This window comes from Actinomadura sp. B10D3, from assembly GCF_039871695.1.
In the GTDB taxonomy this organism is placed as follows: domain Bacteria; phylum Actinomycetota; class Actinomycetes; order Streptosporangiales; family Streptosporangiaceae; genus Spirillospora; species Spirillospora madurae.
The window spans coordinates 110671-165767 of record NZ_JBDPLY010000019.1; the positions used below are offsets into that span (position 1 = coordinate 110671).

55 protein-coding genes and 2 pseudogenes (1 of these 57 running past the window's edge) are annotated in these 55097 nt (G+C 72.5%); 46 read left to right on the forward strand and 11 right to left on the reverse strand.

Annotation, left to right across the window (positions count from 1 at the left end; all coding sequences use genetic code 11):
* On the forward strand, positions 1-79 hold the end of the coding sequence (locus tag ABGB11_RS26395; RefSeq protein ID WP_347636791.1) for a nuclear transport factor 2 family protein. The gene continues 476 nt to the left of window position 1, outside the view; the window shows 79 of its 555 coding nt (coding positions 477-555); its start codon lies beyond the left edge, outside the window; it ends in the stop codon at positions 77-79.
* 113 nt (positions 80-192) lie between these two features.
* Here ABGB11_RS26395 and ABGB11_RS26400 read toward each other — a convergent pair whose 3' ends face one another.
* Together ABGB11_RS26400 and ABGB11_RS26405 are read right to left on the reverse strand one after the other, a co-directional pair.
* On the reverse strand, positions 193-690 hold the full coding sequence (locus ABGB11_RS26400) for a DUF3515 domain-containing protein (protein WP_347636793.1): 498 nt from the start codon (positions 688-690) through the stop codon (positions 193-195).
* Positions 691-736: 46 nt separating this feature from the next.
* Positions 737-970, reverse strand: coding sequence for an Lrp/AsnC ligand binding domain-containing protein (locus ABGB11_RS26405; protein ID WP_347636795.1), 234 nt, complete (start codon positions 968-970; stop codon positions 737-739).
* A 133-nt stretch (positions 971-1103) separates the two neighbouring features.
* Here ABGB11_RS26405 and ABGB11_RS26410 point away from each other — a divergent pair, with 133 nt between their 5' ends.
* The 3 genes from ABGB11_RS26410 (at position 1104) to thiD (ending at position 3837) form a co-directional block, all read left to right on the forward strand.
* Complete coding sequence (locus ABGB11_RS26410) at positions 1104-2021, forward strand: thiamine-phosphate kinase (RefSeq protein WP_347636797.1); 918 nt, start codon at positions 1104-1106, stop codon at positions 2019-2021.
* Positions 2022-2122: 101 nt separating this feature from the next.
* Positions 2123-2995 (forward strand): cellulose binding domain-containing protein, encoded by an 873-nt coding sequence (locus tag ABGB11_RS26415; protein ID WP_347636799.1) that lies wholly within the window; start codon positions 2123-2125, stop codon positions 2993-2995.
* A gap of 38 nt (positions 2996-3033) precedes the next feature.
* Positions 3034-3837, forward strand: a complete 804-nt coding sequence (gene thiD / locus ABGB11_RS26420) for a bifunctional hydroxymethylpyrimidine kinase/phosphomethylpyrimidine kinase (RefSeq protein ID WP_347636801.1) — start codon at positions 3034-3036, stop codon at positions 3835-3837.
* 100 nt (positions 3838-3937) lie between these two features.
* Here the strand turns inward: thiD and rpmB are convergent, their stop codons facing one another.
* Complete coding sequence (gene rpmB, locus ABGB11_RS26425) at positions 3938-4132, reverse strand: 50S ribosomal protein L28 (RefSeq protein WP_067632165.1); 195 nt, start codon at positions 4130-4132, stop codon at positions 3938-3940.
* A 206-nt stretch (positions 4133-4338) separates the two neighbouring features.
* On the opposite strand from rpmB, the gene ABGB11_RS26430 reads away from it, so the two are divergent.
* The 3 genes from ABGB11_RS26430 (at position 4339) to ABGB11_RS26440 (ending at position 10282) form a co-directional block, all read left to right on the forward strand.
* The gene (locus tag ABGB11_RS26430; RefSeq protein ID WP_347636804.1) at positions 4339-5943 is read left to right on the forward strand and encodes a DAK2 domain-containing protein; all 1605 of its coding nucleotides are present in this window, start codon (positions 4339-4341) and stop codon (positions 5941-5943) included.
* A 33-nt stretch (positions 5944-5976) separates the two neighbouring features.
* Positions 5977-8166 (forward strand): ATP-dependent DNA helicase RecG, encoded by a 2190-nt coding sequence (gene recG, locus ABGB11_RS26435; protein WP_347636806.1) that lies wholly within the window; start codon positions 5977-5979, stop codon positions 8164-8166.
* 361 nt (positions 8167-8527) lie between these two features.
* The gene (locus ABGB11_RS26440; RefSeq protein WP_347636808.1) at positions 8528-10282 is read left to right on the forward strand and encodes a serine/threonine-protein kinase; all 1755 of its coding nucleotides are present in this window, start codon (positions 8528-8530) and stop codon (positions 10280-10282) included.
* Positions 10283-10334: 52 nt separating this feature from the next.
* Here the strand turns inward: ABGB11_RS26440 and ABGB11_RS26445 are convergent, their stop codons facing one another.
* Positions 10335-11264, reverse strand: coding sequence for a hypothetical protein (locus ABGB11_RS26445; RefSeq protein WP_347636810.1), 930 nt, complete (start codon positions 11262-11264; stop codon positions 10335-10337).
* Between the two features lie 213 nt (positions 11265-11477).
* On the opposite strand from ABGB11_RS26445, the gene rsmD reads away from it, so the two are divergent.
* The 27 genes and pseudogenes from rsmD to ABGB11_RS26580 all read left to right on the forward strand — a co-directional run bounded on the left by rsmD (position 11478) and on the right by ABGB11_RS26580 (position 36901).
* The gene (gene rsmD / locus ABGB11_RS26450) at positions 11478-12044 is read left to right on the forward strand and encodes a 16S rRNA (guanine(966)-N(2))-methyltransferase RsmD (RefSeq protein ID WP_347636812.1); all 567 of its coding nucleotides are present in this window, start codon (positions 11478-11480) and stop codon (positions 12042-12044) included.
* A 24-nt stretch (positions 12045-12068) separates the two neighbouring features.
* Positions 12069-13526, forward strand: a complete 1458-nt coding sequence (locus ABGB11_RS26455; RefSeq protein WP_347636814.1) for a penicillin-binding transpeptidase domain-containing protein — start codon at positions 12069-12071, stop codon at positions 13524-13526.
* 116 nt (positions 13527-13642) lie between these two features.
* Positions 13643-14125 (forward strand): pantetheine-phosphate adenylyltransferase, encoded by a 483-nt coding sequence (gene coaD / locus ABGB11_RS26460; RefSeq protein ID WP_347636816.1) that lies wholly within the window; start codon positions 13643-13645, stop codon positions 14123-14125.
* Between the two features lie 105 nt (positions 14126-14230).
* Positions 14231-14878 (forward strand): YceD family protein, encoded by a 648-nt coding sequence (locus tag ABGB11_RS26465; RefSeq protein ID WP_250361180.1) that lies wholly within the window; start codon positions 14231-14233, stop codon positions 14876-14878.
* 1 nt (position 14879) lies between these two features.
* The gene (gene rpmF / locus ABGB11_RS26470) at positions 14880-15059 is read left to right on the forward strand and encodes a 50S ribosomal protein L32 (protein ID WP_021598752.1); all 180 of its coding nucleotides are present in this window, start codon (positions 14880-14882) and stop codon (positions 15057-15059) included.
* A 281-nt stretch (positions 15060-15340) separates the two neighbouring features.
* Positions 15341-16120 carry a ribonuclease III gene (gene rnc / locus ABGB11_RS26475; protein WP_021598750.1) on the forward strand — a complete coding sequence of 260 codons (780 nt, stop codon included), beginning with the start codon at positions 15341-15343 and terminating at the stop codon, positions 16118-16120.
* Positions 16113-16991: a bifunctional DNA-formamidopyrimidine glycosylase/DNA-(apurinic or apyrimidinic site) lyase gene (mutM, locus tag ABGB11_RS26480; protein ID WP_347636819.1), complete on the forward strand. Its 879-nt coding sequence runs from the start codon at positions 16113-16115 to the stop codon at positions 16989-16991. The genes rnc and mutM overlap by 8 nt, the downstream gene beginning before the upstream one ends.
* 35 nt (positions 16992-17026) lie before the next feature.
* Entirely contained in the window at positions 17027-17329 is a 303-nt protein-coding gene (locus tag ABGB11_RS26485) for an acylphosphatase (protein ID WP_347636821.1), read from the forward strand.
* Positions 17330-17507: 178 nt separating this feature from the next.
* Complete coding sequence (locus ABGB11_RS26490; protein WP_021598747.1) at positions 17508-17705, forward strand: hypothetical protein; 198 nt, start codon at positions 17508-17510, stop codon at positions 17703-17705.
* A 632-nt stretch (positions 17706-18337) separates the two neighbouring features.
* Entirely contained in the window at positions 18338-21994 is a 3657-nt protein-coding gene (gene smc, locus ABGB11_RS26495) for a chromosome segregation protein SMC (protein WP_347636824.1), read from the forward strand.
* Positions 21995-22310: 316 nt separating this feature from the next.
* Positions 22311-22718 (forward strand): globin domain-containing protein, encoded by a 408-nt coding sequence (locus ABGB11_RS26500; protein ID WP_347636826.1) that lies wholly within the window; start codon positions 22311-22313, stop codon positions 22716-22718.
* A 5-nt stretch (positions 22719-22723) separates the two neighbouring features.
* Complete coding sequence (locus ABGB11_RS26505) at positions 22724-23878, forward strand: globin domain-containing protein (RefSeq protein WP_347636828.1); 1155 nt, start codon at positions 22724-22726, stop codon at positions 23876-23878.
* Positions 23879-23883: 5 nt separating this feature from the next.
* The gene (locus ABGB11_RS26510) at positions 23884-24552 is read left to right on the forward strand and encodes a DivIVA domain-containing protein (protein ID WP_347636830.1); all 669 of its coding nucleotides are present in this window, start codon (positions 23884-23886) and stop codon (positions 24550-24552) included.
* 76 nt (positions 24553-24628) lie between these two features.
* The gene (gene ftsY, locus ABGB11_RS26515) at positions 24629-25783 is read left to right on the forward strand and encodes a signal recognition particle-docking protein FtsY (RefSeq protein ID WP_347636832.1); all 1155 of its coding nucleotides are present in this window, start codon (positions 24629-24631) and stop codon (positions 25781-25783) included.
* Between the two features lie 169 nt (positions 25784-25952).
* Positions 25953-27296 (forward strand): ammonium transporter, encoded by a 1344-nt coding sequence (locus ABGB11_RS26520; protein ID WP_347636834.1) that lies wholly within the window; start codon positions 25953-25955, stop codon positions 27294-27296.
* Between the two features lie 3 nt (positions 27297-27299).
* Complete coding sequence (locus ABGB11_RS26525; RefSeq protein ID WP_347636836.1) at positions 27300-27638, forward strand: P-II family nitrogen regulator; 339 nt, start codon at positions 27300-27302, stop codon at positions 27636-27638.
* A gap of 8 nt (positions 27639-27646) precedes the next feature.
* Entirely contained in the window at positions 27647-30076 is a 2430-nt protein-coding gene (locus ABGB11_RS26530; protein ID WP_347636838.1) for a [protein-PII] uridylyltransferase, read from the forward strand.
* Positions 30077-30183: 107 nt separating this feature from the next.
* On the forward strand, positions 30184-31764 hold the full coding sequence (gene ffh, locus ABGB11_RS26535; RefSeq protein ID WP_347636840.1) for a signal recognition particle protein: 1581 nt from the start codon (positions 30184-30186) through the stop codon (positions 31762-31764).
* Between the two features lie 204 nt (positions 31765-31968).
* Complete coding sequence (gene rpsP / locus ABGB11_RS26540; protein WP_347636842.1) at positions 31969-32418, forward strand: 30S ribosomal protein S16; 450 nt, start codon at positions 31969-31971, stop codon at positions 32416-32418.
* A 1-nt stretch (position 32419) separates the two neighbouring features.
* Complete coding sequence (locus ABGB11_RS26545; RefSeq protein WP_021598307.1) at positions 32420-32662, forward strand: RNA-binding protein; 243 nt, start codon at positions 32420-32422, stop codon at positions 32660-32662.
* Positions 32663-32673: 11 nt separating this feature from the next.
* The gene (rimM, locus tag ABGB11_RS26550; protein WP_347636845.1) at positions 32674-33186 is read left to right on the forward strand and encodes a ribosome maturation factor RimM; all 513 of its coding nucleotides are present in this window, start codon (positions 32674-32676) and stop codon (positions 33184-33186) included.
* Positions 33183-33395, forward strand: a pseudogene (locus ABGB11_RS26555) (tRNA (guanosine(37)-N1)-methyltransferase TrmD); the annotation flags it as partial. The gene rimM and the pseudogene ABGB11_RS26555, both read left to right, overlap by 4 nt.
* Positions 33396-33668: 273 nt before the next feature.
* A pseudogene (locus ABGB11_RS26560) lies at positions 33669-34262 on the forward strand (tRNA (guanosine(37)-N1)-methyltransferase TrmD); the annotation flags it as partial.
* Positions 34263-34380: 118 nt separating this feature from the next.
* Positions 34381-34731 (forward strand): 50S ribosomal protein L19, encoded by a 351-nt coding sequence (gene rplS / locus ABGB11_RS26565; RefSeq protein ID WP_021598310.1) that lies wholly within the window; start codon positions 34381-34383, stop codon positions 34729-34731.
* Positions 34732-34897: 166 nt separating this feature from the next.
* Positions 34898-35797 carry a signal peptidase I gene (gene lepB / locus ABGB11_RS26570; RefSeq protein WP_347636847.1) on the forward strand — a complete coding sequence of 300 codons (900 nt, stop codon included), beginning with the start codon at positions 34898-34900 and terminating at the stop codon, positions 35795-35797.
* A gap of 58 nt (positions 35798-35855) precedes the next feature.
* Complete coding sequence (locus ABGB11_RS26575; protein WP_347636849.1) at positions 35856-36581, forward strand: ribonuclease HII; 726 nt, start codon at positions 35856-35858, stop codon at positions 36579-36581.
* Entirely contained in the window at positions 36578-36901 is a 324-nt protein-coding gene (locus tag ABGB11_RS26580; protein WP_250369676.1) for a DUF2469 domain-containing protein, read from the forward strand. Before ABGB11_RS26575 ends, ABGB11_RS26580 begins: the two co-directional genes overlap by 4 nt.
* Before the next feature lie 362 nt (positions 36902-37263).
* On the opposite strand, the gene dprA is transcribed toward ABGB11_RS26580, so the two are convergent.
* Genes dprA through ABGB11_RS26595 form a run of 3 tightly spaced genes read right to left on the reverse strand, consistent with a single transcriptional unit; the run spans position 37264 to position 40334 of the window.
* On the reverse strand, positions 37264-38427 hold the full coding sequence (gene dprA / locus ABGB11_RS26585) for a DNA-processing protein DprA (RefSeq protein ID WP_347636852.1): 1164 nt from the start codon (positions 38425-38427) through the stop codon (positions 37264-37266).
* Positions 38424-39980 (reverse strand): YifB family Mg chelatase-like AAA ATPase, encoded by a 1557-nt coding sequence (locus ABGB11_RS26590; RefSeq protein ID WP_347636854.1) that lies wholly within the window; start codon positions 39978-39980, stop codon positions 38424-38426. Before ABGB11_RS26590 ends, dprA begins: the two co-directional genes overlap by 4 nt.
* A complete protein-coding gene (locus ABGB11_RS26595; RefSeq protein ID WP_347636856.1) occupies positions 39981-40334 on the reverse strand; it encodes a YraN family protein in 354 nt (117 codons plus the stop codon).
* A gap of 155 nt (positions 40335-40489) precedes the next feature.
* Here ABGB11_RS26595 and ABGB11_RS26600 point away from each other — a divergent pair, with 155 nt between their 5' ends.
* Positions 40490-41401: a tyrosine recombinase XerC gene (locus tag ABGB11_RS26600; RefSeq protein WP_347636858.1), complete on the forward strand. Its 912-nt coding sequence runs from the start codon at positions 40490-40492 to the stop codon at positions 41399-41401.
* 217 nt (positions 41402-41618) lie between these two features.
* Here ABGB11_RS26600 and ABGB11_RS26605 read toward each other — a convergent pair whose 3' ends face one another.
* Positions 41619-42311, reverse strand: coding sequence for a M23 family metallopeptidase (locus ABGB11_RS26605; RefSeq protein WP_347636860.1), 693 nt, complete (start codon positions 42309-42311; stop codon positions 41619-41621).
* A 387-nt stretch (positions 42312-42698) separates the two neighbouring features.
* Here ABGB11_RS26605 and rpsB point away from each other — a divergent pair, with 387 nt between their 5' ends.
* The 5 genes from rpsB to ABGB11_RS26630 all read left to right on the forward strand — a co-directional run bounded on the left by rpsB (position 42699) and on the right by ABGB11_RS26630 (position 47071).
* Entirely contained in the window at positions 42699-43694 is a 996-nt protein-coding gene (gene rpsB, locus ABGB11_RS26610) for a 30S ribosomal protein S2 (RefSeq protein ID WP_347636862.1), read from the forward strand.
* 83 nt (positions 43695-43777) lie between these two features.
* Positions 43778-44614 carry a translation elongation factor Ts gene (tsf, locus tag ABGB11_RS26615; RefSeq protein ID WP_347636864.1) on the forward strand — a complete coding sequence of 279 codons (837 nt, stop codon included), beginning with the start codon at positions 43778-43780 and terminating at the stop codon, positions 44612-44614.
* 134 nt (positions 44615-44748) lie between these two features.
* The gene (pyrH, locus tag ABGB11_RS26620) at positions 44749-45450 is read left to right on the forward strand and encodes a UMP kinase (RefSeq protein ID WP_052357961.1); all 702 of its coding nucleotides are present in this window, start codon (positions 44749-44751) and stop codon (positions 45448-45450) included.
* A 74-nt stretch (positions 45451-45524) separates the two neighbouring features.
* On the forward strand, positions 45525-46082 hold the full coding sequence (frr, locus tag ABGB11_RS26625) for a ribosome recycling factor (RefSeq protein WP_347636866.1): 558 nt from the start codon (positions 45525-45527) through the stop codon (positions 46080-46082).
* The gene (locus ABGB11_RS26630) at positions 46082-47071 is read left to right on the forward strand and encodes a phosphatidate cytidylyltransferase (RefSeq protein WP_347636868.1); all 990 of its coding nucleotides are present in this window, start codon (positions 46082-46084) and stop codon (positions 47069-47071) included. Before frr ends, ABGB11_RS26630 begins: the two co-directional genes overlap by 1 nt.
* A 19-nt stretch (positions 47072-47090) precedes the next feature.
* On the opposite strand, the gene ABGB11_RS26635 is transcribed toward ABGB11_RS26630, so the two are convergent.
* Entirely contained in the window at positions 47091-48236 is a 1146-nt protein-coding gene (locus tag ABGB11_RS26635; RefSeq protein WP_347636870.1) for a suppressor of fused domain protein, read from the reverse strand.
* A gap of 114 nt (positions 48237-48350) precedes the next feature.
* Between ABGB11_RS26635 and rlmN the strand changes: the two genes are divergently transcribed.
* From rlmN to ABGB11_RS26660, 5 genes are all read left to right on the forward strand, one after another.
* On the forward strand, positions 48351-49496 hold the full coding sequence (gene rlmN, locus ABGB11_RS26640) for a 23S rRNA (adenine(2503)-C(2))-methyltransferase RlmN (protein WP_347636872.1): 1146 nt from the start codon (positions 48351-48353) through the stop codon (positions 49494-49496).
* A gap of 63 nt (positions 49497-49559) precedes the next feature.
* Positions 49560-50063 carry a DivIVA domain-containing protein gene (locus tag ABGB11_RS26645; RefSeq protein WP_347636874.1) on the forward strand — a complete coding sequence of 168 codons (504 nt, stop codon included), beginning with the start codon at positions 49560-49562 and terminating at the stop codon, positions 50061-50063.
* A gap of 116 nt (positions 50064-50179) precedes the next feature.
* Positions 50180-51124, forward strand: coding sequence for an NAD(P)-dependent oxidoreductase (locus tag ABGB11_RS26650; RefSeq protein ID WP_347636876.1), 945 nt, complete (start codon positions 50180-50182; stop codon positions 51122-51124).
* A gap of 7 nt (positions 51125-51131) precedes the next feature.
* On the forward strand, positions 51132-52034 hold the full coding sequence (locus tag ABGB11_RS26655; protein WP_347636878.1) for an RNA polymerase sigma-70 factor: 903 nt from the start codon (positions 51132-51134) through the stop codon (positions 52032-52034).
* A 124-nt stretch (positions 52035-52158) separates the two neighbouring features.
* Complete coding sequence (locus ABGB11_RS26660) at positions 52159-52983, forward strand: YwqG family protein (protein WP_347636880.1); 825 nt, start codon at positions 52159-52161, stop codon at positions 52981-52983.
* A 141-nt stretch (positions 52984-53124) separates the two neighbouring features.
* Here the strand turns inward: ABGB11_RS26660 and ABGB11_RS26665 are convergent, their stop codons facing one another.
* Together ABGB11_RS26665 and ABGB11_RS26670 are read right to left on the reverse strand one after the other, a co-directional pair.
* Positions 53125-53814: a hypothetical protein gene (locus tag ABGB11_RS26665; protein ID WP_347636882.1), complete on the reverse strand. Its 690-nt coding sequence runs from the start codon at positions 53812-53814 to the stop codon at positions 53125-53127.
* Positions 53811-54527 (reverse strand): ATP-binding cassette domain-containing protein, encoded by a 717-nt coding sequence (locus ABGB11_RS26670; RefSeq protein WP_347636884.1) that lies wholly within the window; start codon positions 54525-54527, stop codon positions 53811-53813. Before ABGB11_RS26670 ends, ABGB11_RS26665 begins: the two co-directional genes overlap by 4 nt.
* Before the next feature lie 200 nt (positions 54528-54727).
* On the opposite strand from ABGB11_RS26670, the gene ABGB11_RS26675 reads away from it, so the two are divergent.
* Entirely contained in the window at positions 54728-54997 is a 270-nt protein-coding gene (locus ABGB11_RS26675) for an HIT domain-containing protein (RefSeq protein ID WP_347636886.1), read from the forward strand.
* Positions 54998-55097: the final 100 nt, after the last annotated feature.

The window sequence follows — 55097 nt, forward strand, 5'->3', positions numbered from 1 at the left end:
GCGGCTGGAGCGGGCCGCCGCCGGCGAGCCGGCCCCCGGCTACTACCCGCGCGGAGAGAGCCCCGTCCCGATCTGGTGACCGGCGGCCGCGGGAATCACCTCCGCGGTGTACCGCCCGACCGCCAGTGCCGGGGCGGGGCGTGCGGGGATGGCGCGAGACCTGGCGCCGGAAGGGCGCGTGCGGGGCCGTGGTCAGATCTGGCCTTCGGGCTTGGCCGGGATCGTCGACCTGATCGCCGGGCCCAGCTCGATGAGGACGTCCCCGGCCGGGTTGTACTTGGGCGGCACCGTCACCTCGACGTAGGCCTGCCGGCCGACCGCGGTGAAGGTGACCGGCCGGTCGGCGGGCGTGCCGAACCAGTCGATCCCGTTGATCGTCACCAGCTCCGACGTGGGCTTCAGCGTGGCGGGCCGCGGCACGCCGCAGCGCAGCGCGATCGCGGGGGAGCCCCAGGCCGCGGTCAGCGGCGAACCGGGGGAGGTGTCGCGGCGCTTCTCGCCGTGCACCTTCTCGGGCAGCCGCAGCCCCGCGCACAGGCGGCTCGTGGCGGCGTCCGGGGAGGGGACGGGGACCTGCACCGCGCCGTCGCCACACGCCGCGGCCAGCAGTACGGCGACGATCAGGGCCGGGGCGAGCCGTGCCGCGCGGCCGGTGCCGGGACGCCGGCCCGGACCTTTCGGCGAGGGCATCTGTACGGCGCTCTCCACTCCGCCCGTGCTCCGCTCCGGGCGCCTCTCAGATGTGGACGATCGGGCACGTGAGCGTGCGCGTGATGCCCTCGACCGCCTGGATCTGCGCCACGACGAGCTTGCCCAGCTCGTCGACGTTGCGCGCCTCCGCCCGGACGATCACGTCGTAGGGCCCTGTGACGTCCTCCGCCAGCGTGACGCCCGATATGCCGGAGATGTGGTTGGCCACCTCGGCGGCCTTCCCGACTTCGGTCTGGATGAGGATGTAGGCCTGCACCATCACGTCCTCCCCGGGCGGAGAATCAACCGTCGGACGGTTCACCGTATCGTGTTACGCGCCGCCGCGGGCGGCCAGGGTACGGCGTGCCCGGTGAGACCGGTGGGAAACGCGTGAAACGGGGAGAAGGCGGCGGATGGGCACCATCGGTGAACTGGGCGAGTTCGGGCTGATCGGCCAGCTGACCCGGCGGCTGCCCCAGGGCCCGCAGGTCCGGCTCGGGCCCGGCGACGACGCCGCGGTGATCGCGGCGCCGGACGGGCGTGTCGTCGCCACCACCGACCTGCTCGTGGAGGGCCGGCACTTCCGCCTCGACTGGTCCGGCCCCTACGACATCGGGCGCAAGGCCGCCGCGCAGAACCTCGCCGACGTCGTCGCGATGGGCGCCCGCCCGACCGCGCTGCTCGTGGGGTTCGCGGCACCGCCCGGCACCGGCGCCGCCTGGGCCGGGCGGCTCTACGACGGCCTCGCCGACGAGTGCCGCGCGGCGGGCGCGTCCGTCGCGGGCGGCGACGTCGCCGGAGCGCCGCACATCATCGTCGCCGTCACGGCGCTCGGCGACCTCGGCGGCGCGGCGCCGCTGACCCGGTCCGGAGCGCGTCCGGGCGACGTCGTGGCGGTGCGGGGGAGGCTCGGGTTCGCCTCCGCCGGGCTGGCGCTGCTCGGCGCCGGCGAGGACGGCCCGGAGGAGCTGCTGGCGGCCCACCGCCGTCCGGAGCCTCCCTACGCGGCCGGGGACGAGGCGCGGGCCCACGGCGCCACCGCGATGATCGACGTGAGCGACGGGCTCGTCCAGGACCTCGGCCACATCGCGGACGCGAGCGGCGTCCGCGTCGACATCGACTCGGCGGCCGTGCCCGTCCCCGAGATCCTCGGGCCGGACGGGCTGCGGCACGTCCTCACCGGCGGCGAGGACCACGCGTTCGCCGCGACGTTCCCGCCGTCGGCCCCGCCGGCGTCGTGGACGCGGATCGGGGTCGTCGCGAAAGGGGCCGGCGTGCGGGTGGACGGCCGCGAGCCGCCCGCCGGCGCGTGGGACCACTTCCCCGCCTGAACGTGTCGCTTACCCAGCGCGTACAGCTGTGTGCGTTGACGCATCCAGTAGGCATGTTTGGTACGGGTTTGGTATACATCCTGTGATCGAAGAGGGATGGGATGGGACGACACTCCAGGTTTGAGCAACCGGACGACGAACCCGCGCCGGGCGCCGGCGCGCCCCGGGGTTCGTACTACGGGGCTCCGGTCGACCCCACCTACGACGCCTTCTCCGGACCGACCGACGACCGGGTCGTCGTGGCGCCGAACGACCAGGCCCGCCGGGGAGCGCGGCCGGTCGCCGACCGCCGGCACGACCCGCCCGGCGCGTTCCGGTTCGAGCCGCTCCCCGGTGACTATCCCGGCGACTATCCGGGCGCCCCGGGCACGGCGCTCCCCGAGCAGCCGCGCGAACCCCCCGATCCGCCGGAGCAGGCGGACGCGTCCGGCGCGTCCGGCGCCTCCGGCGGACGGCGCGGCTGGACCAGGTTCGTCTCCGTGCTCCCGCTCCCTCTGCTCCCGATCGTCGCGCTCGTCATCGCGGTGGGGATCGTCTCCTACGCGCTGAGCACCCAGCAGATCTCCCTCAACTTCGCCGGCGGCTCCCCCAAGACGACGCAGAACGACCCGCGCGACAGCCAGGTCTCCCAGCGCGGCCCCGGCGAGCGCGCCAGCCGCGGCGGCCGCCCCGACGGCCTCATCGTCGCCTTCCGCGTCGCGTCCCGGACACCGGGCGGTTTCAAGGCCACCGCCACCATCGCCAACAAGGGGCGCCAGCCGGTCTCGGCGTGGGCCCTGGCCTTCAAGATCCCGAACGCCACCGTCACCGCCGTCAGCGGCGCCACCGTCGTCCGGGGCGGGACCACCCCCCTCGTCCGGGGCCGCGGCGCCATCGCCCCCGGAGCCACGGCGCGGATCGTGTTCGTCGCCCGCGGCACGGCGTCCAAGCCGTCCGCCTGCGTGCTGAACCGGCTGCCCTGCACGCTCGTCTGAGATCGCCGCTCCGGGCGGATCGCCATAAAGTGGACGGCATGACGCGCGCTCCGAAGGCCCCTCCCCTCGTGCTCACCATCGCCGGCTCCGACTCCGGCGGCGGCGCCGGCATCCAGGCGGACCTGAAGACCATGCTCGCCCACGGCGTGCACGGGATGAGCGTCGTCGCCGCCGTCACCGCGCAGAACTCCCTCGGCGTCCAGGGCTACTGGGAACTGCCGCGCGAGGCGGTCCGCGCCCAGCTCGACTCGGTGCTGTCCGACATCGGCGTCCACGCGATCAAGACCGGCATGCTCGCGTCCACCGCGCTGGTCGAGACCGTCGCCGAGGCGCTGGCCGCGTCGGACGCCCCCGCCGTCGTCGACCCGGTCGGCGTGTCCAAGCACGGCGACTCACTGCTCGCCCCGGACGCCGTGGACGCCGTCCGGTCGGCCCTGCTGCCGGCCGCGACCGTGGTCACGCCGAACCTGTACGAGGTCGAGCAGCTCACCGGCGTCAAGGTGGTGGACGAGGCGGGGCTGCGCGAGGCCGCCGAGGCCGTCAAGGCGCTCGGCCCGTCCTGGGTGCTGATCAAGGGTGGGCACCTGCCGGGCGAAGCCGCCGACCTGCTGTTCGACGGGGAGCGCGAGCACCGCTTCACCGCGCCCCGGCACGACAACCGGCACACGCACGGGACGGGCTGCACGCTCGCGTCCGCCATCGCGTCCCACCTGGCGCTGGGTGAGGACGTCCCGGGCGCTGTGGCGAAGGCGAAGGAGTACGTGACCGGCGCGATCGCGGCGGGCTTCCCGCTCGGCGCCGGCATCGGCCCCGTCGACCACGCCTGGCGCCAGCGGTCCTGAGCACGGGACCGCCCCTGGACGCAGAAAGCCGGCCCATCGGACATCTCCGATGAGCCGGCCGAAGCCCTCGTGGACCGTGCCGGGGGTGACCCCTGGCGGATCAGACCGTCGGCTTGACGATCTTGCCGGCCTTGATGCAGGAGGTGCAGGCGTTGATCCGCTTGGTGCTGCCGTTCACGACGGCGCGCACGCGCTGGATGTTGGGGTTCCAGCGGCGCGGGGTGCGGCGGTGCGAGTGGGAGACGCGCATGCCGAAACCGGGTCCCTTGCCGCAGACGTCGCAGACGGAAGCCACGGGAAACTCCAAGTGGTGTCGATGCTCTGAACCGGAGCGCCGCCCGGTGCCGCCGCGGGCGAACCGGGCATCATGGGCGCTCACTGATGAGCGCCTCGGACGAGGCGCATGGATCAGAGTAGCCGACAGCCCGTCGGCTAGGCGAATCGACCGGGCATCCCCGTGCGTCGCGGCGTGCGAAGCTTGCGACGCGGGAAAGGAGCGCTGTGGGCCACTCTGAGCGGTGCGCCGCCCTCGACGGCGGTGCGGTGCGGCGGTGGTGCAGGCTGGCGGCGGACGCGCTCGGCCGCACCCGGGCCGAGATCGACGCGCTCAACGTGTTCCCCGTCCCGGACGGCGACACGGGGACCAACCTGCACCTGACCGTCGTCGCGGCGGCGGACGCGCTCGACGAGCTGCCGGAGGGCGCGGCCGGCCCGCGGACGTGGCGGGCGCTCGCCCAGGGGGCGCTGCTCGGCGCCCGGGGCAACTCGGGCGTGATCCTCAGCCAGGTGTTCCGGGGGCTCGCGGACGTCCTCGGCCCGCTGGAGGAGCCGCCGGACGGCACCGCGCTCGCGCGGGCCCTCGGCCACGCCTCCGGCCTGGCCCGCGGCGCGGTCGAGCACCCCGTCGAGGGGACGATCCTGAGCGTGCTCGCCGAGGCGGCCTCGTCCTGCGCGCGGAATTCCGATCTTGCCGGGGCCGCGCGGGAGGCCGCGGCGGGCGCCCGGCGGTCGCTGCGCCTGACCACCGGCCAGCTGGACGTGCTCGCCCGCAGCGGCGTCGTCGACGCGGGCGCGGCCGGGCTCTGCGTGGTGCTCGACGCCCTCGCCGCCGTCGTCACCGAGGAGTACCCCGAGCGGTACGAGGTCCCGGCCCGCTCCGCCCCGGCGCCCGCCGCGGCGGAGGAGCCGCCGCCCGAGCGGCCGGGCCCCGGTTACGAGGTCATGTACCTGCTGGACGCGCCCGACGACGCCGTCCACCCGCTGCGGGAAAGCCTCGACGGCCTCGGTGACTCGCTCGTCGTGGTCGGCGGCGACGGGCTGTGGAACGTCCACGTCCACGTGGACGACGCCGGCGCGGCGATCGAGGCGGGCATGACGGCGGGGCGGCCGCACCGGATCCGCGTCACCTGCCTGCACACCGGGGACGGGGAGCCGCACGCCCCGCACACCGGCCGCGCCGTGATCGCCGTGACCGCCGCCGACGGGCTGGCCGCGCTGTTCGAGGAGTGCGGCGCCCGGGTCGTGCGGCGCGAGTCCGGCGGGGTCCCGCCGCTCGCGGTGCTGGCGGCGGCGATCCTCGCGGCGGGCGACGAGGTGGCCGTCCTGCCGAACGAGCCGGAGGTCCTGTCGCTCGCCGAGGCCGCGGCCGAGCGGGCGCGGGACGGCGGGGCGCGGATCGCCGTGGTGCCCACCAAGGCGTCCGTCCAGGGCATGGCGGCGCTCGCGGTGCACGACCCGCTCCGCCGCTTCGCCGAGGACGTCATCGAGATGACCCGGGCCGCCGGCGCCACCCGCTTCGGCCACCTGGAGGTCGCCGCGGAGGAGGCCGTCACGAGCGTCGGCCTGTGCCAGCCGGGGGACGTCCTCGGCCTCATCGAGGGCGACGTCGCGACGATCGGCGCGGACGTCGCCGCCGTGGCCGCGGACGTCCTGGACCGCATGCTGTCGGGCGGCGGCGAGCTGGTCACCCTGATCGCGGGCCGGCACGCGCCGCCCGGCCTCGCCGCCGCACTGGAAGACCATCTGCGCCGCGTGCACCCCGACGTGGAGGTCGGCGTCTACGACGGCGGCCAGGAACGGTACCCGCTGCTCATCGGCGTCGAGTGATTCCCGTCGCCCCCATGGGCTAGAAAAGACGACGTGGCGAATCTCGACGAGCCGCTGGGCAAGGTCCTCGGCGACAAGACGGCCAAGGCGCTGGAGAAGGGCCTCGACCTGCGCACGGTCGGCGACCTCCTGCACCACTACCCGCGCCGCTACGCCCACCGCGGCGAGCTGACGCAGCTCAGCGGCCTGCAGGACGGCGAGCACGTCACCGTCATGGCCGAGGTCGTGAAGGTGCAGGGCCGCACCCTCACCCGCAACCCCGGCTACGTCCTGGAGATCACCGTCACGGACGGGACGGGCGAGCTCAAGCTGAGCTTCTTCGGCCGCAAGGGCTCCTACCGGCCGGAGAAGGACCTGTCGCCCGGCACGCGCGGCCTGTTCGCCGGCAAGATCAGCACCTACGCGCCGCGCAGCGGCCGGCCCGTGCGGCAGCTCGCGCACCCGCAGTACAAGGTCGTCCCCGAGAAGGGCGCCGCGGAGGCCGCGCAGGAGTGGGCCGACGAGATCATCCCGATCTACCCGTCCACCAAGTCGCTGCCCATCGAGGCGATCAGCACGTCGGTGGAGACCGTCCTGTCCCAGCTGGACCTGCCCGCCGACCCGATGCCCGGGGCCCTGCTCCGGCGCCGCAACCTGATCGGGCTGCGCGAGGCGTACGAGGGCATCCACCGGCCGCGCAGCTGGGACGAGCTGGGCCGCGCCAAGGCCCGCCTGAAGTGGGACGAGGCGTTCGTCGTCCAGATCGCGCTGGCGCAGCGCCGCGTCGCCGCCGCCGCGCTCCCCGCCAAGCCGCGTCCCCCGTCCTTCGGCGGCATCCAGGCGGAGTTCGACGCGCGCCTCCCCTTCGAGCTGACCGAGGGCCAGCGCGAGGTCGGCGACGAGATAGCCACAGACCTGGCCCGCGAGCACCCCATGCACCGCCTCCTCCAGGGCGACGTCGGCGCGGGCAAGACCGTGGTCGCGCTGCGGGCGATGCTCCAGGTCGTGGACGGGGGAGGGCAGGCCGCGCTGCTCGCGCCCACCGAGGTGCTGGCGCAGCAGCACCACCGCTCGATCACCGGGATGCTCGGCGACCTGGCGCAGGCGGGGCAGATCGGCGGGGCGGAGCACGCCACCCGGGTCGCGCTGCTGACCGGGTCGCAGGGCGCGAAGGCGCGCAAGGAGGCGCTGCTGGACGTGGCGTCCGGAGCCGCCGGCATCGTGGTCGGCACCCACGCGCTGCTACAGGAGACCGTCCAGTTCGCGGACCTCGGGCTCGTCGTGGTGGACGAGCAGCACCGCTTCGGCGTCGAGCAGCGCGACGCCCTCCGGGAGAAGGCCGGCGGCGGGCGCCCGCACGTCCTGGTCATGACGGCGACACCGATCCCGCGGACCGTGGCGATGACCGTCTTCGGCGACCTGGAGACGTCGGTGCTCGGCCAGCTCCCGGCGGGGCGGTCGGAGATCCGCACCCATGTCGTCCCGCCCGAGAAGCCCGCGTTCCTCGCCCGCACCTGGGAGCGGATCAAGGAGGAGGCGGCGAACGGGCGGCAGGTCTACATCGTGTGCCCGCGCATCGGCGAGCAGGAGGGCGACGAGGGCGACGCCGTCGTGGCGGAGGAGGGCGAGCGCCGCTCCCCGCTCGGGATCATGGAGGTGCTGCCGAAGCTGGAGGAGCTCCTCGCCGGGCTGCGCCTCGGCGTCCTGCACGGCAAGCTGCACCCGGACGAGAAGGACGCGGTGATGCGCCGCTTCACCGCCGGGGAGATCGACGTCCTGCTCGCCACCACGGTCATCGAGGTGGGCGTGGACGTGCCCAACGCCACCGTCATGGTGATCATGGACGCGGACCGGTTCGGCGTCTCCCAGCTCCACCAGCTGCGCGGCCGCGTCGGGCGGGGCTCGCTGCACGGCCTGTGCCTGCTGGTCACCGACGCCGCGCCGGGCAGCAAGGCCCGCGAACGGCTCGACGCGGTCGCCTCCACCACCGACGGCTTCCGGCTGTCGCGCCTCGACCTGGAGCAGCGCCGCGAGGGCGACGTCCTCGGCGCCGCGCAGGCGGGCCGCGCGTCCAGCCTGCGCCTCCTCACCCTCCAGCGGGACGAGGACGTCATCCGCGACGCCCGCGAGGAGGCGACCGCCCTCGTCGACGCGGATCCGGACCTGGCGGACCACCCCGGTCTCGCCACCGTGCTGGCCTCCCTCCTGGACGACGAGCGCGCCGACTTCCTGGAGAAGACCTAGGGCTTCCGAAATTCTCTACCTATCAAGTTGACATTCCGGCACGCCCTGCCCGAGCTGTACTTCGGCGACGACGGGGTCCGGACCCAGGCCCGCTGGTCCCTGGCCTGACCGGCGAACAGACGGACGGGCCGCCCCGTGGCACGGCGCGGCGGCCCGTCATACCTTCCTCAACCCGCGCCGCGGATCGGGAAACGGTTGCCCGTCCGCAACGGAGGGTTCCAGGGGGGCGCTCCCCCTGGGCTAACACAGAACACATGGTTGATCACGGACGTCTAACGTGTAGAGGATGGTAGGTGGCCATCGGGGGTTTGTACGGGTACAGGTCCCCGTGGCGGGTCGGTACGCGATTGAGGAGCTCCCCATGACGTCCCCCGGTCCCCTGGTGCCCGGAGACCCGGCGCGACTCGGGCGGTACGAACTGGTCGGGCGGCTCGGGGAGGGCGGGCAGAGCGTCGTCTACCTGGGGCGCCGGGAGGACGGCGTCCAGGCGGCGGTGAAGCTGCTGCGCGACCAGCTCAGCCGCAGCCCCGAATGGCGGGCGCGGTTCGAGCGCGAGATGCGGATGATCGGGCGGGTCGCGGGGTTCTGCACGGCGCAGGTCGTGGAGGCCGACATCTCCGGCGACCTCCCGTACGTGGTGAGCGAGTACGTGCCGGGGCCGTCGCTCAGCGGGCTGGTGCACGAGCAGGGGCCGCGGCTCGGAACCGACCTGGACCGGCTGGCGATCGGGACGGTCACGGCGCTCGCGGCGATCCACCGGGCGGGGATCCTGCACCGCGACTTCAAGCCGTCCAACGTGCTGATGGGGCCGGACGGCCCGCGCGTCATCGACTTCGGCATCGCGCGGGTCATCGGCGCGGCGTCGGCGCGGGGCAGCGGCGTGGTCGGCACGCCGTCCTACATGGCGCCCGAGCAGGTCACCGACGCCGAGCTCGGCAGCGGCGTGGACATGTTCACGTGGGCGGCGACGATGCTGTTCGCGGCGACGGGGCGGCACCCCTTCGGCAACGACACGATCTCCGCGGTGTTCCACCGGATCCTGAACTACGAGCCGGACCTGTCGCCGCTGCCGGAGTCGCTGCGCGGCGTCGTCGCGTCCTGCCTGGCGAAGGACCCGGCGATGCGGCCGGCGGCGCAGGAGGTGCTGCTGAACCTGCTCGGCGGGCACGACGTCCCCGAGGACGAGGGCGCGCTCAGCACCGGCGCGCACTTCGCCGGGGACGCGCGGGTGCCGCCGACCGTGGCGCGCCCGGTCCTGCCGGCCGGGACCGACTCGGGCGGGACGTACCAGGCGCCGCAGCCGCACACCGTCCCGCCGCGGAACCGGCGCCGGGGGGTCGGGATCGCCGCGGCGGTGGTGGCGCCGCTCGTCGCGCTCGCCGCGGGCGGGGTGGCGTGGCTGCTGATGTCGGACGGGTCGGGGCAGGATCCGGCGAAGGCCGAGACCGGGTCGGTCGCCCCGCCCGCCGCGGCGGCGGAGGCGGTCGCGCCGGCCGCGCAGGCGATCACGTCGGTGCTCAGCTTCGACCACGCCGAGTTCGAGGAGAACGTGGCGGCGGCGCACCGGGTGTCGACGCCCCGTTACGGCGCGGACTACGACCGGCAGCTCGGGACGCGGGACTACAAGGAGGAGCTGGAGTCCAAGAAGGGGTCGGTCAGCGCCGAGGTGGTCGATTCGGCGGTCGTGTCCGCCGCGTCCGGCCAGGTGACCGTGCTGTCGTACGTCAAGCGGACGGTGCGCGCCGAGAACGCCGACCCGACCCGCCTCCAGGACCCGATGCGCGCGACCATGGTGAAGCAGGGGGGCGGGTGGCTGCTCGACAGCCTGTACTCGCTGAAGGCGGGCTCGCCGAAGGCCGAGCTGTCGGGTGCGACGTGGCCGGGGACGGACGCGCGCGGGGTGATCGGCACGGTGTCGCGGGACCCGGCCGTCGCGCGGGGGACGGCGCTGGAGGTCGGCCTGCGCCCCGGCGGGTCGGCGACCGAGCTCACGGCGCTCGTCCTGGTCGGTGACTGCAAGAGCACCTGCACCGACGACGACAAGGTCGAGATGCGCAGGCTGGTGCTCCAGCCGGCGGGCGGCGGGTGGAAGATCGCCAGGTCCGAGGCGCTCTGAGACACCCGAAGGGGCGCCCCCCGGATGGGAGACGCCCCTTTCCAGGCGGTGCTCAGGACTCGCGGGCGTGCCGCCTGCGGGTCGCGGCCACCGCTGCGCTGCCCGCGGCGATGGCGGTGATGCCGAGCGCCACCAGCGGCAGCGCGCCGGCGCCGGTGAAGGGCAGCTCCTTCGGCGGCGTGATCTCGCCGGCCGCCGTCGGGCCGGGGCCCATGCCGCCGCCGGACGGAAGGTCCGGCAGCAGCGGCGACGACGGGAGCGACGGCGGCGCCGGCGACGGGCCGGGCGGCGTCGGCTCGCCGGGCGGCACCGGCGGGGTCGGCGGCGTGGGCGGGGTCGGCGGCGTCGGGGGAGTCGGCGGGGTCGGGGCCTCGCAGCCGCCGCCGACGCAGGCGCCGACCGACAGCTGCGCCGACAGCGGCGTGCCGCCCGCCGGCGCGACGGACGCGCCGAGCCGGGTCTGCGCGCTGACGAGCTGCCTGCCCGCCGACACCGTGGCGCCGGTCTGGAGCGTCAGCCCCGCCGTGCCGGCGGGCGAGGCGGCGCGTGCGCCGAGCCGCGTGCCCGCCTGCACCGTGGCGTCGTTCAGCGAGACGCTCGCGCCGGTCTGGAGCCGGACGCCCGCGCCGCCCTCGGGTGTCCGGACGCCCGCGCCGAGGTCGACGCCGGCGCTCGCGGTCTTGCTGCGCTCGTCGTACTTCAGCGTGGCGCCGAGACGGAGATCGACCCTCGGCTGCGCCTTCTTTGTTGTTGTCTTTCGGGTTTTCGCCTTTGTGGGGGCCTTCGACTTTTTTGCGATTTTCGGCGTGGCCGATTTCTTCAGAACGATCTTCTTTGGCGCCGCCCTCTTCGGTTGGGGGGCCTTCTTCAGCGCCAGCTCCCCGAGCGGATGCGCCGCGTGCCTGGCGGGGGGCTGCGAGGTCTCAGAATGTGAGACGCCGCTCATGGCGGCGATGCCGAGAACCGTCGCTCCGGCCGTCACCGCCAGTCTCTTACCGTGATGCACTGCTGCTCCTACTGGCTGGGTTGTACAACCTGCGAGCACGTTTACACGTCAAGTAGTCGTTGTGAACAGGGTGCAGACCATTTAGGTAGAGATTCACAACGGAAGGGCGTGGCGATTGTGCATGATTAAGCGCTTTCCCTGGCCGGGCGGATTGCGCGACCATCGCGGGACGCCCCCGATACTGGACGGGTGAGCAGGGTCATCGCGGGCAGTGCGGGCGGGCGGCGGTTGGCGGTCCCGGCCGGGAAGGACACCAGGCCGACCAGCGACCGCGCGCGGGAGGGCCTGTTCTCCACGGTGCTGGCCCTGCTCGGCCCGCTGGACGGGCTCCGCGTCGCCGACCTGTACGCCGGGTCGGGCGCGGTCGGGCTCGAAGCGCTCTCCCGGGGCGCCGCCCACGCGCTGCTGGTCGAGTCCCACCCGCGCGCCATGAAGGTGATCCGCCAGAACGCCGCGTCGCTCGGGCTGCCGGGCGCCGTCCCGTGCGCGGACAGGGTGGAGCGCCTCGTCCGCAGGCCGCCGGACGAGCCCTACGACCTGATCTTCGCCGACCCGCCGTACGCGCTGGCGGACGCGTCCGTCACCGCGCTGCTGGAGGACCTGCGCGACCAGGGGTGGGCCGCCCCGGACGCGCTCGTCGTCGTGGAGCGCGCCGCGCGCGGCCCGGCGCTGGCGTGGCCGGACGGCTACGTCCCCGAGCGCGACCGCCGTTACGGCGAGGCCATCTTCTGGTACGGCAGGGCGGAAGGGCGCTGATACCGGGGGGAGTCGGGTACAGGCATGCGCATGAAGCCGGGCATCGACCGCGCACTGGGCCGCACGTGGATCGTCACCCTGGTGATGGCGATCGCCCTCCTGGGGAACATCACCTACGTACAGGGGTTCGAGGCGCAGGACCTCCGGGACGACTCCCTCAACGCCCGCCAGTTCGAGGACCGGTTCAAGGTCGACCGCGGTCCCATCGTCGCGGACGGCGAACGGCTCGCCTGGTCGGAGAAGACCGGACGCCAGCGGTACCAGCGGCGCTACAAGGACGGCGCCGTCTTCGCGCCCATCACCGGCTACTTCTCGGTCTTCTCCCAGACGGGGCTGGAGGACGCCGAGAACCACTTCCTGGACGGTTCGGACGACCGGCTCGCCACGTCCAACTTCATCGACAAGCTGATCGGCAGGCCCGTCCCGGGCGGGACGGTCGAGTCCACCGTCGACCCCGACGCGCAGCGCGTCGCCTACCAGGCGCTGCGGGCGAGCGGGGCCCGCCGCGCGGCGGCGGTGGTCCTCGACGCCTCCACCGGCGCGATCCTCGTGATGGCGTCCACGCCGTCCTACGATCCGAACGAGGTGTCGACGCTCAACCGGGAGCAGGCCGTGCGGGCGTTCGAGCGGCTCGGTGGCCGGCCCCTCAAGCCGCTGCTCAACAAGGCCGCCTACGAGCTGTTCCCGCCGGGCTCCACGTTCAAGACCGTGGTCGCCGCGGCGGCGCTCCAGGACGGCGGGAACGAGGACACCGAAGTCCGGGCCGGACGCAGCTACCGGCCGCCGGGCGCGGGGCAGGCCATCAACAACGACGCGGGCGACATCGGCGGATCCTGCGACCTCGGCCGCATCCCGCTCATCGAGGCCTACGCCCAGTCCTGCAACACCACGTTCGCCTTCATGGGCGCCGAGGAACCCGGCAACGGCGCCGTCCGCGCGCAGGCGGGCAAGTTCGGGTTCGGCGACCGCGTCGAGTTCGCGGACGGCCTGACGACCGCCCCCAGCGCCTTCCCGGAGACCGACCAGCCGTCCCTCAGTGCGCTCGGCTCGATCGGGCAGGGCAGCACGGTCGCCACACCGCTGCAGATGGCCATGGTCGCCGCCGGCGTCCTCAATGACGGCGAAGTCATGAGGCCCCGTCTCGTGGACAAGTTGCGCGCTCCGGACGGCACCACGGTCGACAAGATCTCTCCGCGGCGCCTGTCGCGCGCGCTCAGCTCGGAGCAGGCCGAGCAGGTGCGGGACATGATGAAGGCGGTCGTCGATCGGGGCACCGGCAAAACCCTGCGCGGGACGTCCATCCTCGGCGGCAAGACAGGGACCGCCGACGTCGAGGGCGCCGCCTACAACGACCGCTGGTTCATCGGGTTCGGCCCGCGCGGCGACCCCAGGTACGCGGTGGCGGTGATGACCGAGGCGTCCGGCTACGGCATCGAGTCCGGCCCGATCGCGGCCAGGATCGTGGACGCGCTGGACCAGTGAACGGGGCCGCCGGCACCGCCCCGGGGCCGTCCGGCGAGCCCGGCCGTCGGTGACCCGAACGGCATTTGGTACGTTCACGCCGCAGGTCAGAAACCGGGACCGAAGGGGTTCGCGCCGTGCGCCGTGTCGTCTGTCCGGGATCGTTCGACCCCGTCACCAACGGGCATCTCGACATCATCAGCCGCGCCTCCCGTCTGTACGACGAGGTGGTCGTCGCCGTGCTGATCAACAAGAACAAGAAGAGCCTGTTCACCGTCGACGAGCGCGCCGACATGATCGCCGAGGTCACCCGGGAGTACGGCAACATCCGGGTGGACACCTTCTACGGGCTGACCGTCGACTACTGCAGGGAGCAGGACATCCCGGTGATCGTCCGGGGCCTGCGGGCCGTCAGCGACTACGAGTACGAGCTGCAGATGGCGCAGATGAACCACCGGATCGCCGGCGTCGAGACGCTGTTCATGGCGACGAACCCCGAATACGCGTTCCTGTCGTCCAGCCTCATGAAGGAGGTCGTGAAGTTCGGCGGGGACATCTCCGGGCTCGTCCCCGACAGCGTCCACGACCGGCTGGTCGAGCGGCTCCAGCAGCCGGGGTGACGGCGGGCTCCGGCGCGCGGCCCTGGTGAGCGGCCCGCGAGTTGGGTCGGCGCCCGGTGTTCGGTACCCTGGGACATCGGCCATCGCAGGCGGCCGCCGTTCACCATGCCACACGAAAGCAGGAATCCGCTGACACGCCACGAACCCAGCGCACCTCTCAAGCTCGACACCCGAGCTCTGGGCAGGCAACCCGGGTCGTCGCGGGAGGAGCACCTGTCCGTGCCGGCACCGGAGAATTTCGGCGTCGAGATGGTGGGCGTCCCCGAGGGCGCCGCGGTCGAGCTGGATCTCCGGCTCGAAGCGGTGCTGGAGGGGGTGCTCGTCACCGGCACGGCGACGGTCCCCCTGAAGGGGGAGTGCTCCCGCTGCCTCGACCCGATCGCCTCGACCTTCGAGGCGGACTTCCAGGAGCTGTTCGTCTACGACGACACCCGCTCGGGCGGGAACGCCGACGACGACGAGCTCCGCCTCGAGGGCGACCTCATCGACCTCGAACCGGTCCTGCGGGACGCGGTGGTGCTCGCGCTGCCGCTGTCCCCGCTGTGCCGGGACGACTGTCCGGGCCTGTGCCCGGACTGCGGTGCACGGCTGGCGGACGCCGAGCCGGGGCACCACCACGACGTCGCCGACCCCCGGTGGGCGGCACTGGCGGACCTCGCCGGCGACATGGCGCCGGCCGCCCCCGACCGGGGGAACGGAAGCCTCGGCTCCCGTGGTTCATCCGACCGACGAGAAGGAAAGCAGGAGGGCTGACGTGGCCGTCCCGAAGCGGAAGAAGTCGCGCAGCAACACGCGGCACCGGCGTGCGCAGTGGAAGGCCACCGCGCCGAACCTGGTCGAGTGCCCGACGTGTCGCGACCACAAGCTGCCGCACACCGCGTGCGCGACGTGCGGCACCTACGACCGGCGGCAGGTCATCGCCCCGTCGGCCTGAGCCTTCTCGCATCCTGGGGGGCGGCCCGCGCCGTCGGCGCGGCCCGCCCCCCACGGTGCGGTAGGACACGCACCCCGACCACCCCGGCGTGTGCCGTCGGCGTGGTGACCGGCGCGGAGACTGCGCCCGGAGCCGTGGTGCACGCCGGGATCAGCCGACCGGCGCGCACCTCGTCTTCGCGGACCCTCCCGCCGAGCGTCCTCGCCGTCCCGGCCGGCTTCCGGCCGCGCGCCACCGACGCGACCGCGCAGCGCGCGGTACACGGCCTGCGAGGAGGGCCCGTGAGCGCCAAGAAGAGCGAACCCGCGCCGGACCGCGCGGAACTGACCGCCGCGCTCGGCGTCCGTGTGGACGACGAGCTGCTAGAACGCGCACTGACGCACCGTTCCTACGCCTACGAGAACGGCGGCCTGCCCACCAACGAGCGCCTGGAGTTCCTCGGCGACTCGGTGCTCGGCCTCGTCGTCACCGACACCCTGTTCCGGGGCCACCCCGACCTGCCCGAGGGGCAGCTGGCCAAGCTGCGCGCCGCCGTGGTCAACATGCGCGCCCTCGCCGGCGTCGCCCGCGGCCTCGGCGTCGGCGCCCACATCCGGCTCGGCCGCGGCGAGGAGGGCACCGGAGGCCGCGACAAGGCCTCGATCCTCGCCGACACCCTGGAGGCGCTGATCGGCGCCGTCTACCTCGACCGCGGCCTGGACGAGGCGTCCGCCCTCGTGCACCGGCTCTTCGACGCGCTGATCGCCCGGTCGGCGGGCCTCGGCGCCGGCCTGGACTGGAAGACCTCGCTGCAGGAGCTCACCGCCGTCGAGGAGCTCGGCGTCCCCGAGTACCACGTCGCCGAGAGCGGCCCGGACCACCAGAAGACGTTCCGCGCCTCCGTGCGGGTCGGCGGCAAGACCTACGGGTCGGGCGAGGGCCGCAGCAAGAAGGAGGCCGAGCAGCACGCCGCCGAGGCCGCCTGGAACAAGATCCGCGAGATCGTCGTGCAGCGCGAGGCGCAGGCGCAGGGCGAGCAGGCCGCGCAGCAGGCCGGGCAGGCGGCGCAGGCCGGTGCCTGAGCTGCCCGAGGTCGAGGTCGTCCGCCGCGGCCTGGAGCGCTGGACGACGGGCCGCACCGCCGCCTCCGCCGAGGTGCTGCACCCCCGGGCGGTCCGCCGCCACGAGGCGGGCCCCGCCGACTTCGCCGGCCGCCTGGCCGGCCGCACCCTGCTGGCCCCGCGCCGCCGCGGCAAGTACCTGTGGATCCCGCTGGACGGCGAGGGCGAGGCCGTCCTCGCCCACCTCGGGATGAGCGGGCAGCTGCTCGTCGGCGAACCGGACCGGGAGCGGGAGAAGCACCTGCGGGTGCGGATCGCGTTCGGCGACGGCGGCCACGACCTGCGGTTCGTCGACCAGCGGACGTTCGGGCACCTCATGGTCGCCGACCTCGTCCCCGACGCCGTCGGCACGGGCGCGCTCGTCCCCGAGCCGATCGTGCACATCGCCGCCGACCCGCTGGAGGACGCCTTCGACGCCGAGGCGTTCTTCCGCGCCCTGCGCCGCCGCAGGACCGGCATCAAGCGGGCCCTCCTCGACCAGTCCCTGATCAGCGGGGTCGGCAACATCTACGCCGACGAGGCCCTGTGGCGGGCCAGGCTGCACTGGGCGCGCCCGACCGACACGATGACCAGGGCGGAGGCCGCACGCGTCCTGGAGGCCGCACAGGAGGTCATGGCGGCCGCCCTGGACGTCGGCGGCACGTCCTTCGACAGCCTCTACGTGAACGTGAACGGCGAGAGCGGCTACTTCGAGCGGTCCCTGGACGCCTACGGGCGGCGGGACGAGCCCTGCCGCCGCTGCGGCACGGCGATCCGCCGCGACGAGTTCATGAACCGTTCGTCCTACAGCTGCCCCGTGTGCCAGCCGCGCCCCAGGCGGGCACGGTACTAGGGCACGGTGCCAGGGGCCGGGACCGAGGGGGCGACATGGGCGACGACGAGATCGTGCGGCTGACGGCGTGGGTGCGCGGGCGCGTCCAGGGCGTCGGATTCCGCTGGTGGGTGAGGGCGCGGGCCCTGGAACTCGGCCTGGACGGCAGCGCGACGAACCTGCGCGACGGGCGGGTGGAGGTCGTCGCCGAAGGCCCCCGCGGCAGATGCCGGCGGCTGCTGGAGATGCTCGACGGCGACTCCCCGGCCGGCGTCCCCGGACGCCCCGGGAAGGTCACCGGCGTCACCGGGCGCTGGAGCGAGCCGCGCGGCGAGGCCGCCGGATTCCTCGAACGGTGAGTGGGTAGGGAGTACCGGTTTGTACCTGCTAAACTAGTAGAGGAAGGTTGTTACCGGCCTGTGATGTGCGTCTTGACCAGGACGGCGGCCGGTGCGACTCTAGACGGTACGCGCACCGACTTCAGATGTTTCTCGTGCGCGATCCCTGCTGGTTACTCAGCGTGGAGGACCCTTAGTCATGGCGAAGGCTCTACTCGGCCACGTCGGCGGTCCCGACCCCCGGATGGTCGCGGAGATGCGGCGCCTTCAGCAGCGCGTACGTGATCTGGAAGCCGAGCTGGTACGGCTTCAGGCAGAGAACGACGCGCTTGCGACGGCGACGGACGACGATGTGATGTCGCTCGCGGTGAAGGACCGTGAACCGGCGCTGACCTGATCAGCGCCTTCTTCTCTCTCAAGTTGACCAGGGACGCCGCGCATGGCGTCCCTTGTTCTTTGCCTTCGGCACCCCTGTTCGCGGCCCGGCCCCGCTCACGTCCGGCCCCGGCCGCGTCCGGCTCTGCCGCGTTCGGCCTTGTGGCGTGCGGGCCCTGTCGCGTGCGGTCAGGGGCGTTCACCGTTGACGTCCGCCCTTTCTGGTGGCCGGGCGCTGCGAGCGCCCGCCAGTCCCCGCTGTTGGTACGGCTGAAGCCTCGGCAGTGTTCAGGTCCCTGAGGGCACCCTTGTAGCCGTGCTCTTGTCCGGGGCGGACGTACGCCGCATTGCTTGCGCCCGCCAGACCCTTGGCGACGGTGACACTCGGTTACCGCGACCGGTGGCCGGAAGAGGGGCCGGCAATTGCGGCGGCGCCGATCGTGCCGGGACGGTCAAGGTTCGATGGGATTTCGGGCTGTCCGATTATTACAATTTTGCGTTGATCTACTAATTTGGGGCATTTGAGGGGTTGTGGGGGTGGTGTCCGAGAGTCGGGCGGGTGGGCGCGCATGTGCCGTGCTCCGGGGTGCCGCGGCCGGTATCGTTCGACGGATGTTCCAGGTGCCGGGTACGCAGGAGGGGGACGGCTAGCGCGTGTACCTGAAGAATCTGACGCTGCGCGGCTTCAAGTCCTTCGCGTCCTCCACCACGCTCAGGTTCGAGCCCGGCATCACCGCCGTGGTCGGGCCCAACGGGTCCGGCAAGTCCAACGTCGTCGACGCCCTGGCCTGGGTGATGGGCGAGCAGGGCGCCAAGTCGCTGCGCGGCGGCAAGATGGAGGACGTCATCTTCGCCGGCACGGCCAGCCGGGCGCCGCTCGGCCGCGCCGAGGTCGTGCTGACCATCGACAACTCCGACGGCGCGCTGCCGATCGACTACTCCGAGGTCACCATCAGCCGGCTGATGTTCCGGTCCGGGTCGAGCGAGTACGCGATCAACGGCGACTCCTGCCGGCTGCTGGACATCCAGGAGCTGCTGTCGGACTCCGGCATCGGCCGCGAGATGCACGTGATCATCGGTCAGGGGCAGCTCGACCGCGTCCTGCACTCCGGGCCCGAGGGGCGGCGCGCGGTGATCGAGGAGGCGGCCGGCGTCCTCAAGCACCGCAAGCGCAAGGAGAAGGCGCTCCGCAAGCTGGACGCGATGCAGGGCAACCTGACCCGCGTCCAGGACCTGACCGGCGAGCTGCGGCGGCAGCTGAAGCCGCTGGGCAAGCAGGCCGAGATCGCGCGGCGGGCCGCGGTGATCCAGGCCGACCTGCGCGACGCCCGGCTGCGGCTGCTGGCCGACGACCTCGTCACGCTGCGGACGAAGCTGGAGCAGGAGGCCGCCGACGAGGCGGCGATCCGGGAGCGGCGCACCGAGACCGAGCGGGCGCTGACCGAGGCGCAGGAGCGCGAGGCCGTCCTGGAGGCCGAGGAGGCCGAGCAGGCGCCGCGGCTCGCGCAGGTCCAGGACACGTGGTTCCGGCTGTCGGCGCTCAAGGAGCGGCTGCGCGGCGTCGCCGACCTCGCCGCGGAGCGGCACCGCAACGCCGCCGAGGCGCGCGAGGAGGAGCGGCGCGGCCGTGATCCCGAGGACATGGAGCGCGAGGCCGCCGAGATCCGCGAGCAGGAGGAGATGCTCCGCGCCGCGCTGGACGAGGCGCAGGACGGGCTGGCCCGCGCGGTCGAGGAGCGGTCGGGGGCCGAGGAGGCCCTCGCGGCCGAGGAGCGCCGGCTGCGCTCGGCCGCCCGCGCCGCCGCCGACCGGCGCGAGGAGCTGGCCCGGCTGCGCGGCCGGGTCGAGGCGCTGCGGAGCAAGGCCCAGGCCGGGCGGGCGGAGATCGGGCGGCTCACCGGCGCCCGGGAGGAGGCCGAGCAGCGCGCCGAGGCCGCGCAGGCCGAGTTCGAGGCGTTCGAGGCCGAGGTCGTCGAGGACCCGGAGCTCGCCGCCGAGCACGAGGCCGCCCAGGAGGCGCTCGCGACCGCGAAGGACGCCGCCGAATCCGCGCGGGCGGCCGTGGACGGCCCGCGGCGCGCCCTGAAGGAGGCGCGGGCGGCCGTGGCGTCGGCGCGGTCCGCCGACCAGGGCGCCCAGAAGAAGGTCACCGCGCTCCAGGCGCGGATCGAGGCGCTCAACCTGACGCTCGCCAGCGCCGCGGACGGGGGCGAGGCCCTCCTCGCCGCGGGCGCGGAGGGGACGCTCGACGGGGTGATCGGCACGGTCGCGTCGCTGCTGAACGTCCGTCCCGGGTACGAGACGGCCATCGCCGCCGCGCTCGGGAACGCGGCCGAGGCCATCGCCGTGGGGTCGCTGGACACCGCCGAGGCCGCGCTGGCGCTGCTGCGGACGCGGGACGCGGGACGCGCCGGCCTGCTCGTCGGCGGGGGAGCGGTGTCCCCGCCCCAGCGGGTCGCGGGAGCCGACTACGCGATCGACGCGGTGAGCGTCCCGGAGACGGTGCGGCCCGCTGTCGAGCACCTCCTGCGCGACGTGGTCGTGGTGGACGACGTGCCGTCCGCCGCCGCGCTCGTCCGCCGGGAGGCGTCCCTCCGCGCGGTCACGCGGGACGGCGAGCTCATCGGCGCGCACTGGGCGCAGGGCGGCGCGGCGGGCGGCGGCCAGAGCCTGTTGCAGATGAGGGCCACGCTCGACCAGGCGACCGAGGATCTGGCCGCCGCGGAGACCGCCGCCGGCGCCGCCGCGGACGAGCTCACCGCGTCGGTGGAGCGCGAGCAGGCCGCGCAGACGGCCGTGGAGGCCGCCGAAGCCGCCGTCAACGAGGCCCAGGCGGGGGTGAACCACGCCCAGGCCGAGCTCGACCGCGTCCGCGCGCGCGTGCGGGAGTTCGACGCGCAGGCCGCGCAGGAGGCCAAGCGCGCGGCCCGCCTGGAGGCCGACGTCCGCGCCGCCCGGGGCGAGGCCGAGCGGCTGACCAAGTCGCTCGACGCCGCGAGCGAGTCCCTGGAGCGCGACACCGAGGCGGCCGGGGAGCTGGCGCTGCGCCTGGCCGAGGCGGAGGAGGCGGCCGAGGTCGCCGACGAGGCCGGCCACGACACCGACGCCCGCGACGAGCTGGACGCCCGCTGCCAGGAGCTCCGCACCGCCGAGATGGAGGCGCGGCTGTCGGTGCGCACCGCCGAGGAGCGCGTCCAGGCCATCTCCGGGCGCGCCGACGCCCTCGAACGCGGCGCGCGGCGGGAACGCGAGGAGCGGGCCCGTGCCGCGCAGCGCCGCGCCCGCCGCGAGGAGCAGGCCAGGGTCGCCCAGGCCGTCCTGCGGGGGGCGCGGACCGCCCTGGAGAGCATCGAGCACTCCCTGGCCGCCGCCGTCCGCCGCCGGGAGGCCGCCGAGGAGGCCAAGGCGGCGCGGGAGGCCGAGCTGAAGGTCGTCCGCACCCAGGTGCGCGAGCTGTCGGCGACCCTCGAACGCCTGGTGAACGTCGTGCACGGCAACGAGGTCGCGCGCGCCGAGCAGCGTCTCCGGCTGGAGCAGTTCGAGCAGCGGGCCCTGGAGGAGTTCGGCCTGGAGGTCGAGTCGCTCGTGTCGGAGTACGGGCCCGACCAGCCCGTCCCGCCCGACCCGGAGAAGGGGGAGGACGCGCGGCCCGTCCCGTACGACCGGGCCGTCCAGGAGAAGCGGGCCAAGACCGCCGAGCGGCAGCTCAACCAGCTCGGCAAGATCAACCCCCTCGCCCTGGAGGAGTTCGCCGCGCTGGAGGAACGGCACGCGTTCCTCACCTCGCAGCTCGAAGACCTGAAGAAGACCCAGCGGGAGCTGCTCGGCCTCGTCAAGGAGGTGGACGACCGCGTCCAGCAGGTGTTCGCCGCCGCCTACGAGGACACCGCACGCGAGTTCGAGCGCATCTTCGCCCGGCTGTTCCCCGGCGGCGAGGGCAGCCTGTCGCTGACCGAGCCCGGCGACATGCTCACCACCGGCGTCGAGGTCGCCGCCCGCCCGCCGGGCAAGAAGGTCAAGCGGCTGTCGCTGCTGTCCGGCGGCGAGCGCTCCCTGGTCGCCATCGCGTTCCTCGTCGCGGTGTTCAAGGCCCGCCCGTCCCCGTTCTACGTGCTCGACGAGGTCGAGGCGGCGCTGGACGACACCAACACCCAGCGGCTCATCACCGTCTTCGAGGAGCTGCGCGAGTCGTCCCAGCTGATCATCATCACGCACCAGAAGCGGACGATGGAGGGCGCCGACGCCCTCTACGGGGTCAGCATGCGCGGCGACGGCGTCACCCAGGTCGTCAGCCAGCGGCTGCGCGACTAGCGCCCGCGAATTTCACATAACGGCAATATTTGATACCTCAGATGGAACGTGACAGCGCCCAATCTTCAGTATTTCGGGCGCGATCGTGATCTGGTCCCAAGTATTTTCGGCCTCCAATAACCGTTTGGTGACATCGCGTTAGCCCCGGTGGCGCCTGAGCATCCGGAGCGGCCGCCACCGACCGTGATGACGTGGCGACGCTCGCGGGCTTGTGCTGCCCTTCGGCCATCCACTACCCATAAGCACCGGCGGTTCTCCGGCTCTCCCACCGGGCTCCCCCCGTCCGGTACGGAGGATCGCGGGAAAGGTGATGCCCGTGGACACCGGGAAACTCAAAGACAATTTCGCCCTGGTGGGCGCTAACGGCGTGGACGTCGCCGAATATTTCTATGCCGACCTTTTCGCGCGGGAACCGCAGCTCAGGTCGATGTTCCCGGCGGCGATGGCCAGGCAGCACGAGGTGCTGCTCGCGGCGCTCTCGCAGATCGTCTCGTCGGTGGACGACACCGAGACGCTCGTCCCGTTCCTGCAGGACCTCGGCCGGCGCCACCACGGCTTCGGCGTGGTCGCCGACCACTACGCGCCCGTCGGCGCCAGCCTGCTCGCCACCCTCGCCTACTTCAGCGGCCCCGCCTGGAACGAGGAACTCGAACGCGACTGGGCGGCCGCCTACGGGCTCGTCGCCAAGGTCATGGCGGAGGCCGCGGCCGAGCCCGTCTCCTGACCCGCATGGACGCCCAGCGACTGAAGGACAGCTTCGACCGGGTCGCCGGAGAAGGCGACGCCGTGGCGCTGTTCTTCTACTCCGACCTCTTCGTCCGCAACCCGCACCTGCGCGACATGTTCCCCGTCGGGATGGCCGGCCAGCGCGACAAGCTGCTGCGCGCCCTCGGCCACATCGTGTCCCGGGTGGACGACCTGCCCGCCCTCGTCCCGTTCCTCCAGCAGCTCGGCCGCGACCACCGCAGGTTCGGCATCGTCGCCGAGCACTACCCGAACGTGGGGGCCAGCCTCCTCGCCACCCTGCGGCACTTCTCCGGGACGGCCTGGAGCGACGAGGTCGAGAGCGACTGGAACGCCGCCTACAGCCTCGTCGCCAAGGTGATGCTGGAGGCCGCCGACGAGAACGCCCTCAGCAGCCCCGCCTGGTGGAACGGCCAGATCGTCGCGGTCGAGCGGCGCCGGTTCGACATCAGCGTCCTGCGCGTCCAGCCCGACCGGCCGCTGCCGTACGTGCCCGGCCAGTCGGTCGCCCTGGAGGTGCCGACCCGGCTGCGGCACTGGCGCTACTACTCGATGGCGAACGCCCCGCGGCCCGACCAGACCGTCGACTTCCACGTCCGGCTGGTGGACGGCGGGCCGGTGAGCCCCGTGCTGGTCCGCGGGACCGACGTCGGCGACCGGGTCCGCATGGGCTCGCCCATCGGCACCCTCACGCTGGACGAGGCGTCCGGACGGGACGTCCTGCTGATCGCGGGCAGCACCGGCCTGGCGCCGCTCAAGGCGATCCTGGAGCAGATAGCGCACCGTCCCGCCCCGCCGCCGCGCGTGCACCTGTTCTTCGGCGCCCGCACCAGGGACGGCCTCTACGACCTGGAGGACCTGACCAAGCTGGCCGGCGAGTTCCCCTGGCTCACCGTCGTCCCGGCCGTGTCGGACGAGTCCGGCGGGCACGGCTTCTCCTCGGTGCTCCAGGCCGGGGACGGCGACGTCGAGCACGGGAACCTGTCCGACGTGGTCGCCAGGCGCGGCCCCTGGGACGGCCACGACGCCTACGTGTGCGGCCCGTCCGCCATGGTCGGGCACACCGTGGAACAGCTGACGCGGCTCGGTGTGCCGCGCGACCGCATCCGCCTGGAAACCTTCGCAGACGCACAGAGGTGAGAGCGTTGAACTCCCCGAACCTTCCCGTCGTCTCCGAGGGCTCGCGGCTGACCCCGGGCGAGCTCCACTCGGTGGTGTTCGCCCGGGCCGCCCTCGGGCGCCGCGGATACGACGAGGAGCAGGTCCGCAACTTCCTGCAGTACGTGGAGAGGGAACTCGTCCAGATCTTCACCGACAAGGCCACCCTGGCCGAGGAGGTGAACCGGCTGCGCGCCCAGCTGGCCAAGGGCACCCGCGGGGTGATGGCGCCCGAGGACGCCCATTTCCAGGCCGTCCGCATCCTGTCCCAGGCCCAGCAGACCGCCGACCTGTACGTCGCGGACGCCGAGCGCTACACCCGCGAGCTGGCCCACGAGGCGCGCCTGCACCGGGAGGCGATCCTGTCCGACGCCAAGGGACGCGCCGAGCAGCTCCTGGAGGACGCCCACCGCAAGGCCGCCGCCGTCGCCGACGCGGCCGTCCGCCACGCCGAGCAGGCCGCGCCGCCTCCCGCCCCTCCGGCGCCCCTCCCGGACGACGAGCGCCGCGCCATGGAACGGGAGATCGCCTACCTGCGCACCTACAGCGACGTCTACCGCACCCATCTGCGCTCCTACCTGGAGGCCCTCCTCCGCAACGTCGACGAGTGGGAGTCGTCCGAGCGGGCATCCCTCCCCGGGCGGATGCCAGACTGATCGGTCAGGCCCACGGGAGTTCCAGGGATCGCCCGCCTGGGTGGGCACTCGTATCTTCTGGAAAACTGGGGGCGCTATGGAATATGTGATCGTCATCGCCGCGCTGGCGGTAGTCGCGTTGATCGTCGGCGGTATCGCGCTCCTGCGGCCGGGCCGGACCCGCCCGCGCCCGCCCGCCGAGCCGCCCGCGGAACGGACCGGCGGGGCGACCGCCGCCGGCGAGGCGGAGGGCGGCGCCCCCACGATCGAGAAGGCGCCGCCGACCGAGGTGCCGCCCCCGCGGCCCACGGTCGAGATCGAGAAGCCGCCGCCGGGCGCGGGGCGGCTCATCCGGCTGCGGGCGCGGCTCGCCCGGTCGCAGAACACCTTCGGCAAGACCCTCCTCGGCCTGCTGTCGCGCGACACGCTCGACGACGACGCCTGGGAGGAGATCGAGGACACGCTGATCACCGCCGACATGGGCACCTCGGTGGCCCGCCAGGTCACCGACGACCTGCGGACCCGGGTCCAGGTCCTCGGCACGCGCAGCCCGGCGGAGGTCCGGGAGCTGCTCAAGCAGGAGCTCGTCAAGCAGATCGGCCCGGATCTGGACCGCTCCCTGCGCACCGAGGCGCCCGGGGACCGTCCCGCCGTGCTCATGGTCGTCGGCGTGAACGGCACCGGCAAGACGACCACGTGCGGCAAGCTCGGCCGCGTCCTCGTCGGCGACGGGAACACCGTCCTGCTGGGCGCCGCCGACACGTTCCGCGCCGCCGCCGCCGACCAGCTGGAGACCTGGGGGACGCGGGTGGGCGCGCAGGTCGTCCGCAAGGACGAGGGCGCCGACCCGGCCAGCGTCGCGTTCGACGCCGTCAAGCAGGGCATCGACACCAAGGTCGACGCGGTGATCATCGACACCGCCGGCCGGCTGCACACCAAGACCGGGCTGATGGACGAGCTCGGGAAGGTCAAGCGCGTCGTGGAGAAGCAGGCCACGGTGGACGAGGTCCTGCTCGTGCTGGACGCGACGACGGGCCAGAACGGCATGCAGCAGGCCCGCGTCTTCGCCGAGGTCGTCAACGTCACCGGCGTCGTGCTGACGAAGCTGGACGGCACCGCGAAGGGCGGCATCGTCGTCCAGGTGCAGCGGGAGCTGGGCGTCCCGGTCAAGCTCGTCGGCCTCGGGGAGGGGCCGGACGACCTCGCGCCGTTCGAGCCCGAGGCCTTCGTGGACGCCATCCTGGGCGAGTAATAAAGGCCTTACATCATACAAATACGGCATGTGAGGATTTGGAAACACCGGTGAAACACACCGGGAGCGGTTTTCACACCCTGGAAACGTACGGGTCCCTCGGGTGAAATCGCCGAGGTCGAGTCTCTGAGCAGTTCGAAGTTCCTGGCGAGGAGGGACTCTCTCAGAGATGAAGATCGATAGCGGTAGTACCGCCTGGATGCTGACGAGCACCGCGCTCGTCCTGCTGATGACACCCGGGCTCGCCTTCTTCTACGGAGGCATGAGCCGGGCCAAGAGCGTGCTCAACATGATGATGATGAGCTTCGTCAGCATCGCCGTGGTGGGCATGGCATGGGTCGTCTACGGCTACTCCCTCACGTTCTCCTCCGGCGGCGGGCTCAGCTCGTTCATCGGAGGGTTCGGAGACTGGGGCCTGGTCGGCCTGGAGACCGCGGCGACGGCCGACGACGGAACGGGCATCCCGCAACTGGTGTTCGTGGCGTTCCAGGCGACGTTCGCCATCATCACCGTCGCCCTGATCAGCGGCGCGGTGGCGGACCGCGCCAAGTTCGGGGCCTGGGTCGTGTTCGCCCTCGTGTGGGCGACGCTCGTGTACTTCCCGATCGCCCACTGGGTGTGGTGGTCCGACGGCGAGGAGGGCGGCAAGGCCGGCTGGCTGTTCGACCTCGGCGCGCTCGACTTCGCCGGCGGCACGGTCGTGCACATCAACGCCGGTGTCGCGGCGCTCGCGCTGGCGCTCGTCCTCGGCAAGCGCAAGGGCTGGCCGAAGGAGCCGATGCGGCCGCACAACCTGCCGTTCGTCCTCCTCGGGGCCGGGCTGCTGTGGTTCGGCTGGTTCGGGTTCAACGCCGGGTCCGCGGTGTCGGCCGGCGCCACCTCGGCCGTCGCGTTCATCAACACGCTCGCCGCGACCTGCGCCGCCGCGTTCGGCTGGATCGTCGTGGAGAAGCTGCGCGACGGCGCGTCCACCACGCTCGGCATCGCGTCCGGCATCGTCGCCGGGCTGGTCGCCATCACCCCGGCCTGCGCGTTCATCACCCCGCTCGGGGCCATCGTCCTCGGTCTCATCGCCGGCGCGGTGTGCGCGTTCGCGGTCAGCCTCAAGTACAGGCTCGGCTACGACGACTCCCTCGACGTGGTCGGCGTCCACATGGTCGGCGGCATCGTCGGCGCCCTGCTGATCGGCTTCCTGGCCACCACCGCGGTGAACGACGCCGGTGCCGACGGGCTGCTCGCGGGCGGCGGGTTCTCGCTGCTCGGCAAGCAGGCGGTCGCCGTCCTCGCGACCCTCGCCTACTCGTTCGTCGTCACCTTCGTGATCGCGAAGGTCATCGACCTGGCCATGGGCTTCCGGATCGGCGAGGAGGACGAGGCCACCGGCATCGACAGCACCGCCCACGCGGAGACCGCCTACGACTTCGGCACCATCCGCGCCGGCGGCTCCGGCGCGACCGTCGCGGCGCCCCCGGCCCCGGTCTCCGGGGACGCGGCGAAGAAGGTGGAGGCTTAAGCCATGAAGCTCATCACCGCGGTCATCAAGCCGTTCAAGCTCGACGAGGTCAAGAAGGCCCTGGAGACCTTCGGGGTCAAGGGCATGACCGTCAGCGAGGCCAGCGGCTACGGCCGGCAGAAGGGCCACACCGAGGTCTACCGGGGCGCCGAGTACCAGGTCGACCTGGTGCCCAAGCTGCGCATCGAGGTCCTCGTCGACGCCGAGGACGCCGACGACATCATCGACGTGATCGTCAAGGCGGCCCGCACCGACAAGATCGGCGACGGCAAGGTGTGGGCCGTCCCGGTCGACACCGTGGTCCGCGTCCGCACCGGCGAGACCGGTCCGGACGCCCTCTAGGGACCCCGGTGACCCTCGCCCGCCCGCCGGCCGGAGACCGGGCCCCCGCGCCCGCTCCGGCCGGCGGCACCGGAACGGCGGAGGCCGCGCGGGCGGCCCTCGCGAGAGCACGGGCCGCCCGCGCCGCCGAACTGGACCGGTGGCTGGCCTCCCTGCTGGCCGCCGGCCCCGCCCCGGACGGCGTCGCCCTCGTCGCGGTCGGCAGCCACGCCCGCCGCGAGCTGACCCCCGGCGGCGACCTCGACCTCGTCCTCCTGCACCGCGGCCTGGCCGGCGTCGCCGCCCTCGCCGACCGCGTCTGGTACCCGGTCTGGGACTCCGGGACCAGGCTCGACCACTCCGTCCGCACCGTCCACGAGGCCCGCACCGTGGCCCGCGGCGACATGAAGGCCGCGCTCGGCCTGCTGTCGGCCCGCCGGATCGCCGGGGACCACGCGCTCGTCGACGAGCTGCGCGCCGCCGTCCTCACCGACTGGCGCGCCGACGCGCCCGCCCGGCTCACCGAGCTGTCGGCGATGTGCCGCGACCGCTGGGAGGCCCAGGGCGAGCTGGCCTTCCTCCAGGAACCCGACCTCAAGGAGGCCCGCGGCGGCCTGCGGGACGTGCACGTCATGCACGCCGTCGCCGCCTCCTGGGTGGCCTCCGCCCCGGACGCCCGGGTCCGGTCCGCCCACGACCTGCTCCTCGACGTCCGGCACGCCCTGCACGAGGTGACGGGCCGCTCCTCGGACCGCCTCGTCCTGCAGGAGAAGCAGGCCGTGGCCGAGACCCTCGGCCTCCTGGACGCCGACGTCCTGCAGCGCTCGATCGCGGAGGCGGCCCGCGCGATCACCTACGCGGCCTCCCACCTGTGGCGCCGCGTGGACCGCTTCACCCGAACCCGGGCCAGGACCGCCCGTCCGACGCCCCCCACCGCCCACCTGGACGCCGCCGACCTGAGCAAGGCCGATCCGAACGCGGGCGCGCCGGGCGCCGGGCGGCCCGGCGGGGACGGGCGTCCCGAGCGGCGCCCCGTGGGGGACGGGGCCGTGGAGTACGAGGGCGAGGTCGTCCTCGCGCGGAACGCGGATCTGAACGACCCGGCGCTCGTCCTGCGGCTCGCCGCGGCCGCCGCGCAGGCGGGCCTGCCGCCCGCCCCCGCCACCGTCACGCGGCTGGCCGAGCGCGCGGTGCTGCCCCGCGACCCGTGGCCCGCCGAGGCCCGCGACGCCCTGGTCTCCCTGCTCGGCGCCGGCCCCGCGGCCATCGCCGTCTGGGAGGCCCTCGACCAGGCCGGGCTGATCGTCCGGCTGCTGCCCGACTGGGAGCGCGTCCGGAACCGGCCGCAGCGCAACCCCGTCCACCGCTTCACCGTGGACCGCCACCTGGTGGAGACCGCCGCGGCCGCCGCCGCCCTGACCCGCGAGGTGGCCCGCCCCGACCTGCTGCTGGTCGGCGCCCTCCTGCACGACATCGGCAAGGGCTGGCCCGGCGACCACTCCACCAGTGGCGCCGTCGTCGCGCGCGACATCGGCGCCCGCCTCGGCTTCCCCGAGGAGGACGTGCGCGTGCTCGAAACGCTCGTCCGGCACCATCTGCTGCTGCCCGAGACCGCCACCCGCCGCGACATCGACGACCCGGTGACGGTCCAGACCGTCACGGCCGCCGTCGCGGAGGTGCCGGGCCGGGAGCGCGAACTCCTCGACCTCCTCGCCGCCCTCGCCATCGCCGACGGCGGCGCCACCGGGCCCGCCGCCTGGGGATCCTGGAAGGCCGGGCTCGTCGCCGAGCTCGCCCGCCGCGCAGGCGCGGCCCTCGCCGGCGGCACCCCGCCGCCCGCGCCCGCCCTCGCCCCCGGCCACCTCGCCCTGGCCCGCCACGACGGCGCCGCCGTCCGCGTCGCGGGCTCCCGGATCACCATCGCCGCGCCCGACCGGCCCGGCCTGCTGTGGCGCGCCGCGGGCGTCCTCGCCCTCCACCGCCTGGCCGTCAAGACCGCCCGGACGACGTCCTCCCTGGACGGCGAGGGGGACACGGCCGTCCTGGACTTCACCGCCGTCCCCGAATACGGGACGCCGCCGGATCCGGCCAGCCTGGAGGCGGACCTGCGGCGGATGCTCGCCGGCCGGCTCGACGTCGCCGCCCGCCTGGAGCGGCGGGCGCGGGCCGTGCGGGCGCGGCCCGGGATCACCGTGCCGCCGCCGCGCGTCATGATCGTCCCGGACGCGTCGCGGACCGCCACCGTGGTCGAGGTGCGGGCGCACGACCGGCCCGGCCTGCTGTGGCGGATCGGCCAGGCGTTCGGGGCGTGCGGCGTCCAGATCCGCGCGGCGCAGGTGGACACCCTCGGCGCCGAGGCGGTGGACGTCTTCTACGTGGTGGACGAGCAGGGCCGCCCGCTGGAGGACCCGGCCGCACCGGCCGCCGTCCGGGACGAGGTGCTGGCCGCGCTGCGCTGACGCGGACGCCCCTGTGAGGAAAGGCCCGGCGAGACGGGCGGGGACCCGCCGGCGACCCGATACGCTGATAGGCGATCCCAGAAGCTTTCCAAGGACGGTCCAGACACGTGTTCGAGACGCTCTCCGACCGGTTGACGACGGTCTTCTCGTCGCTGCGCAGCAAGGGCCGGCTCTCCGAGGCCGACATCAACGCGACCGCCCGCGAGATCCGGATCGCGCTGCTTGAAGCCGACGTCGCGCTCCCCGTGGTCAAGGACTTCATCGCGCAGGTCAAGGAGCGGGCGCGGGGCGCGGAGGTCTCGCAGGCGCTGAACCCGGCGCAGCAGGTCGTCAAGATCGTCAACGAGGAGCTCATCAACATCCTCGGCGGCGAGACCCGGCGGATCCGGCTGGCCAAGACGCCGCCCACCGTGATCATGCTCGCCGGCCTGCAGGGCGCCGGCAAGACCACCCTCGCCGGCAAGCTGGCCCGCTGGCTGAAGCAGGAGGGCCACACGCCGCTGCTGGTCGCCGCCGACCTCCAGCGCCCGAACGCCGTCCAGCAGCTGGAGGTCGTCGGCGAGCGCGCCGGGGTGCCGGTGTTCGCGCCCGAGCCGGGCAGCGGCGTCGGCGACCCGGTCGACGTCGCGCGCCGGTCGATCGACCAGGCCCGGCACGCCCAGCACGACGTCGTCGTCATCGACACCGCGGGCCGGCTCGGCATCGACGCGGAGATGATGCGGCAGGCCATCGACATCCGCGACGCCGTCAAGCCGGACGACGTGCTGTTCGTCGTCGACGCCATGGTCGGCCAGGACGCCGTCAACACCGCCCAGGCCTTCATGGACGGCGTCGGCTTCGACGGCGTCGTCCTCACCAAGCTCGACGGCGACGCGCGCGGCGGCGCGGCCCTGTCGGTCCGGCACATCACCGGCCGCCCCATCATGTTCGCCTCGACGGGCGAGAAGCTGGAGGACTTCAGCGTCTTCCACCCGGACCGCATGGCGGGCCGGATCCTCGACATGGGCGACATCCTCACCCTGATCGAGCAGGCCGAGCAGGCGTTCGACGCCGAGCAGGCCGAGAAGATGTCCAGCAAGTTCGCCTCGGGCGAGGACTTCACGCTGGAGGACTTCCTCGAGCAGATGATGATGATCCGCAAGCTCGGCCCGATCGGGAACCTGCTCGGGATGATGCCGGGCATGGGGCAGGTCCGCGACCAGATCAGCCAGATCGACGACCGCGACCTGGACCGGATCGCCGCGATCATCCGCTCGATGACCCCGCAGGAGCGCTCCCAGCCCAAGATCATCAACGGCTCCCGGCGGGCCCGCATCGCCAAGGGCTCCGGCGTCAGCGTCGGCGAGGTCAACAGCCTCGTCACCCGCTTCTTCGACGCGCAGAAGATGATGCGGCAGATGGCCGGCGGCATGGGCCTGCCCGGCATGCCCGGCGGGCGCAAGAAGGCCGCCAAGGCGGCGAAGGCCAAGAACAAGAAGGGCAAGCAGCGCAGCGGCGACCCGCGCAAGCGCGCCGCCGGCAAGGGCGCCCGCCCCGAGCAGGAGCAGCCCGCCGCCGACGGCATGCCCCAGGGCCTCCCGCCCGGCCTCGCCGGCAAGGGCGGCCTGCCCCCGGGCCTCGGCGGCCAGCTCCCGCCCGGCTTCCAGATGCCCGACCTCGGCAAGCTGCAGGGCCGCAAGAAGAAGTGACCCGCCGCGGGCCGGGGCGACACCCGGTTGCGCGATGGCGCTTTCACGCCGAACGTCTGGCAGAATGACAGGCTGGAAACCCGGACTCGCGAGGCGCCCTCTCTCGTCCTGCGCGACCGGAGTCCATCGGACGGCCGTGAGCCGGTGTTCCCCACCTGGCACGGGCTCGTCCACCCAGTGACGAAGTTGGAGTACACCACACCCGTGGCAGTCAAGATCAAGCTCAAGCGTCTGGGGAAGATCCGGAACCCGCAGTACCGGATCGTCGTCGCCGACGCCCGTACCAAGCGGGACGGGCGCGCCATCGAGGAGATCGGGCTCTACCAGCCCAAGCAGGAGCCGTCGCTCATCAAGATCGACTCCGAGCGCGCCCAGTACTGGCTCGGCGTCGGCGCGCAGCCGACCGAGCCCGTCCTCAACCTGCTGAAGATCACCGGCGACTGGCAGAAGTTCAAGGGCGAGCCGGGCGCCGAGGGCACCCTCAAGGTCGCCGAGCCGAAGGCCGACAAGAAGGTCGCGTTCGAGGCCGCCGTCAAGGAGTCGCTGGGCGACGACGCGGCCGCCGGCACCGCGACCCGGGGCAAGAAGAAGGCCGAGCCGAAGAAGTCCGAGGCGAAGGCCGCCGAGACCGACGAAGCCAAGAGCGAGGGCTGACGTGCTCGAAGAAGCGCTCGAGCACCTGGTCCGCGGGATCGTGGAGAACCCGGACGACGTCCGGGTCCGCGCCCGCCGGATCAGGGGCGGCCGGGTCCTCGAGGTGCGCGTGCACCCCGAGGACCTCGGAAAGGTCATCGGCCGAAGCGGTCGCACCGCCAAGGCCCTCCGCACGGTGATCAGCGCCCTCTCCGGGGGCCGCTACGTGCGCGTCGACCTCCTCGACGTCAACGAGGTCCGCTGAGTGGTGTCCCGATGAGCGAACCGCTCGTGGTGGGACGGATCGGACGGCCGCACGGGGTCCGCGGTGAGGTGACCATCGACGTCCGCACGGACGACCCGGATTCCCGGTTCGCCGTCGGCGCGACGGTCACCACCGACCCCGCCACCGCCGGTCCGCTCACCGTCGAGCGGGCACGCCGGCATTCGGGACGCCTGCTCGTGCGCTTCGCCGGGATCGGCGACCGCGACGCCGCGGAGCAACTGCGCGGCACCTGGCTCGTCGTCGACCCCGGCGACATCCCCCCGTCCGCCGACCCCGACGACTTCCACGACCAGGAACTGATCGGGCTCGCCGTGGTCACCGCGGACGGGGCCGATGTCGGCCAGGTCTCCGGCGTCCTCCACCACGGCCAGGACCTCCTGGTCGTGCGCGGCGCCGCCGGGGAGAAACTGGTGCCGTTCGTCGCGGCGCTCGTCCCGGAGGTGGACGTCCCCGGGGGGCGGCTCGTGATCGACCCGCCCCCCGGCCTACTCGACGAATCATGAAAATCGACATCGTCACGATCTTCCCCGAGTACTTCGCCCCCCTCGACATCTCCCTCCTGGGCAAGGCGCGGCGCGCCGGGATCCTGGACGTGCACGTCCACGACCTGCGCGCCTGGACCCACGACCGGCACCGCACCGTCGACGACACCCCGTACGGCGGCGGCCCCGGCATGGTCATGAAACCCACCCCCTGGGGCGAAGCCCTCGACGCCCTCATCCCCCCACCGGGCGAGCCGTCTGCCGGCCCGCGTCCGGAGGAGGCACCCCAGAGCACCCCGCCGTCCGACCGGCCGCGGGACGGCGGCGCGTCGTCCGACCCGACAGATGCGGGCGGCCTGCCACCGGGTTCACGTTCGGAGGGGACGCCCCTGAACGCCTCGCCCGACCGGTCACACGCGGACAGCCCGCCGTCCGGCGACGCGGCACATGGCGCATCGGCGCCCGGTAACGGGCAGTCTCTCGGCGACCCGTCATCCCGGACGGCCGGCGACGATGTCCCGTCCACCCCTGCGTCCCCGGCCGGGCCGGTGCCGCGGTTGATCATTCCGACGCCGAGCGGGCGGCCGTTCACCCAGGCCGACGCGGTCCGGTACGCCGCGGAGCCGTGGCTGGTGTTCGCGTGCGGGCGCTACGAGGGCATCGACTCCCGGGTCACCGAGGAGGCCCGCACCTGGATGCCGGTGGACGAGGTCAGCCTCGGCGACTTCGTCCTCGCCGGCGGGGAGGTCGCCGTCCTCGTCATGGTGGAGGCGATCGGGCGCCTGCTGCCGGGCGTCCTCGGCAACGCCGACTCCGCCGCCGACGACTCCTTCGCCCCCGGCGCCATGGAGTCGCTGCTGGAGGGGCCCGTCTACACCAAGCCGCCGGTCTGGCGCGGCCGGGCCGTCCCCGACGTCCTCCTGTCGGGGCACCACGGGGCGATCGCCCGCTGGCGGCGCGACGAGGCCCTCCGGCGGACGGCGCGGCACCGTCCCGAACTGGTCGAACGCCTCGACCGCAAGGCCCTCGACGAACGCGACCGGGCCGTCCTGCGCGAGGCCGGTTTTCCGGTTGACGGCGAAGATATGGCAGACTAGAGCGTCCGTGCGCGTAGGCCGCACGGCACCCCAAGACCACTCTCCGCGGCGCGACGCCCCCACGAAGGATCCACCGGGGCCTCTCGACGCCCGCGTTCGACCATGAGGAACCGCTGCGATGCACACCCTGATCCAGGAGATCGAGAAGGCCGCGATGCGCGCCGACATCCCGGACTTCCGTCCGGGAGACACGCTGAAGGTGCACGTGCGGGTCACCGAGGGCAACCGGAGCCGTATCCAGGTCTTCCAGGGCGTGGTGATCCGGCGGCAGGGCGGCGGCGCCCGCGAGACCTTCACCGTCCGCAAGGTCAGCTACAGCGTCGGCGTCGAGCGGACGTTCCCGCTCAACAGCCCCTCCATCGACAAGATCGAGGTCGTCACCCGCGGCGACGTCCGCCGCGCGAAGCTCTACTACCTGCGCAACCTGCGCGGCAAGGCCGCGCGCATCAAGGAGAAGCGCGACCACTGAGCCGATGACGACGACGCCCCGGGAACCCGCAGCGGTGACCGGGGCGTTGCCCGTTGCGGACGGAGCCACCGTCCGGCACCCCGCCGACACGCCCGCGCGCGGCGCCCCGCGGGCCCGGCGCCGCTAGGCTTTCGCTCTGATGACTGACGAGGACGATCGGAGAGACGTGCGATCCGAAGCCGAGGGCTCGGTGCCCGAAGAGAAGGAGCCCGCGAACTCGGCCGACGAGGCGGCCGGCGGCTCCGAGGACGAGGGCGGGCGCAAGAAGAAGAAGCAGGGTTCGTTCTGGAAAGAGCTCCCGGTCCTCATCGTCGTCGCCGTCGTCCTGGCCCTCGTCATCAAGGCGTTCGCGGTCCAGGCGTTCTACATCCCGTCCGGCTCCATGGAGAACACCCTCCAGGTCGGCGACCGCGTCCTCGTCAACAAGATCGTCTACCACACGCGCGACATCGCCCGCGGTGACGTCATCGTCTTCAACGGGCTCGACTCCTGGGACCCCGAGGTCCAGGTCGAGGAGCCCGGCAACCCCGTCTCCAAGGTCCTGCGCGCGATCGGCACCGCCTTCGGCGTGGCGCCCAACGAGAAGGACTACATCAAGCGCGTCATCGGCATCCCCGGCGACCACGTCAAATGCTGCGACGCCAAGGGCCGCGTCACCGTCAACGGCGTCCCGCTCGACGAGCAGTCCTACGTCTTCACCGACCCGGTCACGCACGAGCAGAACAAGCCGTCCAACGACCCGTTCGACGTCACCGTGAAGCCGGGCCAACTGTGGGTCATGGGCGACCATCGCGAACTGTCCTACGACTCCCGCTCGCACCGCGGCGACCCCGGCGGCGGCACCATCCCGGTCGACCGCGTCATTGGCCGCGCGTTCGTCGTCGTCTGGCCCCTGGACCGCATGGGGAACCTGCCGATCCCCGACACCTTCAAGCAGCGCGACCTGGAGAAACCGGCCGCCGCCGCCCTCCCCGCCACGCCGTACGCCCTCGGCTTCCTCGGTGCCCTCCCCATCGCCTACCTGCGGCGCCGCCACCGGACGAGACGCGGCACGGTTGTGACATAAGGCCGCAAGGGGGCGTTCTGTGGGCGACCGGGGGCGCTCGGGTCGTACGCTGCGGAGCATGAGGGATCGTCCGCTTCGCTTCACCCCGCGCCGGGACGCGGGGCTGTTCGCGTACGAGCGCGCGCTGGACCACGCCGGGTTCAGCCCCGTCGCCGGCGTCGACGAAGCGGGCCGGGGCGCCTGCGCGGGTCCGATGGTCGTCGGCGCGGTGATCCTCCAGGGCGGACGCCGCAGGATCGAGGGCCTCACCGACTCCAAACTCCTCACACCCGCCCGCCGGGAGGAACTGTACGCGGAGATCACCGAACGTGCCCAGGCGTGGAGCGCGGTCATCATCCCCTGCCACGACATCGACCGGATCGGCCTGCACCGGTGCAACATCACCGGAATGCGGCGGGCCCTCGCCGCCCTGGACCAGCGGCCCGCCTACGTCCTCAGCGACGGCTTCCCCGTCCCCGGCCTGGACGTCCCCGCCCTCGCGATGATCAAGGGCGACCAGGTCGCCGCCTGCGTGGCGGCGGCGTCCATCATCGCCAAGGTCACCCGAGACCGGATCATGGTTGAACTCCACGAGCGCTACCCCGAATACGGCTTCGACGTCCACAAGGGCTACGTGACCCGCGCACACGGCAGGTCCCTCGCCGAACACGGCCCTTGCCCGGAACATCGGTTCTCCTACGTCAACGTGGGGCGTGCCTTGCGGAACAATGGGGATGTGGTCCTGGAAGAGGAGACCGAGGGGGAACTCCCCGGCGAGGACCGCACGGAAGGGGCACGAGCGTGAGCGCCGAGGATCTCGAGAAGTACGAGACCGAGATGGAGCTTCAGCTCTATCGCGAGTACCGCGACGTCCTCGGCCTGTTCACCTACGTCGTCGAGACCGAGCGCCGCTTCTACCTGACGAACTCGGTCGACCTCCAGGTGCGCAGCGTCGACAACGGCGAGGTCTTCTTCGAGGTCACGATGCAGGACGCCTGGGTCTGGGACATGTACCGCCCGGCCCGCTTCGTCAAGAACGTCCGCGTAGTCACCTTCAAAGACGTCAACGTCGAAGAACTAGCCAAGAGCGACTTCGAACTCCCCTCAGACCAACACCCCCAATAGACCCCTAGACCCCCACAAAAGCACGCAACAAACCAACCACCTCGCGCTCCAGAGCACCGACTTGCTGGCGCCCTGCTCAGCAGCGACGTCGCCCAGCCCAGCGCTGCCAGCGACAGCAAAGCCCCAATCTCCGGCAGTGCCTCCACCAGCCGAAAACCGGCCAACACCCGCTCACCCACGCGACCCCCGCGGCCCAGACACCGCGCCACTACCCGCCACCCTGCGGGGCTGCTCTGGTTCTGGGGCGGCGCAAGGCCGGCGGCAAAGTCTCCAGCCCCGGCAGGGCGCCCCCGCCAGCCAGAAACAGCGGACAGCCGCTCATTCGGCCGCTTGGGGGGTGTGGTGCTCGGCGGAGTGGGGGGTCATTGCTTGGGGGGTGGGGTGGGGCCGGTGGGGGATTTGGCGGATTTTGTTAGGCGCCAGCCGGCTGCTGTGCGTTCTATGAAGCCGGCGGCGGCGAGGAGGCCGAGCTTGGCGTTGACGGTGTTCAGGTCGACGCCCGCCTTGACCGCCAGCTGGGCGGGGCCGGCCGCGCCGCGTGCCGGGAAGGCCTCCAGGACGCAGCGGGTGACCGGCTCCAAGCGGTCGCGGGGGAGGACGGGGGTGTCCGGTGGCGGTGCCAAGTCGTCGCCGATGAGCCCGACCGCCTCGACGATCTCCTCGGGGCGCGTCACCAGCGTGGTGCCCTCCTCACGCAGGAGGCGGTGGCAGCCGACCGAGGACCGGGAGGTGATCGGGCCGGGCACCGCCATGACGACGCGGCCGAGCTTGGCCGCCCAGCCGGCGGTGTTGAGCGCACCGCTGCGCGCCTCCGCCTCGACGATGACGGTGCCTCGTGAGAGGGCGGCGATCACCCGGTTGCGGACGAGGAACCGGAGGCGGTGCGGATGGGTGCCCGGCGGCGACTCGCTGACCAGCAGCGACCGTCGGGCCATCTCGGCGAAGAGGCCCTCGTTGGACGCCGGGTAGGGGACGTCGACCCCGTTGGCGAGGACGGCGACGGTGGTGCCGTCGGCGGCCAGCGAGCCGCGGTGGGCGGCCGCGTCGATGCCCAGGGCGCCGCCGGAGATCACCGTCCAGCCCGCGTCGGCGAGCCCGGAGGCGAAATCGGCGGCGGCGCGCAGGCCGTAGGGGGACGCGGCGCGGGAACCGACGACGGCGACCGAGCGCAGGCAGGTGTAGCGCAGGTCGAGGGGGCCGAGGAGCCAGAGCGCGTACGGCCGGCCGGTGCCGAGATCGTCCAGGGTCGTCGGCCATTCGGGGTCTCCGGGGCAGACGAACCGGCCGCGGAACCGGGCGCAGACGGCCATGTCCTGGTCGGGTTCCGCGGCGATGAGGCGGATCCGCCAGGCGTCGAGCCGCCGGGCCTCCTTCGGGGTGGCGGACACCCCTTCCGGGACCTGGGCGGCCCGGACGGCCTCCAGCGCACCTTCCGGGCCGCAGTGGTCGATGATCCGGTTGAGGAAGGCGTCGCCGGGTTCGGCGACCGCGGTCAGGGTGGCGCGGGCGGTTCGCTCGTCGCTCATTGGCGCCCCGCCGACCACAGGGTGAGGGCGCCGCCGATGTCGTCCGGGCCCGGTTCGTCGTGGCCGGCGAGGTCGGCGATCGTCCACGCGACCCGCAGGACCCGGTCGAGGCCGCGGGCGCTCAGCGTGCCCCGCTGCAGGGCGTCGTCGGCGGCCCGCATCGCCTCCGGCGGCGGGGTGAACCGGCGGCGCAGCTCCGGCCCGGGGACCTCGGCGTTCGACCGCCACGGGGTGCCGGCCAGGCGTCCGAGCGTCCGCTCCCTGGCGAGCAGGACGCGTTCGGCCACGACCTTGCTCGACTCGGCGAACTCCAGGTCGTAGCGGAGTTCGGCCCGGCTGGCGGGGGTCAGCTCCAGCTTGAGGTCGACGCGGTCGAGCAGCGGCCCGGACACGCGGCTCGTGTACTTGCGTCGGGCACCGGGTGCGCAGGAGCAGTCGATCTGCTTCGCCGCGGCGCACGGGCACGGGTTCGCGGCGAGGACGAGCGTGAACCGCGCGGGGAAGTGCGCCATGCCCTCGATGCGGGTGATCCGCACCTCGCCTTCTTCGAGGGGCTGGCGGAGGGCGTCGAGCGTTCCCAGTTGGAACTCGGGTGCCTCGTCCAGGAAGAGGATCCCGCGGTGTGCGAGGGACACCGCGCCCGGTTGGAGGACCCGGCCCGAGCCTCCGCCGACCATCGAGGCGCGCGATGCGGTGTGGTGCGGCGCGTAGAACGGCGGCTGGGTGATCAGTGGCGGGCCCGGCCGGAGCGTCCCGGCCACGGAGTGGATCGCGGTGACCTCCAGCGCGATCTCGGGTTCGAGGGGCGGCATCAGCGTCGGCAGCCGCTCGGCCAGCATCGTCTTGCCGCAGCCGGGCGGGCCGGCGAAGAAGAGATGATGCCCTCCCGCGGCGCTGATCTCCAGGGCGCGGCGGGCCTCGGCCTGGCCGCGGACGTCCGCCAGGTCGAGGTCGGGTGAGATCTCTTGCTGTCGCAGAGCGAACCCGTTCGTCGGGGAGTCGGGGGCGTCCTCCTCCTCGTCCTCCTCGACGGGCGGTGGCTCGTCGCGCAGCAGGCAGAGGAGCGCGCGCAGGTTGCGCGCGGACAGGACCTCCATCCCCGGGACGAGTTCGGCCTCCGCGGCGTTCTGGCTCGGGACGACCACCGTGCGGCAGCCACGGTTCGCGGCGGCAAGGACAGCGGGCAGGACGCCCTGGATGGGACGGAGGCGGCCGTCCAGCCCGAGCTCGCCGATCAGCACGAGCCCCGCGCAACTGCGGGCCGGGATCGCCTCCGCCGCCGCGAGCAATGCCACGGCGATGGCGACATCGAAGGTCGACCCCTTCTTGGGCATGCTCGCCGGGAACAGCGAGACCGTGACGTGCCTGTTGGGCCAGTCTTCGCCCGAATTGAAGATCGCCGCGCGGACCCGGTCGCGGGCTTCGCTGAGCGCGGTGTCGGGAAGGCCGACCAGATGCAGGCCGGGGACGCCGCTGGTGATGGCGGCCTCGATGTCCACGACGAAGCCGTCCACCCCGACCAAGGAGACGGAGCGCGTCTTAGCGAGCGTCATTTAGCACACCTCCCGCACGTGGTCGATGGAGAAGCGGTCGCCGTAGCTGATCAGGCCGAGGACGTCGACCCGCATGGACGCGCCGCCGACCCCGTTCGCGGCGGCCCACCGCCAGGCCAGCCGGCGTAACCGGGCGGCCTTGTCGGCGGTGATGGCTTCGAGGGGGTCGCCGAACCTGGCCGAGCGGCGGGTCTTCACCTCGCAGACCACGTGCCGCCGCCCGTCATGGGCGACGATGTCCAGCTCGCCCTCGGGGCACCGCCAGTTGCGGTCGAGGATCGTCCAGCCGAGTCCGGCCAGGTATTCGGCGGCGGCGTCCTCGCCGCGGCGGCCGAGGTCGATGTGGGCGTTCATGGGCCTCACCTCCGGTCTTCGACACTGGCGGGCCGTCACGGTGCGTAGCGTGGAAACGCCAACCTGTGGATAACTGTGGGAACAAGCTCGACAGATCGCTCGAAACCGGCGTGCGGTGCTTGCGTCGACCGGGGCTGTGGCGCAGCGTGACGCCTGTGACCGAGCCGCTGGAGGACGCCGTCTCCGAGTTCGGGCGCCATCTGCGCGCCGAACGGGACGTCTCGCCGCACACCCTGCGCGCCTATCTCGGTGATCTGGCCGACCTGTGCGCCTACGCCGCGGCCACCGGGGTCACCGAACCGGCGGAGCTGGACGTCTCGTTGCTGCGCGCGTGGCTGGCCCGTCAGCACGCCCTGGGGCGGTCGCGCGCGACCCTGGCCCGCCGCACGGCGGCCGTCCGAGCCTTCACCCGCCACCTACACCGGCGCGGGCTTCTCGAAAACGACCCGGGGCTGCTCTTGGGCACACCCAATCGACGGCGCGATCTCCCCGGCGTGCTCACCCAGGACGACGCCGCCCGTCTCCTGGACACCATGGACGCCCAAGGCTCGCTCGGTCTCCGCGACCTGGCCGTCTTGGAGGTGCTCTACGGGACCGGCGTCCGAGTCAGCGAGCTGTGCGGACTCGACATCGACGACCTGGACACCGGCCGCCGGACAATCCGCGTCTTCGGCAAGGGCGGACGTGAGCGCACGGTCCCTGTCGGCGAACCCGCCGTCCGCGCCGTCCAGGACTGGCTGCGCGCCGGACGTCCCGCGCTCGCGACCGAGGACAGCGGGCCCGCCCTCTTCCTCGGCGCCCGCGGCGGGCGTCTCCACCCGACGAGCGCCCGCCGAATCGTCCACTCGCGGATCTCCGAGGTGGGCCAGGTCCCGGATCTCAGCCCCCACGGGCTGCGCCACAGTGCGGCTACCCACCTGCTAGAAGGCGGCGCCGACCTGCGGAGCGTCCAAGAAATCCTGGGCCACGCCTCCTTGCAGACCACGCAGATCTACACCCACGTATCAGCCGACCGCCTCAAACAAGTCCACCGCCAAGCCCACCCCCGAGGCACCCGACCAGACTGATACCGGGCGGCGGGTTCGCAGCCGCCGACGGGAGCACTCGCTGGCTGGTGTCGGGCGGGGCTGTCGTGTGGATCGGTGGTCGTTGGCGCGCCGTTTTGTGCCTGGCCTGTGTGCGTTTTGCGGTCTGTTGCGGCGGGCGGGCGTTGGTGCGGCTTCTGGTGGTGGGTTGGGTGGCCTGCCCGCCGGTTATCCGGCGGGCCGGCCATCTTCTTTCAGGTCAGCGGGCGCGGCGTAGGTAGCGTTGGTGGGAGAGGTTGATGACGCCCGGCGGCGGGCGGCGTCTGCGGTGCAGGCGGAATCGGAGGCGGGTGCGGCGCCATACGAAGGCCATTGCGAACGCCAGGACCATCCCTGTCAAGGCCCCGCCCGTTGCCGTTGTCGCGTCGCGCAGGCCCATCCTGGGTGGGGACGGTTCGGCAGGACGGGGTTCGGCGGTCGGGGTGGGCTGCTTCCACTGGGGCAGGAGGCGGAACTGTCGCTGGACCAGGTTGAGCGGGTTCAGGTAGAGCGCGCCGCGGCGCAGCCCCCAGTGCAGGCAGGTCACGGGGCAGTGGGCGCGGCCGTCCTCGAGGACACCGATGCGGGCACCGGACGCGACGCGGCGTCCGACCACGACGCTGGGACGGACGGGCAGGTACGTGGTGCGCAGGACGCCGTGGTCGATCGCGACGACGCCGCGTCCCGCCAGGTCGCGGGCATACGAGACGCGGCCCGGACCCGCGGCGTGGACGGCCTGCCCCGGACGCGCCGCGAGGTCGACCCCGCGGTGCCCGGCACCCCATGGGGAGGACGGCGGCGAGAAGCCCCGCAGGACCGTCGGAGCGGGCGGGCCCAAGGGCCGGCGCCAGGCGTCCGGGCCGGGCGCCCCGAGGGTGATCACGCAGGTGAGGAGCAGCGTCAGCAACGTCATGCACAGCACCCTGCCGAGTGGCGGGCGGCGCCGCGAGAGGGTCCGCGAACTGTGGATAACCTCCGGGACCGATGGGGCCCGGCCACCTCCGCGCCCTGATAATCTGTAGACGTGCCCGAGAGGGCATCGGCCAGGGCCAGGCCGCCGTTCAACCGCCGCAGGCGGGGAGGCGGAAGCCGCTCACCGAGCGGCCGGGACCCAGACTCGGAAACGGGTCACAGCCGCCTGGAGGTATCCCGGCGGCTGATTTCACGCGTCCGCATGCCACCAAGGTCACGGTGGGGCGCAGTCCCTCGGTCCGTCGCCTCGGCGACGGTGGGACCGCACCCGGGCGCAGGCAGACAACCAAATGCGGCCCGGCAGGGCCAGAGAAGGAGAGCACGGGCAATGGCACCCGTCGTCACCATGCGGCAGCTCCTGGAGAGCGGCGTCCACTTCGGCCACCAGACCCGCCGGTGGAACCCGAAGATGAAGCGCTTCATCCTCACCGAGCGCAACGGCATCTACATCATCGACCTTCAGCAGTCGCTGTCCTACATCGACCGCGCGTTCGAGTTCGTCAAGGCCACGGTCGCCCACGGCGGGACGATCCTGTTCGTCGGCACCAAGAAGCAGGCGCAGGAGTCCATCGCCGAGCAGGCCACCAGGGTCGGCATGCCCTACGTCAACCAGCGCTGGCTGGGCGGCATGCTCACGAACTTCTCCACCGTCCACAAGCGGCTCACCCGGCTCAAGGAGCTGGAGGAGATCAACTACGACGACGTGGCCGGCTCCGGCATGACCAAGAAGGAGCTCCTCGGCCTGCGCCGCGAGAAGGACAAGCTGGAGCGCACGCTCGGCGGTATCCGCGACATGGCGAAGGTTCCGAGCGCCATCTGGATCGTGGACACCAAGAAGGAGCACATCGCGGTCAACGAGGCCAAGAAGCTCGGCATCCCGGTCGTGGCGATCCTCGACACCAACTGCGACCCCGACGAGGTCGACTACCCGGTCCCGGGCAACGACGACGCCATCCGCAGCGTCAGCCTGCTGACCCGCGTGGTCGCCGACTCCGTGGCCGACGGCCTGATCGCTCGTGCGGGCGCAGCCTCCGGCGGCGACGAGAAGCCGGCCGAGGGCGCCGCCGCCGCCGACGAGCCGCTGGCGGAGTGGGAGCGCAACCTGCTGAAGCCGGAGGAGGCGCAGGCCTCCACGGACGGCGCCGCGGCCCCCGAGGGCGCGAACGCCGAGAAGGCCGACGAGGCTGAGAAGGCCGACGAGGCTGAGAAGGCCGACGAGGCGCCGAAGGCCGAAGAGGCCTCGAAGGCGGACGAGGCTCCCGAGGCTCCCGAGGCCGAAGAGGCCCCGAAGGCCGACGAGGCCGCCGAGGCCGAGCAGGCTTGATCCCGCGGTCCCGGCGGCGCCCCATCGCGCCGCCGGGACCGTCGCGGGTCACACGACCAACGACGAGAGAAGCGAAGAGAGCGATGGCCAACTTCACCGCCGCTGACGTCAAGCGGCTCCGCGACCTGACCGGCTCCGGCATGATGGCCGTGAAGAACGCCCTGACCGAGGCGGACGGCGACTTCGAGAAGGCGACGGAGCTGCTGCGCCTCAAGGGCGCCAAGGACGTCGGCAAGCGCGCCGAGCGCACCGCCGCCAACGGCCTGGTCGCCGAGTACTTTGCGAACTCCGGCGATGGGGCGCTGCTGGAGCTGAACTGCGAGACCGACTTCGTCGCCAAGAACGCGCAGTTCATCGAGCTGGCCCAGCGTCTGGTCGAGTTCGCCGCCGGCAGCGGCGCCGCCGACGCCGCCGCGCTGCTGACCGCCGAGATCGAGCCCGGCACGACCGTCCAGGCCTTGATCGAGGAGAACAGCGCCAAGATCGGCGAGAAGCTGGAGCTGCGCCGCTTCGCCCACTTCCAGGGCGCCTACGTGGCGAGCTACCTGCACAAGTCCGACCCGTCCCTGCCGCCGACCACCGGCGTGCTGGTCGAGCTGGACAGCGAGAACCCCGAGGTCGCCAAGGACGTCGCCCAGCAGATCGCGGCGATGGCCCCCAAGTACCTCACCCGCGAGGAGATCCCCGCCGAGGCGGTCGAGAAGGAGCGGGCGCTCGCCGAGCAGCTCACCCGCGACGAGGGCAAGCCGGAGAAGGCGATCCCGAAGATCGTCGAGGGCCGGGTGAACGCCTACTTCCGCGACTTCGTGCTCCTGGAGCAGGCGTTCGTGAAGGACAACAAGAAGACGATCGCGAAGGTCCTCGACGAGGCCGGCGTGAAGGTCGTCCGCTTCGCCCGGTTCAAGGTCGGGCAGGCGTAAGGGCGCCGGAGACGGGCACCCGAGAGATACCGCGACGCAACGAGGAGGCCGCCGACGTGCCGGACAAGACGACCAGTAGCGCGACGGCGGCCTCGTCGTCCGGCCAGCACGCGCCGCGTGCGGGCTGGAGGCGGGTGCTGCTGAAGCTCTCGGGCGAGGCCTTCGCCGGAAAGGACCCGCTCGGCATCGATCCCGAGGTCGTCCAGCATGTCGCCGAGGCCATCGCGGAGGCCGTCCGGGACGGCGTGCAGGTCGCGGTCGTGTGCGGCGGCGGCAACATGTTCCGCGGCGCCGTCATGGCCGAGCGCGGCATGGACCGCGGACGCGCCGACTACATGGGGATGATCGGCACCGTCATCAACTGCCTCGCCCTGCAGGACTTCCTGGAGAAGCTCGGCCTCGACACCCGTGTGCAGACCGCCATCACCATGAGCCAGGTGGCGGAGCCCTACATCCCTCGCCGTGCCATCCGGCACCTGGAGAAGGGCCGCGTCGTCATCTTCGGCGCGGGCCTCGGCCAGCCGTTCTTCTCCACCGACACCACCGCCGCCCAGCGCGCGCTGGAGATCGGTGCGGAGGCGGTGCTGAAGGCGACTCAGGTGGACGGTGTGTACGACGCCGACCCCAGAAAGAATCCAGACGCGGTCAAGTTCGACCGTTTGGATTACGGTGAAGTTCTACAGAGGAGCCTGAAGGTCATGGACGCCACGGCCATCAGCCTCTGCATGGACAACGCGCTCCCCATCGTGGTCTTCGACCTCATGGGGCAGGGCAACATCGTCCGGGCCGTCCGGGGTGAGAAGATCGGCACGCTGGTCAGCCCGGCGGAGGGCTGACCCCAGCCCGCGGCCGCGCCGGACCCGTCGCGGCACTCCAGGATCAAGGCCGACCAGATGACACGGGAGTCACAGTGATCGACGAGACCCTCCTCGAAGCCGAGGAGAAGATGGAGAAGGCGGTCGCGGTCGCCAAGGAGGACTTCCAGGCCATCCGCACCGGCCGCGTCACCCCCGCGATGTTCAACAAGATCACCGCCGAGTACTACGGCACCCCGACGCCGATCAACCAGCTCGCGTCGTTCACGCTGCCGGAGCCGCGGATGGTCATCGTCCAGGTCTTCGACAAGTCGTCGATGCAGGCGGTGGAGAAGGCCATCCGCGACAGCGACCTCGGCGTGAACCCCACCAACGACGGCAACGTCATCCGGGTCGTGTTCCCGGAGCTGTCGGAGGAGCGCCGCAAGGAGTTCATCAAGGTGGCCGGGACGAAGGCGGAGGAGAGCAAGATCTCCATCCGCAACGTCCGGCGCCGCGCCAAGGACACCCTCGACAAGCTCGCCAAGGACGGCGAGGCCGGCGAGGACGAGGTCAGGCGTGCCGAGAAGGAGCTCGACGACACTACGCACCGCTACGTGGCGCAGATCGACGAGCTGCTTGAGCACAAGAAGGCCGAACTGCTCGAAGTCTGATGGAACTCGACGACGCCGGGGAGCCCGAGGGCTCCTCGGACGAGCCGGAGGTCGACATGGCCGGCCCACCCCCCGGTGAGGCATTGGACTCGTCTTCGGGGCGGGAACCGGACGGCCCGGTGGAGGACGTCCCGCCCTCCACCGGCGCGACAGCCGGTGACCGGTCCGATCAACCCCACGGCAGGACGGGCCGCAACCTCCCGATGGCCATCGGCGTGGGCGTCGCGCTCGGCGCGCTCGTGCTGCTCTCTCTCTACACCGTCAAGGAGATCTTCCTTGGCGTGATGATCGTGTTCCTGTTCCTCGGCATGCGGGAACTGACGGAGGCCTTCAAGACCCGCGACATCCGCGTCCCATTCATCCCGGTCGCGACGGGCATGGTCGGCACGCCCGTCGTGGCGTACGTGTGGGGGCCCACCGCGACGATCGCCGCGGTGTCCCTGACCGTGCTGGCGCTCCTGATGACGCGGATGACCGAGGGGGCGACCGGATACGTCCGGGACGTCGCCGCGGGATCGTTCGTCGCGGTCTACCTGGTGCTGATGGGCGGGATCGTCGCGCTGCTCATGCGCCCGGACGACGGTGACCACCGCATCGTCATCTTCATCGCCGCCACCGTCGCCAGCGACATCGGCGGCTACTTCGCGGGGTCGTTCCTCGGCAAGCACAAGCTGGCGCCGACGATCAGCCCGAAGAAGACCTGGGAGGGCGTCACCGGTTCGGCCCTCACCTGCATGCTCGTCGGCGGCTGGCTGGTGTGGTGGCTGCTGGACGGCGGGCAGGTCTGGCAGGGCGTGATCATCGGGCTGGCCGCGGTCGTCACCGCGACCGCCGGCGACCTCGTCGAGTCGGTGGTCAAGCGCGATCTCGGCATCAAGGACATGGGAACGCTCCTGCCGGGCCACGGCGGGGTGATGGACCGCCTCGACTCGCTGGTCGCGACGGCCCCCGTCGTGTGGCTGCTGCTGGAGCTGTTCGTCCCGAGCTAGGCCGCTCCGGGCCCTTCCGTCAGGAGACGACCCAGGAGCGGCCCTGCTGGGCGAGACGACGGATGAGCGCATCCGACCCCTCGCTCTTGGCGTAGCGGTGCTCCTCGCCGGTGATGGGCACGAGCCACAGCCACCGGACGGCGTCGCCGTTCAGCGTCAGCCCGGTCATGGGCGGCCCCTGAGGGCCCGCCAGGCGGTTCGGGTCGTCCAGCAGGAGCACGCCTTCCCAGGACGACTCACCGTTGCCCAGAGGGAACGTGCGGGCCTCGTGGTACCACTTGACGACGTCTCCCGGCGCAAACCAGGTGACTGAGCGCCAGGGGTACTGCGCCAGCCAGGGGAAGATGCTCCCTGCTCGCTGGCTGGGCAGGGTGCTGGCGACGGCGAGCTCTATCCGCCCGTACGGGGCGACGTCGTCCTCGTACAGCTCGACCGTGGGCATCCGCTGGCGGCTCATCCCCACGGTGCTGAGAACGGTGTACTCGCGGTCGCCTCTTGCTGGACGCTCCGACACCCCCACCGTCGGGGCCATGGCCGGCCTGCCGTTGGTGAGCTGGCGTCCGACGTCGTGCCAGTAGTGGCCACTGGGGCCGAGGCGTTGCAGCAGGTGCCCGAGCACCGACTGCTGGAACTCGGCCCAGGAACCGTCGGCACGGCACCGCTTCCAGTGCTCGCGCGCCTGGTCGATACGTGGCCCGAAGTCCTCGATCTCCTCGTCCAGAGGGAACGCGAACGGGCTCTGGCGGGTGGCGTCACGGGCATAGCCGGGGATGCCGCGGCCCATGTCCGACCAGCCGGGGATCACGAAGAGCGGGTCGCCCGCCTCCAGGACGGCCACCCCGTCGCCCTCTTCGAACCACACGACTTCCAGGGCGTCGGCGTCCAGTGCCCCGCGTCCGGAGGGATGGCGGACGTGCGACTCCGGCAGGAGCGGTGCGCGTCCCGCCTCCAGCCGTGCCCGATCCAGCTCGGACGGGGCCGCACGGTGGTTCGCGACCCAGACCGCCCCGACCACCGAGTCCCGTGCGTCCTTCAGGTAGGCCGCGGTGACGTCGCCGTCGGTCTCGACGGTGAGCCGCCGGCTGCCGTACGGGCTGGCCGCCGTGTGGACGACCGTGGCCGCCGGCCCCCGTGCCGTGGCCGCACCCCTGCGCAATACCGACATGATCGAGACCTTAGTGGCAGACAAGGTCATGTGCAGGAATGTCGTGCGGTGGGTAAAGGTGAGTGGCCGCAGACGGACGATGCACGGGCAGGTGTTTGCGACACTGGGGGGACCATGTCTGCCACCCAGCCTGCCGTGACCGGCGCCGCGCCCAAGAAGACCCCGGCGAAGCTCGTCTTCGCCGCCCCGAGGCGCGGCAAGCCGCCGAGGCATCTCGCCGACCTCACCACGGCGGAACGGCGCGAGGCGGTCGCCGCGCTGGGAGAGAAGCCGTTCCGGGCCGACCAGCTGTCGCGGCACTACTTCGCCAGGCTGATCGACGACCCGTCCGAGATGACGGACCTGCCCGCCGCTCTCCGAGAACGGCTCGTCTCCGAACTTCTTCCCTCGCTGCTGACTCCGGTCCGTGAGATGGACTGCGATGGGGGGACGACCCTCAAGACCGTCTGGAAGGCGTTCGACGGCGTCCTGTTCGAATCGGTGCTGATGCGGTACCCGGACAGGGCCACGATGTGCGTCTCGTCCCAGGCGGGGTGCGGAATGAACTGCCCGTTCTGCGCGACCGGTCAGGCAGGGCTCACCCGTAACCTGTCCACGGCCGAGATAGTCGAACAGGTCGCCGCGGGCGCGCGCGCCCTTGCCCGCGGACGCATCCCAGGCGGTCCTGGCCGCGTATCCAACATCGTCTTCATGGGCATGGGCGAGCCCCTGGCCAACTACAAGGCCGTGATAGGCGCCGTACGCCGCATCACCGACCCGGCACCCGCCGGGCTGGGCATCTCCCAGCGATCGGTCACCGTCTCCACCGTCGGGCTCGTCCCGGCCATCGAGAAGCTCGCCGCGGAGGACATGTCCGTCCGGCTGGCGGTGTCCCTGCACGCGCCCGACGACGAGCTGCGCGACGACCTCGTGCCGATCAACAACCGGTGGAAGGTCTCCGAGGTCCTGGACGCCGCCTGGGCCTACGCGGACCGCAGCGGCCGCCGTGTCTCGATCGAGTACGCCCTCATCAAGGACGTCAACGACCAGGCGTGGCGGGCCGATCTTCTCGGCAGGCTCTTGCGCGGGAATCTCGTTCACGTCAACCTGATCCCGTTGAACCCAACGCCGGGTTCCAAGTGGACCGCTTCACGGCCCGAGGACGAGCGCGAGTTCGTCCGCCGCCTGGAGGCCCACGGTGTCCCGGTCACGGTGCGCGACACTCGGGGCAGGGAGATCGACGGGGCCTGTGGGCAGCTGGCCGCGTCGACCAAGGACTGAGCGCTCCGCGGGCGTGTTCCGACGCCCGTGCGGGCGGGGGACACGGCTGAGGAGCGGGTGCCGGTGAAGACGGGTGCGCGGCTGCCGGTGGTCATGCGCGGCTATGACCGCAACCAGGTGGACGCTCTGCTGAAACGGGTCTCGCAGGCGCTGGACGGTGGTCCGGCGGTTTCCGTGGACGAGGTGCGCGGAACCCGCTTCGACCTCGTCCTGCGCGGCTACGAGCATCGCGCGGTGGACGAGCTGCTCCGCGAGTGCATCAGGGAGCTCCAGGCCCGGGCGCCGATCGGCGAGCGGCCGGGCCGCCCCCGGGCCCAGCCCGGCTGGCTGATCAACTGGATCCAGAACGCCCGGTTCTCCGGTGCCCGCCTGCGCTCGGGCTACGACGTGCGGGACGTGGACGCGTTCCTCGACCGCGTGATCGCCGGCCTGCGCGGCACCGCCCCGCCGGTGACGGCCCGGGACGTCCGGGAAAGTGCCTTCCGCGTCGTCCGGATCGGGCCCGGCTACGACGAGCAGGAGGTCGACCGCTTCCTGCTCCAGCTCGCCGCCGCCCTCGAACGCTGACGACGTCGGCCGTGGGTGTCGCGGCCCCAGGGATCGCGCTGTGAAGTGGGTTACTGCCGTTCATGGGGTGCAGGGCTGTCTCGTCTCTGTTGGTGAGTACAACGAACGGAGACGTCATGAAGATCTTCATCGCCGGAGCGTCCGGTGCGATCGGCGCCCAGCTCATTCCCCAGCTCGTGGCGCGCGGCCACGAGGTCGTCGGGACGACCCGCTCGGCCGCCAAGACCGGCGCGCTGCGCGCGCTCGGCGCCGAACCGGTGATCGTCGACGCGCTCGACCCCGAGGCGGTGGCCGGCGTGGTGGCCAGGGCCGAGCCCGAGGTGATCGTCCATCAGCTCACCGCGCTGAGCGGACCGGCGGACTTCCGGCACGTGAAGCGGATGGCGGCCGCCACCGACCGGCTGCGCACCGAAGGCACCGACCACCTGCTGGCCGCCGCGCGCGCCGTCGGCGTCCGCAAGTTCGTGGCGCAGAGCAACGCTCTGTGGATGGAGCGCACCGGCGGGCCGGTCGCCGACGAGAACGGCCGAATCGAGCCGAACCCGCCTGCGGACGTCAAGGAGTCGGTGGACGCGTTGCGCCACCTGGAGGAGGCGGTGACCGGCATCAGCTGGGGCGAGGGCATCGCGCTTCGCTACGGTGGGTTCTATGGCCCCGGGACCGGCATCAGCGCCGCGCCGGACGCCGTCATGGCCGCGCAGATCCGCGGGCGGAAGTTCCCGATCGTCGGCGACGGCGGCGGGGTGTGGTCGCTGGTGCACATCGTCGACGCCGCGTCGGCCACGGTCGCGGCCATCGAGCGTGGCAAGCCCGGGATCTACCATGTCGGCGATGACGAGCCGGCACCGGTGCACGACTGGCTGTCGGAACTGGCGCGCGCACTGGGCGCCAAACCGCCGCGCCGGGTACCGGCCTGGCTCGTACGCCGGCTGGCCGGCAAGGGCCCGGTGAACCTGATGACGCAGGCACGCGGGATCTCCAGCGAGAAGACCAAACGCGAACTGGGGTGGGCGCCGCAGTACCCGAGCTGGCGTACGGGGTTCATCGAGGGACTGGGATAACGCGGCTGTGTCCACCTCGGATCTGTACGGAGAGCTGCGCCCGCGGGCCTTTGCGATCGCCTACCAGATGCTCGGCAGTGTCGGCGAGGCCGAGGACGTGGTGCAGGAGGCGTTCCTGCGGATGCACCAGACGCTGCGGAGGGACGAGCCGATCGCCTCACCCCGGGCGTACATCGCCACGCTGGTCACCCGGCTGGCCATCGACCAGCTTCGCTCGGCACGGGTGCGGCGGGAGCGGTACGTCGGCGAGTGGCTGCCGGAACCGCTGGTCACCGAGCCGACGCCGGCCGAGCACGCCGAGATGGCCGACTCGCTGTCGCTGGCGTTCCTGGTGCTGCTGGAGAGCTTGTCGCCGCAGCAGCGGGCCGCGTTCCTGCTGCGCGAAGTGTTCGAGTATCCGTATACGGAGGTCGCCGAGATCATCGGCACCGATGTGGACACCACGCGGCACCTGGTCGCGCGGGCCCGAAGCCACGTCCGGGAACGCCGGCCGCGCTACCACGCCTCCCGGCGGCAGCGACAGGAGCTGGCTCAGCGCTTCTTCGCCGCCGCCGGGCAGGGCGACCTGCGAGCGCTGGAGGCGCTGCTGGCGCAGGATGCGGCGCTGCACGCCGACGGCGGCGGCAAGGTGCCGGGGGCGCTGGCGCGACCGGTCAACGGGCGGCGGCACGTGGCGCGGACCTTCTCGGCCGGGATGTCCGCACTGGCACGTCGAGGCATCCGCGTCCATGTCACCGAGGTCAACGGCCAGCCCGGCGCGGTGGCGACCGACGCGCAGGACCGGCTGGTCTTGGTCGCGGCCCTCAGCATCACCGACGGCCAGATCCAAATGATCCACTCCATCGCCAATCCCGACAAGCTGCGGCACGTCGACCGGTTCGACGACCTCGGCGCCCTGCTCGCAGATTGAGCCACGGCCGCCCCGCCGACGCTTGCCAGGGCGGCGGGACGGCCCCAGGCCGCAAGCCCGTATGAGTTATCCACAATTTCGCGGGACCCTGCACACGCGATCGAAGGCAGGCAACGCTACGTGCATGGACAGCATCGCAGCGCAATACCGCCGCCTCCGCGCCCTGTTCGACGCCTTCCTCACCCCCGAGGTCACGGCCGCCGTGCTACCGCTGATCAGACCCGCCCTGCGCCTGGGCGCCGAGGGGGAGGTGCCCGTCCACCTCGGCGGCACCCCGCTCCTGCCACCGGACGAGTTGTGGCCGAAATGGAACGGCCGCCCGCTCGACTTCCTCGGCGCGATCGACTTCGCCGGCCTCGCACCCCTCGGCGACATCCCCGGCCTGCCGTCCTGCCGGGCCGCGTTCTACTACGCGAGCGAGACCCCGCGTCCGTGGGGCGACGAGGCCGCCCAGCGCGACGGGTGGCGCGTCTTCACCGGCGACCTCCACGCCGCGGACCCGCCCCCCGGATCGCTCACCTACCCGCGAACCACCCTGGGGGCCGCTCCGTTCCTGTCCTTACCGTCCCCGCAGGAGCCCGCCGTCCAGCGCCTGGAGGCCGTCTACAGCGGAGTCGTCGCCGTCTACACGCAACTGCACGCGGCCTGGACGCGCCACACCTGCCCGGACGACGCACCCGCCCACCAGCTAGGCGGCTGGCCCATCCTCGTCCAGCGCCCGCTCGGCCCCGACTGCCTCTACGCCTCGACCGGCCGCCCGCTGGACTCCGTCAAGCCACCGTCCCTGAGCCCGGACGAGCAGCACACCGCCGAGGAGTGGCACCTCCTGCTCCAACTCGACTCGGACGACCGCCTCGGCTGGTACTGGGGCGACCCAGGCCGCATCTACTTCTGCACCCGCCAGAACACCCCACTGGAGCACTCCTGGCTAACCCTCCAAGCCGCCTGACAAGCGATCCAAGGAGCCTCCGAGTACCCAACGCGACACATCCACCACACCACGCCCCTACCCGAGACGACAGCCATGAGGGCCGAGGCGGAGAGCAGCCCACCCGCACGGCTCTGGCCGCCCGCCGCGGCGTCCAAGTGGTCAGGGGGAGCGGTGGGTGGTGATCAGGTAGGCGGCGCCCACGAGGGTGGACCAGATGAGCAGGTGGAGGGCTATGCCGGGGAAGGCGGAGGTGAAGGCGGACGGGCCGTCGTGGGCCGCGCGCATCCACCCGATCATCGGGACGGAGAGCCAGGCGAGCCGTCCCAGACCCAGGAGAAGCAACGTCGCGGCACCGCCGAGGAGGACGAGCAAGGAGACGCCCGGATGGGGGATGCGCGCTCGGCTCGTCCAAGCACCGAGGAGCGTCCCCGGGACGGCCACCAGGAGGTTGAGCACGAGCCCCAGCAGAACCGCCTGCCCGGGCGAGCCCACCGCGAGCGCCTGAAGGAGAGGAACCGCCAGTGCGACGGCACCCAGAAAGACGTTCACGCCGTATGCGGCGAACAGGCCCGCCCAGACTGGGGCCGAGGGGGAGCGGGCCGCGGTGGTTGTCAGCGCGCGCTGCTCGTCGGGCTGCGTGTCGAGGAGGGCGCGCGCCGCCCACGCCCATACGGGGAACATGAAGGCGGCCACGTCTGCCAAGGTGCCGACGGCGAGGTCGGCCGCGTCCGGACCACTGGGTCCCTGGGCGAGGATCAGCGCGACGGCCAGCAGGATGAGGATCAGCGGCTGGAGGACACGTAGCGATCGGACGTATCCCTCGACCTGGAATCGGACGAGCGGGATCATCCCTCGCGCCTCCGCACTCGGTAGCCGTCCGCGCGCAGCTTGGTCTCCACGGTGTCGGCTTCGTCCGCAGGCACCTCGACTTCGAGGACGGCCCAATCGGGAGCGTCGTCCGATGGAAGGCGGGTTACGGTGCCGTCGGCCACGCGCAGCCGGTCGACGCCCGGCATGGCCTCGATGCAGCGCTGATGGTCGCTGATGACCACGGTGGTGCCGCTGGCGGAGACCTCGGCGATCAATGCGGGCAGCGCGTCACGGGTCGCTGCGTCCAGACCGGCGAACGGCTCGTCCAAGACCAGCAGCTCGGGATCGGCCATGAGGGCCTGCGCGAGTCCCACCTTCTGGGCACTGCCCTTCGACAGCTCGGGCAGCCGCACGTCGAGGAGGTGACCGAAAGCGAGCCGCTCCGCCCACGTCCCGATCGCATCCGCGGGGACGCGCCGTATGGCGGCCATGTGCCCTAGGTATGCGTGGACGCTGAACGGCTGGTCCACGGGAAACCGCTCCGGCGCGTATCCCACCCGCGCCGGCCGTTCCTTGACCACGCCCGCTCCTGGCCTCCGTAACCCGGCGATCACCCGGAGCAGCGTGGACTTCCCCGCGCCGTTGTGCCCGGTCACCTCGGTCACGCTGCCGCCGGGGAGCGAGAAGGTGACATCCCTGAGCACCCAGGGATCCTTCCGGCGATAACGAAAGGCGACGTTCTCCAGCCGCATGGGACCCGCACGCTAGACCCACGTCCGTAAGCCCGGCGTTAACTCACCAGCCGCCCTCTCCCTCCCTCGGCGTCATGCCGCGCTCGCTCTCATGCCTCGCGCGTGCCGCGGTGCTGCGTGACGCGGTTTGGTTGTTGCGGGGTTTGGTTCGTTGGGGCGTGTGGTGGGGTGCGTCCGGTGGGTGGGTGGAGGATGGGGGGATGGGTGTTGGTCCGAAGGGTTGTTTGTTCTGTGAGGTTGTGGCGGGGGAGCGTGGGGCGCACGTTGTTCTGGACGAGGGCGATGTCGTCGCGTTTCTTGATGTGCGGCCCTTGTTCAAGGGGCACACGCTGCTGATTCCCCGGACGCACTTCGAGACGCTCACGGATCTGCCCGCGGATTTCCTGGGGACGTTCTTCGGGTATGCGCAGCGGCTCGCGGCGGCGATGGAGGAGGGGCTGGGGCAGGGATCCGGCAAGGTCGTGAAATGAGGGTGTGACCTGCGGGATCGCTGGTCCGGTAGGCGGGTTTGGGGGTTCGCAAGTAGCGGGTGGGGCCCGCGCGGTTCGATGGAAGTTCTCACGCTCACCA

Coding starts and splice junctions, on each gene's coding strand:
- ABGB11_RS26400 (WP_347636793.1), bottom strand. CDS start 690: ATGCCCTCGCCGAAAGGTCCGGGCCGGCGTCCCGGCACCGGCCGCGCG.
- ABGB11_RS26405 (WP_347636795.1), bottom strand. CDS start 970: ATGGTGCAGGCCTACATCCTCATCCAGACCGAAGTCGGGAAGGCCGCC.
- ABGB11_RS26410 (WP_347636797.1), top strand. CDS start 1,104: ATGGGCACCATCGGTGAACTGGGCGAGTTCGGGCTGATCGGCCAGCTG.
- ABGB11_RS26415 (WP_347636799.1), top strand. CDS start 2,123: ATGGGACGACACTCCAGGTTTGAGCAACCGGACGACGAACCCGCGCCG.
- thiD (WP_347636801.1), top strand. CDS start 3,034: ATGACGCGCGCTCCGAAGGCCCCTCCCCTCGTGCTCACCATCGCCGGC.
- ABGB11_RS26440 (WP_347636808.1), top strand. CDS start 8,528: ATGACGTCCCCCGGTCCCCTGGTGCCCGGAGACCCGGCGCGACTCGGG.
- ABGB11_RS26455 (WP_347636814.1), top strand. CDS start 12,069: ATGCGCATGAAGCCGGGCATCGACCGCGCACTGGGCCGCACGTGGATC.
- ABGB11_RS26465 (WP_250361180.1), top strand. CDS start 14,231: ATGCCACACGAAAGCAGGAATCCGCTGACACGCCACGAACCCAGCGCA.
- ABGB11_RS26485 (WP_347636821.1), top strand. CDS start 17,027: ATGGGCGACGACGAGATCGTGCGGCTGACGGCGTGGGTGCGCGGGCGC.
- ABGB11_RS26490 (WP_021598747.1), top strand. CDS start 17,508: ATGGCGAAGGCTCTACTCGGCCACGTCGGCGGTCCCGACCCCCGGATG.
- ABGB11_RS26505 (WP_347636828.1), top strand. CDS start 22,724: ATGGACGCCCAGCGACTGAAGGACAGCTTCGACCGGGTCGCCGGAGAA.
- ftsY (WP_347636832.1), top strand. CDS start 24,629: ATGGAATATGTGATCGTCATCGCCGCGCTGGCGGTAGTCGCGTTGATC.
- ABGB11_RS26520 (WP_347636834.1), top strand. CDS start 25,953: ATGAAGATCGATAGCGGTAGTACCGCCTGGATGCTGACGAGCACCGCG.
- ABGB11_RS26525 (WP_347636836.1), top strand. CDS start 27,300: ATGAAGCTCATCACCGCGGTCATCAAGCCGTTCAAGCTCGACGAGGTC.
- rimM (WP_347636845.1), top strand. CDS start 32,674: ATGAGCGAACCGCTCGTGGTGGGACGGATCGGACGGCCGCACGGGGTC.
- rplS (WP_021598310.1), top strand. CDS start 34,381: ATGCACACCCTGATCCAGGAGATCGAGAAGGCCGCGATGCGCGCCGAC.
- ABGB11_RS26575 (WP_347636849.1), top strand. CDS start 35,856: ATGAGGGATCGTCCGCTTCGCTTCACCCCGCGCCGGGACGCGGGGCTG.
- dprA (WP_347636852.1), bottom strand. CDS start 38,427: ATGAGCGACGAGCGAACCGCCCGCGCCACCCTGACCGCGGTCGCCGAA.
- ABGB11_RS26590 (WP_347636854.1), bottom strand. CDS start 39,980: ATGACGCTCGCTAAGACGCGCTCCGTCTCCTTGGTCGGGGTGGACGGC.
- ABGB11_RS26595 (WP_347636856.1), bottom strand. CDS start 40,334: ATGAACGCCCACATCGACCTCGGCCGCCGCGGCGAGGACGCCGCCGCC.
- ABGB11_RS26605 (WP_347636860.1), bottom strand. CDS start 42,311: ATGACGTTGCTGACGCTGCTCCTCACCTGCGTGATCACCCTCGGGGCG.
- rpsB (WP_347636862.1), top strand. CDS start 42,699: ATGGCACCCGTCGTCACCATGCGGCAGCTCCTGGAGAGCGGCGTCCAC.
- tsf (WP_347636864.1), top strand. CDS start 43,778: ATGGCCAACTTCACCGCCGCTGACGTCAAGCGGCTCCGCGACCTGACC.
- ABGB11_RS26630 (WP_347636868.1), top strand. CDS start 46,082: ATGGAACTCGACGACGCCGGGGAGCCCGAGGGCTCCTCGGACGAGCCG.
- ABGB11_RS26635 (WP_347636870.1), bottom strand. CDS start 48,236: ATGTCGGTATTGCGCAGGGGTGCGGCCACGGCACGGGGGCCGGCGGCC.
- rlmN (WP_347636872.1), top strand. CDS start 48,351: ATGTCTGCCACCCAGCCTGCCGTGACCGGCGCCGCGCCCAAGAAGACC.
- ABGB11_RS26650 (WP_347636876.1), top strand. CDS start 50,180: ATGAAGATCTTCATCGCCGGAGCGTCCGGTGCGATCGGCGCCCAGCTC.
- ABGB11_RS26660 (WP_347636880.1), top strand. CDS start 52,159: ATGGACAGCATCGCAGCGCAATACCGCCGCCTCCGCGCCCTGTTCGAC.
- ABGB11_RS26665 (WP_347636882.1), bottom strand. CDS start 53,814: ATGATCCCGCTCGTCCGATTCCAGGTCGAGGGATACGTCCGATCGCTA.
- ABGB11_RS26670 (WP_347636884.1), bottom strand. CDS start 54,527: ATGCGGCTGGAGAACGTCGCCTTTCGTTATCGCCGGAAGGATCCCTGG.
- ABGB11_RS26675 (WP_347636886.1), top strand. CDS start 54,728: ATGGGTGTTGGTCCGAAGGGTTGTTTGTTCTGTGAGGTTGTGGCGGGG.